Origin of the sequence: Psychrobacter sp. TB67, from assembly GCF_000511065.1 — a bacterium.
GTDB lineage: Bacteria > Pseudomonadota > Gammaproteobacteria > Pseudomonadales > Moraxellaceae > Psychrobacter > Psychrobacter okhotskensis.
On record NZ_AYYA01000064.1, the window covers coordinates 1 to 57,671 of the forward strand.

Below are 57,671 nucleotides of genomic sequence, written 5' to 3' on the forward strand. Positions count from 1 at the left end.
TGGGTCACAGACAAGCTTAAAGAGAACTGGAGTCCCCAGCAAATAGCAGGTGTTCATGGTGGACTCAGTCATATGAGCATTTATCGCTATATATGGACAAACAAGCGTAAGGGCGGCAGGTTATGGCAGTGTCTCAGACGTAAAGCCAAGCCTTATCGGCAGCGTTTAACTGCTGAGACTCGTGGTCGTATTAATGACAGAGTCTCTATCCATGAGCGCCCCTCCATCGTTGATGCGCGCACGCGGATTGGCGACTGGGAGGCGGATACCATTATCGGTCAGCATCACAAGCAAGCGATTGTCACGCTCGTTGAACGTAAAACAGGGCTGCTGAAGATGAAACGTGTGGATAATAAAACGGCACAGCAAGTATCAGAGGCAATGATAGAGCTCTTAAAGCCAGTGAGGTTGCAGGTTAAGACCATTACCTCTGACAATGGTAAAGAGTTTGCTCAGCATAAAAAGGTGAAACAAAAGCTCTTTAGCTCTTTCTTCTTTGCCGATGCTTATGCGTCATGGCAGCGAGGAACCAACGAAAATACCAACGGCTTGATCAGAGAGTATCTGCCTAAAGGCTGTGACTTTAGACAAGTCTCTGATGATGAGATGCAGGACATTGAGAACAAACTAAATAACAGACCAAGAAAACGCTTAGGGTTTAAAACGCCTATGCAGGCGTTCTATAATATTAATTAGCGTTGCACTTGGTGTGTTAATCTAAGCAGTATAATCGCTCTTACTGTATAGAATACTGTAATTAATACAGTATGCAATGGTTATTTATGGGTGGGAATGGGTACGTATGAGGCATTAAAAAACCCCGAAAGCCTTATGATTGGGGCGATACGGGGTTATATGGGTATATTATATGGTGCGCCCACCAAGACTCGAACTCGGATCGATCGCTTAGGAGGCAACTGCTCTATCCTGTTGAGCTATAGGCGCATTATGGAGGGACATTGTAGAAAAAAGTAGGCATAAAAGCAATAAACAAAAGATAAATAGAAGCACTTTATCCTTACTCGCCATTACTAAGTGCATCAGCGACATCTTCTCCATTGTCGCCTAATGGTTTTTTGGCTTGTGAGGTAGGCCTAAATAAATCGTCAACACTGTTTTTATAACCTTCGATATTGTAATAATCATATTTTTTTAATATGTCTTGCCCCGTACTTGAGAGCAAAAAGTTACGAAAATTAATCGCCACAGTATTATGCGTCAGGATAACACCATCAAGCGCATGCTCATCTTTCAAGGCATAGCTAAAAGAACTCAGACGACGCGCTTCGGCATTGTCTGATGTATTTGTAGCAATGTCTGCTTCGCTAAACAGATCACTTACATTCAGGCTAGCATCACTATCTTGATTGGCATTATCAGTATCAATATTGCTCTGATTGCGCTTGTCTTGAGCATCTTTAAGCTTGGTTTGTAAGGGTAGTAGGCGCTCGCTTGGTAAGATATTATCAGCAATAATTATGTCGGCATGAGTGACAACAGGCGCACTCTCATTGCCATTATGATTGTTATTTGGCAAAGTTAATAGTGCTGTAGAATTGACATAATTTGTGAAAACTTGCACATGAGGATAGCGGGATTCGAAACTTGTGATTACATGGTCTAATGGTATTTGTAGACTGTCTTGTATTTGCAAATACAAGGTACGATCAGCGCTAGTATCGGCATCCTCATCAGTGGCTTCTGCTATCGTCTCACTCTCGCTTGCCAAAATAGGCAGTGGATCCATGTTTTTACGGTTGCTACTCCACAACCAAGTAAAAACGGCGATGAGTATCATCAGCAGTAGCAAAAGCAGGCCAGCCAATAGCAGTTTATAGTCTTTCATAGATTATCGTTCTTATTTTGGTGTATTTGATTTAGGCTTAAATGACCTATAGCACATAACTTTTCGGCTAACATTGCTGCTAAAAACTAAGCTATTTATACAATACTTCCTCGACCAAATCCGCTAGCATTTCAGCGAAAACATCCGTTTTTTCTGTTGCTTGAATGCTATCGTTTTGCTTACTTACTTTTTTAGATTCTTGAGTTTGCGTACTGCTGTTCTGCTCAGCGCTATTATCATTATTGGCTGAGGTTGATGTACTGTCTTGCGGCGCAATAGATCTGGTTTCGCTATTTGTAGTCGTGCTTGTCGTAGTATGCGCGGCTAATGGGGATTCACCTATTGTTAATTGGTCTTTTAACCAGTCAAAACCGTGGCTCTCCCACCATGCTTCGAAGCGTGGTAGTGTAATGCCGCGTACTGCCATAGGCAAGTTTAGTGTTCGCAGCTTTTGTGCCAACACTGGATCTTGGATAGCTTGATGACGACTTAGATACAAGGCATCGGGGGAACCTTGATAAGGTTGCCTACGCTGCCACGATAGCTCATCAATTTTCATACGAGGCAATTGCCATAATTCCCCTCGATAGTAGACTACATAGACACGTCGTTCAAGGTGGATAAAGAGGGCATCGATAGGGCGCAGGGGCATAAGATTAAGTTGTCTCGTCGTTAAGAAGCTCATTTAAAAAATCAGCGACATCCGTTGTCGCAGGCTATGTCATCCTTGGTTTATAAACTGGTAAACCACTGGGAACAATGGCACACTAATCGGGTGATGCGATTGGTGGTTATATCAGCTATTAATTATAACTACTTTCAATTGATTTACTATGATTATGCTAGCAGAAATATTACTCAGTAACGACTGCCAAACATGGATTGATGAGTATCGTTTGTGGCATTGTTATTGTACTCAAAGCTTTTATCATTAACGTTGGTGCGCTATTTTAACCCTGTGTTATCTATTAACCCCCTTATTCTTTTATCACTTCAATCAGATTGCCCTTCTATGTTTAAAATAATTCAGTCACACCGTACCGAAAACCTTGTCAATCAACTGCTTGTGCAATATCAGTCTAAGGATCAGCCTGTTTTTGAGCCTTTTATTGTCATTGTACCTTCAATGGTATTGGGCGATTGGTTGGACAAAACCATTGCTAGCCGTGCTGGAATTAGCACGTTGGTGCGTACTAAGTTTTGGGGTCAGTATCAGTGGACACTCATGCAGGATGTGTTAACCCGTCATAATACGTATTTATTGGCTCAAAATCCTGAAGCGGCAACCTTGAATGTACCAGAAGTGGCGGTGCTGTCGCCCACAGTGATGCAATGGCGCTTGTTTGGGTATTTAACCTATTACCAAGAGGTGATTGTTGCCGATGAAAAGCATCCGGTTAACCCATTATTAGCGTCTTTGATTGATGAGCCGCATGAAGGTGCTCAACAAGGTAATTTAGGACAAGACAATTTAAAACAGAACATGACAAAAGACAAGGCGCAACAAGACGCCCGTATTTGGCAGCTGGCAAGTGATTTGGCAAGAGTGTTTAACCGCTACTTAACCCATCGTGAGGATTGGTTGGCGCTATGGTCATATAACAAACCTCTGAATGTGGATGAATTAATAGCGGATAAAGATGCATTGTCACTACGCTTTGATAAATATGCGCGTGGCACGCCTGAATGGTTGGTTGAGCATTATGTCGAGTTGGAAGCTGCCCAGCGCTTCTTATGGTCGCACTTATTTGCTGATGTTCATCTACATCGGGTGGCACTCGAAGAGGTATTCTGGTCGGCTTTAAAGGATAACAAGGCCAACGAGCGCGCTCAATTGCCTAAAGTATTGCGTATTTTTACCATTCAGCAGCTGCCACAGACTGAGCTTGACTTTTTGCAGCGCTTATCGAAGTACATGAATATCACGCTATTGCATTACAATCCATCAAAGCTGTTTTGGGCCGATATCGTCGATAAATCTTGGTTACAGCGTCAACAAATCATCAATCCTGAAAGTGTGTTTTTACGGGATTATGGTCACAGTTTACTGTCGCGTTTGGGCAAGCAGTCGCGCGATACCTTTGCCATGCTTGCTAATTTGTCGGGCAATGAGCAGTACCAAGAAGAAATAGTAGAGTGGCAAGATAGCTTCGATGTTGGCGATATTAGCGATGATGGTTTAGATAATGATTGGAATGATGAGTTTGGGACTAGTGTTGATGACAGAGCCTATGAGGAGGCTAACAGTTCTCAAGCTACGCAAAATAGTCCAAGCTTATTAAGACGTTTGCAAAATGACGTTTTAATGCTTGATGAGCAATCGACCCAACAAGCAACGGCCGCTACAGTCTCGCAAGCAGTGAGTCAGCAAATAGCGCCGAGCCTTGATGGAGATAAACAAGAGACGGCTTGGTATGACGATGAGGCGTTGGAGAATAAGCGTTTTGAGAAGGATCGTTTTTGGGCAATCTCTTCGCAAGATAATAGCCTAAGCATTCATTCGTGCCATAGTTTGCAGCGCCAGCTTGAAGTGTTGCGTATCATGATTGGGCGCTGGTTAAATGAATCTGTCAAAGCGGGTGAGAAAAAACGCCATATCTCTGACATTGTGGTGTTACTACCCGATGTTGAGCGTCATCATGCGCTGATTGGCTCTATCTTTGTCAATGGTAAAGGTCAGGATGGTTTGACTTTGCCCGCCAAGGTAACTGGGGTTGTTGATGCCGATATTCGGCAGCTATGGGACGCGATTATTGGTTTTTATAAATTATTAGGCAGCCATAGTGCCCGTTTTGAAGCGGCTGAAGTCTTAGATTGGTTGATGCTGCCACCTTTGTTTGAAAGTTTTGGGCTGACTCATGAACAAATGAGCCGTGGCTGTGATTTGCTGGTAGAGGCAGGCTTTATCCGCGGGTTTGATGAGCGGCATCTTAAGCAAACTTTGGATAGCAATGATTACGACTACCGCTTTAGCTTTGCGCAAGCGTTAGACAGATTAACATTAGGCTTAGTGATGCCAGAGGCTGAGTTGAGCGATTGTTTATACCCTTTAAATGAAGATGAATGGCCAAGTACTGCATTACCAGAAATGACCTTGCCATTGCCGCAAGTGAGCCTAAATGATGCGTTGATCGTTGAAGCGCTTTGCCGCATTTATACTGGCTTGGTCGCACGACGCAATGACCATACACAAAAAATGAAAGCGGAAGATTGGCTCGATCAGATTGAGAGACAAGTGATACATCGCTACTTTGGTGATGTGGATCAAACGCGTACCATGCGTGCCATCTACAACGCAATGAACGGCTTTAAATCTAGCTTGCGAGCCAATCGTCACTATAGACAGTACGCCAGTAGCGATAGCGACAATAGAGAAGTAGAGCAAAAGCTGGCAGGTGTGGAGCAGTTGCCACTAAAGCTGAGCTTTATGCTAGACAGTATTGAAAACGAGCTTGAAAGCCAGCAGGTCAGTGCGGAGCCGACTGGGGTGATTACCTTTGGTCGGTTTGGTGCGCTAAGAAACGTGCCTTTTGAGTTGGTGGTGATGCTCAATATGGATCTCTCTGAGTTTCCTGCGCGTGATCGTGATAACCGCTATGATTTGATGAAAGCGACCAATTCACGTCGCGGTGACAGAGTCAGCGAAGACGATGACAATGGTGCATTTTTAGATGCGCTGCTGTGTGCGCGTAGTGCTTGCTGGATGTTTTACAACGGTCAAAGTCTGACGGACACTCATGAGCACCTGCCAGCCAACCCAGTGAGCGAATTGCTACAGTTCTTGCAAGGTGAAGTACAGTGGCAGGTGAACTCGCTTGAAGACTTAGCAACATTATCAGAGAGTATTGATCCTACCACCGAGACTCTCAAGCGCTATTTGCCTAAATTGATTAAGCAGTGGCTAGTGACTGAGCATCCTGCACTGCCTTTTCATGAGAGTCTGTTTGAAACAGAAATTGAAGGCAATGATATTTTTGAGCAAGCGTCTATTGATATTGATGGCAATAACAATGCCAACGTCAATGCTCAGGATTCCAGCCCTGTCGATATGATGGATGAGCTGGATACTTTATTAAATAAAGCCATGCGCAAAACCAAACTGGCGCAAAAAAAGCAGTTTCCGCCTGCGCCGCTTTGGCAGGCAGTGTTTCATACTTTAAAAGGGCGAGTATCTAGTGAGCATGCGCAACTGGTGAGCTTACCCACAAAATCACAATATGAGTCAATCGCTAAGATGCTTGGTCAAGGCTTGGGTCAGTTAGGTCGAGTAGACAATCAAACCTTGTCTGCATTGGATGAAATGCTAGCGCTAGATACAGTTGTTGATGCTAGCGATGTCGGTAGCATGATAGATGCGCTTACCCAAGCGGTATCTGATAGCATATTTAATATTGGAGAGATAGACGTTGAAGGAGTATTGGCGTACCAAGTGCGCCATCCTGCCAAAGCGTTTTTGCGTACTCAAAAGGTGCATGTGGTGCAAGGTGAAGAAGCGCTGTCGCAGCAAGAGCCGCTATTTTTAGACAGCTTGACGACCTATCAAATTAAAGCGCATTTGATTAAACAGTTGGTTACTGATGAGACTATTGCCAATACGACTGATGACAGCGAAACTCAAACCTTAATGTACCAAAAAATCATGCCAGCTGGTGTGGCTCGTCAAACCACGCTACCCAATCAACAACAAAAGCTGCAACAGCAATGTCTAGAGTTCAAAGAGCAGTTAATGGCTAATGGCTTTGATGAGAGTAGTATTATTAACGAAGGTGGAGCAGATAGCGCTACATTATTACAGCTACTGACACCAATCACCGAACACCCTGTTCAGATAGAGTTGGCAAAACTGTTGAATAGCACCAATAGCGAATCAAGCAACCAGACAGATATAGAGGGTATGGAAACACTGCTCAAGCTGTTGCCGAAGATTATTAAGATAAAAGGCTCGGTGCCAATATTAGCATCAGTATCATTACCACCATCATCAGTGCCGCCAGATGCGCATGCCCGCCACACACATCTGCAGGCAGGTAAGACCTATGCTGAGCAATCACCCAAGCAATGGTTAAATATACTGCCCAACTCTGCTAGCCCTAGGCATTTACTCAAATTTTGGTTATCGCACTTGTATTGGCAGGTGGCCAGACGTACCACTGCTGAGCAAGTGGCTCTAAATGATGGTGTGAGTATTTGGCGCTTTAATAAGCCTAGCTCGCAAGTCAAAAAATATGACAAAATAATCGCCTTTAAACTAAGTCCCATTGTTTATGAAAACGCTGTGATAGAGCTGATGAAATGGGCGATTTTTGGCAAGCTAGTCGGTCAAGTACCCATTACGTTATTGCCAGAATATGCACTCAATTACCTTGATAAGTACTTAAAGTCTGAAGAAAGTGAAGGCAGTAGTTATTGGCCAAAACGTGCAGATTTCTCAGACTGGCTAAGACCTAACTATAATGTAGACACGGTATACGATACGTGCTCGCAGCATGCCATTTGGCAATATGTACTGCGTGATCAAGACGCGTTCAAAGCATTATCGGCAGCGTTGACTACCTTGGCGCGACCATTATATGAGCCAATGTTTGATGCGTTGATTGACTTGGATGGCTAATTAGAGCGTGTCTTCAATTCATTCTAGTTATTTAGAATAATCAATTGCTGCTCTCTTGCTCTAATAAATAATAATTAAAAGTATGCGCCCATATGACAGACTTTACCGACCCAACCAGTATCAGTGACCTTTCTACACAGTCTACGCAACCATATTTATTCGATGAGTACTCGGATGAGCTGCCTCACGCCAATCCTATATCTGATCAAAAAGCGGATGTAATACCAGCAGTTGATGTTGCTCTAACAGGCAAGCATTTAATTGAAGCCTCAGCTGGTACTGGCAAAACGTGGACATTGACTGGTATCGTGCTGCGTCTGCTGATTGAAGCGCGGCGTGCGCCAGAGCAAATCATCGCCACGACCTTTACTCGCGCTGCCGCAGCTGAAATGCGTCAGCGTATTCATGACCGTTTGGTAGATTTCTATCAATTATTGCAGTGGGTTAATAGCCTAAGTGCTGATACTAATAATAAAGAGAGTTTATACCCGAACATATTACAAGTCATGCCTGAGAGTGATAAGGATAGACAAGCAGATAACTCAAGTGCTGCCTCAAACGCTGAGGCAGAGAAAACTGACCAGCTAAATCAAGACCTTGCTACTGATAAGCAAGCTACCGCTGATAAACGTAAACAAGCAAAAAAATATCGTGAAGATTGGCTAGTCAATCAGGCAAAATATGCGCGCTTAGATGGCATCATGAAAGATCCTATTAACCTGCATTTAATTGGTTATTTATTGGATCATGTCTACAGCTATCCAATGACAGAAGCTATTAGGCGTACCGCGCTGGTGCTAACGACGTTGGATAAGCTATTCGTAGGTACGCTCGATAGCTTGGCGCAAAAATGGCTGACGGAATATAGTAGCGAGACGGGTCATCAGCAAGGCATGGGTATTATTGAAGACAGCAGTATTGAGCAGGTGACTGACAGTATCATTCATGATGAGCTGCGTCAGTTCCAAAGCAGGTTGTATCACGAGGAGCCAAAGCTGTATGCATTGATGGATCAGCAAGGCAAATTGACTGCCGTTAGTGATCATAAGAAGTATGTGACTCGCTCGCTTAACTTTATTTCAGCACCTATTGATGAGATAAGACATGAGAAAAGCTTTGACTTTGTTGCATATGAAAAGCTAATCAAGGAGTTTTCTCAGCTAGATTTAGCAGATATCCAGCCTTATTTAAATCCTGATTATAGAAAAGCTCAAGGGTTTAATGGGCGTTCTAACTTAACCAACCAATTTGATGCCCTTATTGAGGTGCATCAAAAGATAATAGAACATCAGCTGGCATTTACCAATTATTTAAATGAACGTGAAAACAAGATTCTTACCGCATTGCAGGATTCCAGATATCCTAATGAAGACGGCAAGATTAAGAATTTTAATAAAAATAAAGAAAAAGAGCATCAGACCCTATTTGAGCTAGAGACCATTAGTAAGTTAATGGCTCTCTTAGATATGGTTGACGGCTTAAATCAGCATATTTTATTGGTATTAGCCAATCTTAACCGTCATATCGTGCTGGCGGTACGTGACAGACTGCCCGTTATATTAGAAGAGCGCGGCGAGACCACCTTTAATCTGCAAATGGTACGCTTAAATCAAGCATTAACTGGTCGGCAAGGAGAGAAGCTGGCACGTTATATTCGTCACCACTATCCTGTGGCATTGATTGATGAATCGCAAGATATCAATGGCGAGCAAGCCATTATGATTGAAAGTATTTATTTGCCAAAAAACAAACGTAAACAATCTAGCACTAAAAAATCCAGTCAGGAGTTTTTGCTATTGGTTGGTGACCCCAAGCAGGCCATTTATGGGTTTCGTGGTGGCGATGTGGCCAACTATAACTATATGAAAGCTCAGTTTGATAAAAGTGCCCTATGGACACTCGATATCAATCGTCGTTCAAATGCTGATGTGATTAACGCATTGAACTGCTGGTTCGGCATGGCTGATGCAACCACTGGTGAGAATAAATTAGCTCAATTAGGCACAGGTATTTATTACCAGCACATCAAAGCTGAAAAAATGGACAATCAGCTGTCTTGGTTTAATGAGTCAGATAAGCTGGACAACGTGTTGGTCACAGAGGTGCTCTCTGCTCAGTCAGTGAGCTTATTGTACTTACCTTATGACAAAGATAAAGAGCTTGAGTACGATGAGCATGAAATCACTGCGCGCCATATAGCCACTTTGCTTAACAGTGGTCAGACATTAAAAGGCAAACCGATTCAGCCGAGCGATATCGGCGTGCTGGCACGTGCCAAAAAAGATTTAAAACGGGTGGAAGACGAGCTAGTAAAGCTCAATGTGCCGACCTTGACCACCAGTGATGTCAGCATCTTTGAGACGATTATGGCAGAAGATGTGGCAGCACTACTAAGCGCCATGTTATATCCCTATCGTCATGATATGATTAATCGAGTATTGACCAGTCATCTGTATGGTCTGAGTATTAAAAATATCAAAGCCATGATGACGGATCATGAGTCAGGAATAGTCGAGGGCAGCAATACCGCGCTAAGCTCCGATTCAAATAGCTTTAATTCTAAAAATACAGCAGCTACTGATAATAAAAAAAGCTATCAAGACTTTATTACTTATCTAAAGGAAGGGGCGCAGCGTTGGCAGCACTTTGGCATACTATCGGCACTACATTACTTGTTAGATAAGAATCCAATGCAGCCGCAAGGCGTTTGGCAAGCGTTGGCTGCTCATCCAGAAGGCGATCGTCATATCATGGATTTGCGTCATGTGATGGATATTATGGCGCAGTATGGTATTGGCATGGGTGAGCATGAGCTATTGGCATGGTTTAGACAACACATAGATGCAGCGCCCAGTAGTGATTGGGCCAAGCAATATCCGCTACCGACAGAATCTGGTGTGCAGCTGATGACCATTCATAAGTCAAAAGGGCTCGAGTTCCCCATTGTCTATGTGCTAGGCATGGGCGATGCCAGTAGGAAGTCAGGCAATAAGGAAGACTATGGGCTGTATCTGTATAACGCACAGCAAGCGCCTTCAGCGTTAGTGCAGCAGTCGATAGATAATCAAGCAATGGGAAATCAGCGCCGTTTCTCTCCTGTACAGGGTTCTGCTACTGTCGAGGATTACTATACCAATATCGAGACGCAAGAAGGTTTTGATGAGATACGGCGGCTTGGCTATGTGGCATTTACTCGGGCCAGTGAGCAGCTTTATGTCGTGCTACGAGATCCTAGTAATAAAACAGGGTTTGACTTAAAGCCAGTGTTTTATTGGTTTGACTCCGAAGAGCCAAAGTTTGAATTGCCTGATAGACTCAAAGGTATCATAGGTATGCTCAGAGGGCATGAAGTTAATGAGTTCTATAACAATAACCGTGCTACCGCTAAAGCAGGCGCATTAACGGAAAATGAATCGCCTAATTTGATTAGACCTAAAACAGAGCCTATTAAGTATGATGATTTTTCAGAAGTTATGAAAACCAACTATTTTTATGGGTGGGCCAAGACCAGCTTTACCGCTTTGGCGCGTCAGCTAGATGAATCAACACAGACAATGGCGGTGATGGATGAGCGTATTGATGATGCGATAGACATCGATATGCCAGAAGCTTCAATTTCGGCTGTACCATCACTGCATAATAACGACTCTCTTGAACAAGCCGGTGAGCTAAATCTCAAGTCAGAAGATGATATCCGTTTTACTTTTGTCAAAGGCGCTAATGCCGGTACATTTTTGCATGAGATATTTGAAAAAATTGATTTCAACAATAAAGCGCAGTGGTCTCAAGTTATCGATAGAGCCATCAGTAGTTATCAGCTGCCGCTGGTGTATAGCAGTGCTGAAACCCAAAGCCGTCGATTGCAAGCAAAGACGCAAGAGCAAGGTAATGACGTTAATACTGATTCATTTAATCTTAACTCAGTAGACGCTAGCAAACATGAGGCGTTGATGGACTGGATTGAAGAGGTCTTAGATGCGCCATTATTGGCCTCCAAGCAACCTTTGCGCTCTATTGATGCAGGTCAACGATTTGCTGAATTAGAGTTTAATATGGGGCTATCAGAGAACTTTAAGGCACAAGATATTACTAGACTCTTTCAGCAGTATTTGCCTGATGAGACCGACAAACATGTCACGCTGGTTGCGCAAAACAAAGCGTATTTGTATCGTTATCTACGCGGTGAAATTGACTTGGTGTATGAGCATGCTGGCATGTATTACGTCGTCGATTACAAGAGTAATTTTTTAGGAAATAGCCTAAGTGATTATGATGAAAACACGCTCAAGCAAGCAATGTCCAAGGCGGGATATTGGTTACAAGCAGCGATTTACCAAGTGGCTTTGCATCGATTCCTAGCTATGCGAATCAGTAATTATGCAGGCAATGAAGATAAATACTTGGGTGCTGTTGAATATGTCTTTTTACGCGGCGTATATGATCCGAACGTTAAAGCCGCCTCGAATGAGTCACAAAATGCTAATAAGTCGGACGGTAGCGAATTAAAGATTAACAGCTCCTATGGATTAGTCACTTGGGATATACCCATCGATTTTATTAAAGCACTAGATACGTTGTTTGGCAGACCAGATTGACAGATTTTGAGTAATGATTGACTGCATGAACATTGTTATACCTTTTAACCAAATCTAAAAAGAGACAAGCATACGATGAGCAATAATCTATGAATAATAATAAGAGCAGGGCGGATATAAGCTTACAAGAGAGCTGGGCTAGTAACCTCAGTAATTATATTTTGCTACGCCGTCAGCAGACGCAGGTAGCCTATAACACAATCGATGATAATTCTGATACTGATGATGGTAGCGCCAAAATAGACAAAACTGAAGACAGTGGGTTATTTAGCGCCTTATTCGTTATGTTGGCGACTCATTTGGAAGAAGGGCATACCGTTTTAACCATTGAATCGGCTGCGAATGAAACACCGCGACAAGGTCATATCAATGGCGAGTTAGTGACGCTACATGTGTGGCAGCAGCAATTGTTAGAGGTGTTAGCAATGCCAATCCTTGCGCTAATCGATACTCAAGTAGACAGCCAATCAGAAGATGATGCTACACCTGAGACGTCGCTATTTGTCTTGTTAGAAACTCTGTTTAACAAGCAATCTCAACTATGGGCACAGCTAACACTCAGTAATCATGAAAAAGAGGTGTTAGATAAACGCTTTGATATGGTGACTACGCTATATCAGTTGTTGAAAAATAGCGACTTTGAATCTTTCGTTCAGTCACTTCATAAGCATACGTTATTCGCCGATGTTGACACCAATACTCAGTGTAACACTAATAAAAATAGCCTAAGCAAAAGTAATCAACCTATTATTTATCGGCTTATTAATAACCAAGAGGCTGATGAGCAAAATACCTCCATCACTTTTTGGTTGCATCGAGCTTGGCAAGCCGAGTTCAACTTAGCAAAAAATATCAATAACATTCTGAATCAGCAAGTCAGCCCTTTACAAATAGCAATACCTGAAAACCTTCATGAGCACCAAGTGAAGGCGATTAATGTCGCTAATAACAACGCCTTTAGTATTATTACAGGTGGTCCCGGCACAGGTAAAACCTATACCGTTGCTCAGTTAGTCATCGCGCTGCAACAGGCCGCAGAGAGTAGGGATGGTGAACATAAAAGTATTAGATTCAGCACTGATAGCGCCAGTCTAGCGTTAGCCGCGCCAACGGGTAAGGCAGCACAGCGCATGCAAGAGTCGCTGCAGGCGGCGTTAGACACAGCTGGTGTTGAGCTACAGTTGCAAGAAGCAAAAACGATACATCGCTTGTTAGGTATTGGTCGGACGGGTAGACCGCGTTACGATGCCCATAACCCGCTTGGCGAAGATATTATAATCGTTGATGAGGCATCAATGCTTGGGGTGGAGCTAGCGAATTATCTTGTCAGTGCGGTAAAGCCTGGTGCAAGGTTGATATTATTAGGCGATGCGAACCAGTTAGCAGCGGTCGATGCAGGCGCTGTATTGGCGGATTTATGCCGTATTCCACTATTGCAATCCATTCATGCAGAGCTGACAGAGAGCCGTCGATTTACGGCAGACTCGGGGATTGGCAAGCTTGCTTATCAAATTAATAAAACAGAGACAGATACCCAAGTTATTTGGCAGTTATTAAATCAAGATAACGCGCTAAGTTTTCAGTATGTTAATAACGTAAACACCCTACAAACAGAAGTGCTTCAAAACAGCAAGACAAAAAATAGCCTAAGCAATAATAAAATTATCTCAGAACTAAATTTGAATTACCAAACATACCAGAACAAAGTAAGAACTCTGTTAGAAAGTCCGATCGAAAAATCCATGCCAGAAACCGTTAAAAACACCATTGCTTCATTAATGAAAATATTCAACCAATTTAGAATATTAACTGCTGGTCATAATGGTGAGTGGGGCGATCACTACATTAATAATATTCTCACTCAATGGCATCTTGCTGAGCTCAAGTTACCACTGGGTCAAAACACATGGTTCCATGGTCGTCCTGTTATGGTGCTGCAAAATAACTATGAGCTTGGATTGTTTAATGGTGATATTGGTTTTTGCTTGCAGACAGGCGATGAAAGAAGTCGATTAGAGGTTTTCTTTGAAAATAAAACGCAGGGGATTGCGGTCAATTTGTTAAATGAAGAAGTGATTGCCACAGCTTATGCGATGACCATTCATAAATCACAAGGCTCTGAGTTTGATCATGTGGCTATTACTTTTGACAATAGTCATGCAAGATTGCTGAGTAAAGAACTTATCTATACGGCAGTGACCCGTGCTAAAGAAAAGGTAACCATTTATAGTACCAAACACGCTTTTGAGAAAGCCGTTCAAACACCCACTGAGCGCCATACAGGTTTGGCATTACAGTTTTAGTTGCCTCGTATAGATAATCAAAATATACTAAAAACGCTATGGTATTGCTGATATCAATTTTTTGTCGCCTCTGTCTGCGCAGGCACAGCAAGCAAAAAAAATAGATATCAGCAGTGCGTGATGGTTCGATATTACTTTTCACTGACTATATTTAACAAACAGTATAGTTAGGCATTAAAAAAGCATCCAAATCGGATGCTTTTTTAAAATTCAAATACGAAGATTTAGACTTTGTCTTCTTTAATGGCGTAGATACCCGGTAGATGACGCAGGTAACCATGAAAATCCATACCACAACCGTAGACATAACGGTCCGCGACATCAATACCAACAAAATCAACGTCAAAACCTTCTACTTTGCGATCATGTTGTTTATTAAGTAGTACGCAAGACTCGATAGAGAGAGGCTTTTCTTTACTCAATTCTTCAACCACTGCTTTTAGAGTAATACCTTCGTCAAAAATATCATCGATCAACAAGACGTGCTCGCCCTCGATGCTGACATCAGGCTTAAACTTCCAATCAAGCTCGTTGGTCCCTTCATTATCACGATAGCGCGAAGCGTGGATATAGTGCATACGATGATAAAAAGTCAGGTGAGTGAGTAGTTGACCGGCTGGGATAAGACCACCGTTCATAACCACCATCACGATTGGATTTAGACCAGCATAGTGTAGGTTGAGTTGGGCGGCAAGACGCTCATAAGCAGCGGCTACTTCGATACTGCTGATAAGGCACTCTGAGTTGCGCAGGGTTTTTTCGATTTCTTGATTACTAATTTGGGTCATGAGTTGCGCCTTCGATAAAAGTGCCGCCTATTTTAGCAAATTTTAGCAAATTTGCCCAACACTACCGCCTTAATAAAAACATAATAGTTTCTAATGTAGCCGTTATTCAGGCTTTTTTACGATGAATGGGCGATAATAGTCAGCCAAACGGTTTAATGAGGTATCAGGTAGGTCTGGCAATAGCTTGTTCAATGCCATACTCATGCCTTTGTCGATGGCGGCTTTAGCAACTGGCACGGACTTACGTTTAATCATGCCAAGCTTTAGCGTTTCTGCGTAGCGGCTGACAAAATGAGTCAACGTCTCTTCGTTGACCGTTTCAAGCGCAGTCTTAAAGGTCGGTCTATCAACGTGTTCAGGTGTAATGGCGGCAAAACCCTCAGTAATGGTTTTTGCATCGGCATCCGATAATTTAAAGCCAATACGCTTCACGCCTTCATTATCAATAAAGGTGGCCCGATCTCTTAAAAAATGAAAACTGGGCAATACCTCTTCATTGTTTTCTTTACCCAATAAAATATTGAGTAGGGTGTCTGCTGCACGCTCAATGGTTCCAACGATTTTACGCATGGATGCTTGACGCTCAGGGTTTGGAATAATATCTACCAAGCCAACCAATAAGTTATCAATCAAGTCTCGGGCGGTTTGATGGCTTAGGGCATCGCGATAAGGGTAATAATCTACCTTTGCATCAGTAGCGATAACTTGTTCTGCCTCTTCGATCAGCGCTTTGAGTTTAGGTGAAGGTACGAATCCAAAATAGTGTGTCATTATAACTCCTTTATTTGTTGTTTTTAACGTCTTACCAACGTTACATCCCTTGTCAAATCAGTTACTATTTAAACCTCATGCTAAGCAAAGATTCATCACACTATATGTTGACTAGTGGCGTGTTCTAACTTTACAATGCAAGGTTTTTTTTAGCTAGGGTGTGTCCTCATTCTAAAAATGGTAATAAAAATGAGGACACACCCTAGTAATGATCTGACGGGAGTGCTGTTATTTCCCTAATAACGGGTGATCTGAGTCACTCACCGCCCACTAATCTAGCATATTTTTTATACTTTGCTTTAAAAAGCTTGAACTCATAAGGCTATCTACTACTTGTCTAGGGAGAGATAAGATGAATAGTGCTATTGTACTGTTAGTTGGTGTCGCCGCAATGCTCTGCGGTTATGTATTTTATTCGAAGTTTATCGCCACCAAGATTTTGGCATTGGACAACAGTCGTCCCACGCCAGCGCATACGATGAAGGATGGGGTAGATTATATTCCCACCAACAAGTATGTATTATGGGGACATCATTTTACATCGGTGGCAGGGGCTGCTCCAATCATTGGTCCTGCGATTGCGGTTATTTGGGGCTGGGTACCGGCCATTATTTGGGTGGTTTTGGGTACTATTTTTATGGCAGGCGTACATGATATGTCGGCCATTTGGGCCAGTATGCGCAATAGAGGTCAATCGATTGGCTCTATTGCCGGTACCGTCATGGGTACACGTGTACGTAGCTTGATGATGGTCGTTATCTTTTTATTATTATTGATGGTGAATGCTGTATTTGGCGTCGCTATTGCTAATATGATGATCAAAACGCCCTCTGCCGTATTACCGGTTTGGGGCGCGTTGATAGTGGCCTTTATCATCGGGCAGTGTATTTATCGCTACAAGATGAATTTGGTTTGGGTCTCCATCATTGGGGTCAGTGCTTTATACGGGCTGATCTATCTTGGTCCTATGTTCCCCATTGTATTACCTGAGACTTTTTTAGGTCTGCCTGATAATGCGCTATGGATTATTATTTTATTTGCTTATGCAGCCATCGCTTCTTTATTGCCGGTATGGATGCTGCTACAACCACGTGATTATATTAATGGTTTGCAGTTATTTGTCGGTTTGATTTTATTGTACGCCGCGATTTTTATTGCGACCCCCAACATTGTCGCGCCAGCCATAAACACGGCGCTACCAGTTGGCACACCTTCCTTGATGCCATTATTGTTTGTCACGATTGCCTGTGGCGCCATCTCAGGCTTCCATGGATTGGTAGCTACGGGAACTACCTCAAAACAGATTGATAAAGAAGAGGATGTGCGCTTCGTTGGTTACTTCGGTGCATTTGGTGAGGGCATGCTTGCCCTAGGAGCCATTCTCGCAGCCACAGCAGGTTTTGCGACTCTAGGAGATTGGGAAGCGGTTTATCAAAAATTTGGCGACGGTTCTATCGGTGCCTTTATTGATGGTGGCGCGACCATCTTAAATGCCGGTGTGGGCATTGACATGGTGCTATCTCAGACCATGCTGACTGTCATGGCAGCCTTGTTCGCAGGGACGACTATGGATACTGGGGTGCGCTTACAACGTTATATTTTCCAAGAATTTGGTGAATTTTATAACATCCCCGTTCTTAATAAGAGCGTAGTAGCTACGTTGCTCGCTGTCGGAAGCTGTCTACTGTTGGCATTTGGCGCGGGTGGTATCGACGGTGCTGGCGGTATGATTATTTGGCCATTGTTTGGGACAACAAACCAACTTATGGCGGCTTTAACCCTCATGATCGTTACTGTCATTTTATTACGTAAAGGTAAGCCAGTTTGGTACACCTTGGCGCCATTGTCATTCTTGTTAGTGATGACGGTTTTTGCCTTATTGATTCAGCTCAAAACCTTTTACGTTGATGGTAATTGGCTGCTTATCATTATGGACATCATCATTCTAGTCGCAACGATTTTAGTGACGTTTGAGAGTCTATCGGTATTGCGTAAAGAGTGGACCTTGCATAAAGGTAAAAGCAATATTGAAAAGTAATATCTAGATATAACGTCTAATCACTATTGGAATAGATATACAAAAAAACGCTAGCAGCAACTGCTGGCGTTTTTTGTATGAAATAGGCATGATAGATATAGTTAAAATATCCTAAAATGGCGACGTTATGGCTGATATCAGCAGTGCGTGAGGTATCAATATCGATATGGCTTTTCACTGACTATAATAAGAAAGACTCACAATACGAGTAATCATTTAAGAAAACGCTGAAAAACAAAAATATAGTAAATGGGATGATAATGACGACAGATAATATAGAGAATACTCAACCATGGTGGCAGCGGTTCGTGGCAGGGCTGAATGAGTTTTATCATGCGCCTTATCGCCAGACGATGGCGCGTGCGGCACGTGATGAAGAAGATTTCTTTATGCTGCTGATGTTCGCTGAGAGCTTAGGCATTGATAATCCTGCCAGCTTTTATACGTTAGAGCTACAGCCATTATTTTTAGAAAACTTCCATGAGTGGCATACCCGCATGGGTATGGATAGATGTCCCTTTGACCACGTTGGTTGCTGCTAGTCATAGCCGTTTTTTAGTTATATCTATTTAGATTAAAGATTCTATTGATTAACAATTAACAATTAATAATTGAGACATGAGTATGGCTTTACACCCTCTACACGGATTAGTAGAACAACTGGCGACGCAACCGATTATATTCGTCGGTGGCAAGGGCGGTGTGGGCAAAACCACGACGGCCGCTGCACTTGCCAGCTATTATGCTGGCCAACAACAAAAAACATTGATTGTCTCAACCGATCCAGCGCATAGCTTGGGTGATGTGTTAAAGGTACGGCTCAATAATGAAAAAACTGCCATCACGCCGTATCTGGACGCCATTGAGCTAAATCCTGATGTCATCGTCGATGCGCATTTTGCTCAAGTTGAGCGCACGATTACCGCCTATGCCAATCCAGACATGATGCCCAAAATTCGTGAGCATCTCAGGCTATCAAAATCTGCCCCTGGTGCCCAAGAAGCCGCTATGCTCGAATCGATGTGCCAGTATTTGGTCGCGGCAGCAGATGCTAATTATGAGCATATTATTTTTGATACCGCTCCAACTGGACATACTTTGCGATTGCTGGTACTACCAGAGATGATGGGCGCGTGGACAGATGGATTACTGTCACAGCAACGGCGACAGGCGAAACTGCGCTCGGTAGCGACACATTTGGATAGGCACAATCAAAAAGACAGAACTCAGAAAAAAGATAATAATCAGCAAAATAATGTGGCAAATCCGTTTGCAGAAAAGAAGTCTGACCGCTGGGAGCAAGCAGTATCCGTGCTGGAGAAACGTAAAGAGCTGTTTCGTCAGGCGGGAGCACTGCTGCATGACCGTCAGCAGACTGCTATTGTATTGGTCATGACCGCCGATGTATTACCATTGGCTGAGACCAAACGTGCTATCGAACAGTTAGAAGACAGCAAACTCACGCCAGCAGCGATAGTCATCAATCAGCTCATAGCACCGGCCCAGTCTGATGAGTTTTGGCGCCATCGTGCTGAGCGCCAGCAGCAGCTGATGTATGATATCGACAAGAGCTTTACTAGTTATCCGCTTTATCCCATTTATCTGCAGCAGACTGACGTGCGTGGTAATGAGGCATTAAGTGCATTGTTGCAGCCATTGTCGTAAATGCAACTTTGAAAAACCAAATACATGTTTTATTCAAGCAGAGTTGTCTAACTACTCACGCCTATGTGATTGCAACTTCCCAGAAAGTGACCATGCCATATCGAGTCGCAAACTTTGGGCAAGCTCTGCTTTACCACTACTGAGCGATGACCATTGTGGTTTGCCTCGTGCTTTTTTAAGCTCGCTTGGTAGTTTGTTGGTTGACCATGGCGTCACAGCGTTGTCTACTTCACTGTTATTTTCAGCTGATGGGGCGCTGCCGTCATTCTCACCTTTGTATAATAGTTGCGTGGCATCAGTCGCAGCGTGACCGCGATGGCGTAGGGCAGTGAGTAAGTCTATCGCACGAGTGGCGAGCAAGGTTAAGGTAGCAGGGTCAATGTATAAGCGTTTTACCCCAGTAATCCGGTCAGCAATGCTACTGGTATTCGATAATAACCCACCTGCGATACCGCCTATTGCCGCACCCAAACCCAACGTCGTGCCCAATGCGGCCGCATCAATGCCCAATCCTAATAACGCGCCAGCTGCCGCGCCCGATGTCGTACGAATCCCATAGCTTTTTAGCAATTCAGGGTCAAACGGATCTTGCTGATAGGCTTGTAACTCAAGCGGCGTTGCTGCCACCGCATTATCATAAAATTTATATAAATTAAGCAAATTATGCTGCATCGCGCGCTCACTTTGCCGAACGGCTTCTTGCATCTGCTGCAATACTGGCATCGGGTCATCATCATCACTAATCTCACGCACAAAAGCGGCAACATTCAATAAAAAATCCGCGATGATAATATCGGCCTCATCGTATAGCTGTGCCCAGTCTTCTGTGCGTCTCTGCATGAGCTGTTCTAGCATTTCTGAATGGGTAAGCATGGTCGCAAGATTTTGCCATAAATGCATTTCATCTTCGAACTCAAAAGCGACCGAATCAAAACGGGTAGAGATATGCAGATTGCGTCTTGCCAGCATGGTCTGCCATTCATCAATATTGGCATTTTGGCTATCAGTGAAATTAAACACTGGCATAACAGGTATCGCTGCCCACGATAAAATGGTCAACTCATCCTTGTATTTACCCAATACTGGCTCACGCGCATCGACGACATAAACCGCCATATCACTTGCCAGCAATTGGCGGATAACTTTGGCTTCTTGGCTATAGTCCTCATTGCTACTTAACGCATCACCACCTTGAGCGATATCAGCTGCCAAAAATTGCTGTAGACGTTCAATACCATCGCGACGACTGGCGGTATTGTCCTCCAACCAATCCATCAATCCCGATGCGTCCTCTAAACCTGGTGTATCATATAACGCCACCAGTACTTCGCCGGTCTGACTATCGGTCAGTTGGGCGCGTTCGACATGGCGTGTCGTCGCGGCTTCGTTTTTGACTTCACCAAAATACACGTCACGTAATAAGGTACGCAAAATAGAGGTCTTACCCGTATTGGTATGACCGACCACCGCCAATTTTAATGGCTCACCGCTGGCTATCGTGGTTTTCTTACTCTCGCGAGTTGTCGAATCTTCAGCCTCATCCATAGTATTAGAATTGGTATCGACAGAAGTGGCGACGTCGGTTGTATCGCTAGCACTGAATTTATTAATGTTAATAGGCTGGGTAAGTGCTGTCTTTGAATTTTCTACGTTGATAGGCTCATCTTTTAAGGCCTTGTCGGCAAAGAGACCGATAGGCTCATTCTTCGTTTTATTATTATCCATCATCTGATCCCGTATTATATTTATCGAAGTCTGGCAAGAATTTGAAAAAGTTATTACCATTTTTTATTAAGCAGTATAAGTACTTACCAAACCTATCTTTCGTGCTGATAGAGCCGTTTGCCATTGTTGATATCGCACATTGTGTTGCAAGTCGTCAGTAGTGTCAGCGTCATCATTAAGTAGCTGCACAATCAGTCCGTCTTTAGCATGAGCCGCAATTTTATCAAGCTTGCGTAGCGTGCCACGGTCAGGCAGTGCTTTGCTATGAATACCGAGCAAGACTTGTACTGGATGGGTCTTTAGATACACGGTTAATCGATCCATATCATCGCGGTCATCAACGATACCAAAATTCTCAATTTGACTATCATCACCATTATTAGCATCAAGACCTTTTTGCCACCAGTTATCCTTCTCTGAAGGATATTCCAGTAACGCAACCAGCTTTTTGCCAGCGCTCACTGTTGCCTTTGGAGCGATAGGCGCCGCTACCTCCGTAAAGTCATCGGCATCAACCACATGACGCTGCCAAAAATTTAGGATTTTTTGATAATAAGGCAGCTTGGTATCCAAACGCATTTTTTTACGACGGAACATGAAGGCACAAAACGCCCACGCTATCGCTCGTGGTACGATACCGTACATCAGCAAACTACCAATTAACAAGCTTGCCCATTGCCGCGCCACAGACAATGGCATGGCATCAGTAACCAGTCGGCTCTGTACGATAGCGGCATTGTCAGGTACACCAAATCCGACCATACTGGGCAGCCAGCCAAGCACTTGGGTGAGGGTAATCAGTGCCTGATCGGATAGCAGCGTCGACTCCCAACTAAAGCTATATTGGCGTACAATTAATAAGAATATAATCGCAAAGAGCATACCGGTTAAGGTAGCAAGCCATAGCTGATGGCTAAAACGACCCAAATACCAGCGCATACCACTGTGCTGTAATTGGCGCTCGTACAAGTCGACTGCCGCCTTGGTGACATCGTCCTTACCACGGATAAGATAACTGGGGCTAACAAAACTCGCAAACCAGCTGGGCGACTGACGACCTTGGTTAAGCAAGGTCATGACTAGCCAGCCAGCTAGCATAAGGGTATGAAACCCAAGTAAACAGACCAAGACATAAAAGAAATTGACGACATTGGCTTGTAGTAAGGTAAATAATCCTAAAAACCCCGAGATGCACCACACCACACTCATGATCACCATGATGCCTTTTATGCGTCCATCAATCTTGCCCAATACTCGTGCCAGCGCGCCGTTACTATCGATACGTGAGGCACGGCGATGCAGTTTTTGGACGGGTTTTCCATCCTCATTTTGCAGCTTTTCCGTGATGAGTAGCGGGTCAGTGGCAAAGACATGCTGCTGCGTCTCAAGCGTGCGTACCAGCTCAGTCAATTGATCTTGTGGTGAGAGCATAAAGTGATAATATCCGTATAAAGGCGTTCATTTAGAAGACAATTTTTGATTATTGTAGCGTATGTATAATAGCGATTACTGCTGTTATTTTGCAGCGTCACAAACCAATGATAACTAAATAAGCCATTATTCAGCATTTTTGTCATGGTAAAGGTGATAAAAATCAGCCAGAATGCATGAATGAATGATAGACAGGATAGTCATAACCATAAAGATAAGCCATACACTAGGCATGTCCTCATTTTAGAAATACAAAAAAAGGAATCGTTATGAGTACCAAAACTTATCTAATCATCGGCGGTACAGGTGGCATTGGCAGAGCCATGGTGGAGCAATTGGTAGAAAGCACGGCTAATAGTGATAGCCAAGACAGTCTACGTGTCTTTGCGACTTATCATAAAAGCGTTCCTGATTTTGAAGCAGACAATCTCTATTGGCTGCCCATGAACATCTGCGACGAACAGAGCATCAAACAAGCTGCTGATGTCATTAGTCAACAAACCGACCACATTGATTGGCTCATCAACTGTGCAGGACTTCTACACACGGCGACGCAGCAACCAGAAAAATCACTACGGCAAATTGAGACAGATTTTTTCTTAATAAATATGCAGGTCAATACCTTAGCCGGTCTGCTTATTGCTAAGCACTTTAAACCTTTATTGGCCAAATCTGAGCGTAGTAATGACAATCCTGCCGTTTTTGCGACCATTTCTGCACGAGTGGGTAGCATCAGTGACAATCAGTTGGGCGGTTGGTATAGCTATAGGATGAGCAAGGCGGCGCTCAATATGGGTATGAAAAATCTCAGTATCGAATGGTCACGGTCGCTCAAAGATGTGTGCGTGGTCGTCATGCAGCCCGGAACCGTCAACACGCAACTGTCAGCGCCTTTTCAAGGCAATGTGGCTGATGGGCAATTATTCTCGCCAGCTTATAGTGCAGAATGCTTATTAGAAGTGCTAAGCCGCATGACAGCTGCGCAATCTGGCAGCTTTGTTGATTGGGCAGGGGAATCTATACCTTGGTAGCGCCAAACGATTGAATATTAAAATTGATTCAATTCAATAGAACAAAATAGGGCGTGTCGTTATCATAATATTAACGGCACGCCCTATTTTGTTGATAAGACAAGGATAAATTAAGCGTAAATCTCTAGGTGAGCAAATGCTTAGTTCGCCATAAACAAGTCCATAAACTCATGCACGGGTGTTTGCTCCAAGCGTTTTTGGTCGCTGCATAACGCAAAAATAGCCTCGCAGCGACTGTCAATAAAACGCGTCGCCAGACTGGCTCGAAACTTGGCTTCTAATACAGGCAAACCTTCTTCACGGCGGCGTTTGTGACCGATAGGATATTCTACAGCGACCTTATCGGTACTGGTGCCATCTTTAAAGAACACTTGAATGGCATTGGCAATCGAACGTTTGCTTGGGTCATGATAGTCTTTTGAATACCGCGGATCTTCCTCTACCACCATCTTGCTGCGCAACTCATCGATCAATATATGATGCTGCTCATGATAATCGTCTTCATAGTTTTCTGCCATTAGGTCTCCTGTGAGCAACGGCACAGCCACCATGTATTGCAAGCAATGATCCCTGTCAGCAGGATTGGCAAGCTCGCCTTGTTTTGAGATGATGCGAATCGCTGAATCATGGGTCGTCAAAACGATTTTTTCGATGTCATCAATTCTATCTTCGATACGTGGGTACAAAATAACGGCCGCCTCGCATGCCGTCTGCGCGTGAAACTCAGCGGGGAAGCTTATCTTAAATAAGATGTTTTCCATGACATAGCTGCCAAAGTCACGCTGGAAGGTAAAGTGGCGCTCGTTTTCGGGTTTAGTGGCTAAGTCCTTATTGGTGTGGCTAAACAACACATCATAAAAACCCCATTGCGGTGCGGTTAGTGCCCCAGGAATACCCATCTCACCACGTTTGGTGATATCTACCAAGCGTACCGCACGGCTGGTCGCGTCACCTGCTGCCCAAGACTTGCGGCTCCCTGCATTGGGCGCATGACGATAGGTGCGTAGTGCTTGTCCATCGACGAGGGCTTGTGAGATAGCCGCCATAATACGCTCGCGCGGTAGGTTATAGAGCTTGGCGACGACCGCAGTTGAGGCCAATTTGACTAAAAATACATGGTCAAGCCCAACGCGGTTAAAGGAATTGTCTAGTGCCAATACACCTTGGATTTCGTGCGCCATAATCATCGATTCGAGCACGTCTCTCATGGTGAGCGGTGCGCGACCTTGGCTGACGTTTTGCTGACTAATATAATCTGCGACTGCCAAAATGCCACCGAGATTGTCTGACGGATGTCCCCATTCAGCAGCCAGCCACGTATCGTTATAGTCTAGCCAGCGTACGATGCAGCCTATGTCAAAGGCGGCTTTAATAGGGTCGAGGCGATAATTCGTGCCGGGCACACGCGCACCATTTGGGGTAATTTGATCGGGGCAATCGGGGCCCAAGTGCTTGGTGCATTCAGGGAAACGTAGCGCCAGTAAACCGCAGCCCAGTGTATCCATCAAACAATAACGAGCAGTACTCCAAGCGTCATCACTGTTTTCGGAGTCTTTATCGATAGAGTAATTTAAAACATAGTCGGCAATTTTTTGAATTTCATCGTCATATTCTGGACGGACATTGCTTTCGACATTAGACATAATCGTCACCTCTTCCTTAAGTTAGCTACTTTGTTGACCATTGAGCGTTTACCACGGCCATGGTCATGACTCAAAAGTAGCACAGTCAATATGGAACTGCTAGATTGAATTATGTTAAGAATTTAGCAAAGGTTGACGATAAGTTGTGCTATGTCATTAGATAAATTAAGCCGGCGATAAACATTAGACCCAATATCAATAGCAATAAACTCAAAAACTTAGTGACAATTCCTGAGCCTGATCCTTCAGTGTGCTGTCTTTTTACTTTGCCTTTTTTAAGCAGAGGCAAGGTCATTTTGATATGTTCAATGCTATCTTCAAGATAATGCTCGCCTTCAGGAATGAAGCCTAACGACTCGTAGAAGCTGAGCAAATACGCCTGTGCGGAGATGACGATGGTCTTCTTTGCGTATTTTTTATGACAATATTTAATCGCTTGCGTCATGATTTGACGCGCGACGCCATTGTCACGATGTTCCGCCAGTACCAGCACTCTACCGATAGCGGGCATAGAGCTGGCGGTTTTGCCCGCCGGATGGGCGACAGAAAGATTGACTTGCAAGGTATTAAACTCAGGCGGGATAATTCTGCAATAGCCAATCAGCGCCTCATTTTGATGGGCGACTAAATGCAAACAATCAAAATCCACTTCGTCCATGTCTTGATAGGCACAGTTTTGCTCGACGACGAACACCTGCGCGCGTGCTTTTAAAATATGATAAAGATCAACTGAGGTCAGCTCATCAAAGGTTTTTATAGAGAATTCACAAGTCATAGTTTACTGGCTTTTGGCAAATTGTTGGTTAGTAAGTAGAAGATAAAAAGTGTCGCGTATTATACCGCTTTAATCTTATTCTGCATTAACCGTTCAAGGTTTGACTGATCTTATCCAAATTTAAACTATCAGACATGGCGCTAAATATCTCGAAGTACTTGCCATGTTTCTCATACAGCGCTTCGTGAGTGCCTGTTTCGACCACGCGGCCATCTTCTATCACGACCAAGTCATCCGCATCGATAATTTGGGCGATATTGTGTGACACCATAATCACCGTACGGTCTTTTTTGATGAGATCTAGGCTTTTTTTCACTTGTTGACTGGCAATCGCATCAAGGCTGGCGGTTGGCTCATCCAAAAATACAATGGGGGGATCTTTTAAGAACATCCGTGCCAGCGCGATACGCTGCTGTTGGCCACCTGATAATGATTTAGCCGTACTTTCATAGCCCTCTGATAACGATATGATTTGCTCATGAATCGAGGCTTTCTTTGCGGCGACGATAATATCTTCATCAGTAGCATTCATATCGCCATAGCGAATATTTTCGCTAATCGTACCTGAAAAGATATGGTTGCTTTGTAGTACCAGACCGATATTTTGACGCAATTCATGGGTATCGCAGTCGGCTAAATCATGCCCATCTAGACATATTGTGCCAGCATCTGGCGCGTAAAACTTCACCAATAAATTGATAATGGTGCTCTTGCCAGCACCACTTAAGCCCACCAGTGCAGTAATGCGATTGGGTTTAATCGTAAAGCTAACATCTTTTAGCGCTTGCGTGCCGTTAGGATAAGTAAAATCAACGTTTTTTAGCTCAATGTGACCTTTCAGATTTTTACTGCTTCTACCATCGATATTTTCAACTTGTTCGTCATCTTCCAATATATCAAAAAAGCCTTCAGCATAAGTCAGTGCATTATTGATTTGATCATAAATACGATGTAATTGACGGATAGGGGCGGCGACGTTTTGAAACAGCATGACATGGAATAAAATCATCCCGATGGTCATCTGGCCTTTTAATACAAAATAGGACGTCAGCACGATAATCACCACCACGCCTATTTGTTCAATAAAAGTCTTTATCGCGTCATAAATAAAACCAATACTACGAATACGCAGCTGATTATCGGTCATATCTTTTTGAATGGTTAAGTGCTTCTCAGCTTCTATCTTCTCTCGCACAAAGGATTTTACCACGCTGATAGAGTTAATCAGCGAAATAACCAGACCGCTTTTGGCTTCTCTATAACCACGCATCTGCCGACGAAAACCTTGCAAACGCCGAGCTTGTTTTTGGCTAATAAAAAAGTAAATCGGAATGATAATAAGACCAACTAAGCCGATCCAAATATTGGTCGAAAACATAATAATGAGTGAGACAATCGCACTGGCAAACAGCGGCAGCATATCGATAAAGAAATTTTGCACCAGACTGGTCAGGCTGCTAACGCCATAATCGATACGGGTTTGTAATTTACCGCTGTCGTTTTCGCTACTGGTATAAAACGCCATACGGTAGGTCAAGATACGCTCAATGATTTTTTGCGATAAATCACGCGATAGATTGATACGAATCTTTTCACCATAAAAGCGCTGACCAAACGAGATGAATATCGATAACACCTCTTTGGTCAATAGCACCGCACTAATAATACCTAGCATTCGCCAACCCGCGTCCCAAGGATCGGCAAGGGTAGCAATTTCGGTCAAAGTATCAACCGCATAGCGCAGCACAAAGGCATTGACCTGTGCGGTAAAGGAACCAAGTACCGTTAATATCAGTGTTGCAACAATCAATAGCTTATAAGGCGCAGCAAAGACGGCAAGTTTCTTTAAAATATCCCACAGTAAAGCCCGCCGCTCAGTCTTTTTGACTGGCGGCTTATGCATAAAAGGGTTGTCTGATGACACGCGTGGTGGCTGCGGTGGTTTTGGCATATATTAGGTTAAATTGTTAAATACGTTGAAATATATAGGAAGCTATTATGCTGCTAAATATAGCATTTAAGGTAAGGAATATAAAAAGAAAACCTGATTTTAGATAGCTCCAAAAATTTTTTGATTTGAAGTTTTTCAATAATTTTTTATCACCACTATTTATAGTTATAATACTTATGTTGTTAATTTTATCAACTGATTGTTCAAGTATTTTACCAAGAATTAATCCTAGAAGATAAAGTGTTCCTGATATTCCAATTGATAATATAATATAACTAACAACGTTTTCAGGTTTACCGAAGTCTATACCCATAGTCCCAACTAAAGAGTAGCAAGAATATATTGAAACAATAAATAGAATCGTACCTGAAAGTCTAGAGAACCAGTGAGATTTTCTTTGAATAAATTCGATAAACACATTTTTCTTATTTACTTCAATTTCATCAATCCAGCTTTCAACAGATGTTAAAATATTACGTGCAACTATATAATCAACATACTCAATACTTACACTTATAACCTGATTACTGAGAAGTTTGAAAAGTATATGCCCTGATCTATTAGAATTAGCTTTGTGAAGCATAGCAATTCTAGAATTGATATTGACTGATATTTTATAGGGTTGAGGCTTGTCTGTATTAGGAAGACTTAAAAGAACATTAAAAACTATGTTTATACTTTCAATTGGTGATGTAATACTTTTGTCGTATATCTGAAACCTTTCGATAGAGGAAAAAACTTGCTTATCATTATCTATATGAAAAATTGTTATATTTTCATTTCGACTAACAACTTCCCATTGAGAGTAAGTCTGTATCACTTTTGTATAAAGTTGGCTTATTGATTCACTGCTCACTTCATAGTTTTCAGAATATCCTTTTGAAAGTATTTCTGTCTTTCCAGTCACCGTGTTATATATTGCTTGCGCTACTTTATGTGCATTTTCATCCTTTATCATTACTTCTACGGGACTTTGAGACATTTAATACTCCTGAATTTTTTAGTGAAAGAGACATTTATCAAAGATATTTTTAATAAATGTTTGTAATAAGAGTAAAATTCAGTTTACATTTTTTTTGCATCAAAAACTATCCCCTATCACAAAGACTTCACCAACCATAATACGGCGCGCTGAACGACTCATAGAAACTTTTTTGGCTTGCCAGCGACCATCAACCTGCTCGGTTTTTCCACCGACGAGTAGCGTACCTGATGGATGCCCAAAGCGCACTTCACCTAATTCGCTACCACCAGCTGCTTCATTGACCAATGTACCTTGTGTGGTCGCTGCTGCTGCTATGGCAACCGCTGCTGTGCCCATCATGGCATGATGCAATTGTCCCATACTCATCGCTCGTACGACTAAATCAATATCATTAGCATCAACGGCCTTGCCACTAGAAGCAGTATAGCTTTGCGCAGGAGCAACCCAAGCAATCTTTGGAATATGTTGACTGCTTTGTGCTTCACTGACGTCTTTGAATATGCCCATCGCTACGCCGCCTTTGGCACGGATTTTCTCAAGCTTCGCCAAGGTTTCGCTATTACTGTTGATATCACCTTGCAGTTCGGTACCCGTAAACCCAAAATCTTCTGCTTTCATAAAAATAGTTGGAATACCGGCACTGATAAAAGTTGCCTTGACGCTATCAGTATTTAAACCACAGCTAGAGACATCAAAATCATCAACTAGGTTGCCAGTGGGGAACATATCGCTTGATGAGTCAACAGGATCAATAAATTCAATTTTGACCTCAGCGGCAGGGAAGGTCACACCATCTAATTCAAAATCGCCGGTTTCTTGGACTTGTACCTTGCCTTGTTCGTCCATGTAAACAGGCACATGGGCGATGATGGTTTTACCGATATTCTCTTGCCAAATGCGTACTTCGCAAATGCCACTCTCACTATCGTCATCAATACTATTAGCAATTTTATCAGCGTCAACTAAACCCATGTTAATCGCACAAGCACCAACGGCAGCGGTTAAATTGCCACAGTTACCTGCCCAATCAATCATTGGCTTGGCGATATTTACTTGTCCAAACAGATAATTGACATCGTGGTCTGCTTGCTTAGCTTTAGACAAAATTACTGTCTTTGACGTACTAGAGCTGCCATTACCTAGACCGTCGATTTGCTTACCATAAGGGTCAGGACTGCCGATAACGCGTAATAAGAAATTATCACGCGCGGAGCCTGCAACTTGGCAGCGCTCCGGTAAATCGGATAACTTAAAAAATGTGCCTTTTGACGTGCCGCCGCGCATGTAGGTAGCAGGGACTGAAATTTGTGGAGCGAAGGTTGGTTGGGTCATTGCTAGACGTCCTTTTTGTATTGTTATAAGATTGGGTATGGCGGCGTCATCAAGTAAACACGAACGAATGGACATGCTCGTTAATAATGATAGCGACACGAAATAATCGTCAAATAGTTATCATCAACGGCGTACACCAACCGATTGGCATCATCGATGCGTCTTGACCAAAATCCGGATAAGTTTTCTTTTAAAGGTTCAGGTTTGCCAATGCCTTCAAACGGATTACGCTTACATTCGGTAATGAGCTTGTTGATGCGCTTGAGTGTTTTTTTATCTTGTGTTTGCCAGTATAGATAGTCCTTCCACGCAGCATCTGTCCATGCTAATTGTTCACTCATGATCAGATCTTTTACGTTTATGAAAGCCTTTGAGATCAAGCATTCTCAATATCACTATCTGTATGCTCATTGTCATCGCTACTACCGTCACTTTTACCACTGCCTTCTGCTGTATCAATTAGTTCACGCGTAACAGTCTTGCCAGCTTTATATTGGGCAATAGAGTCCGCTAAGTGCGCCGCATTGGCAGGTGATTTTAATAAATAAACCGTTTCCATTAGGCTATTATAATAATCGAGAGACATCACTACCGCATCATCCGCATCACGGCGAGTCACGATAGTGGCATTGGCATCGTCATTTACCGTATCTAAAACAGACTTCAAATGCTTTCGGGCTTCTGAAAAACTGATTACTCTCATGAGAGACTCCTATACATGTACAATACATTGTACATGTTACACTATTGATCAGTAGAACTCAACCCATCCTGATTGGGTGAAGCTATTGTGATCACGAATTTTAAAGTTTGGACTCTTTCTTAAGTTTAAACGAATCTTCGTGTGGCTCAATACTCATACGGAAGGACTGCTTTCCGGTAAAAAAAGCAACCATCCAATTCCAAGTCGTCGCCAAACGATTTTTGGCGGTGCTAAGCGACAAGATATGAATGACAACCCAAGCAAACCACGCAATAAAGCCCTTCAAATGCGATCCGTTAATATCAGCAACCGCAGTGAGACGTCCAATCATCGCCATATCACCGCTATGTTTATAATGAAATGCTTTATCAGTTTTACCGCTTAAATACTTACCGAGATAGGTGCCCTGACTGCTCGCCACTTGACCTAACTGGGGATGACCTTTCGGGTACGCTTCATCATGAGTGGCCAGTGCAATATCGCCAAGTGCGTATATGTCGTTATGATTTATCAAACTCAAATGACTGTCAACCAGTAAGCGCTTACCTTGACCATAATCCTCTGTATCGAGCCCTTGTATAAAATCACAAGTGACGCCTGCCGTCCAGATAAGGTTGTGTGTGTGCAGAGTCTGCCCACTTTGTAGGGTAACCATATGACCATCGTAACTTTTTACAGGATCACTAAAGATCAGATCAACTCTGAATTTCTCCATTTGTAGCTTGGTATACTGTTGTGATGATTCACTCATTGGCGCGAGCAACACAGGATCGGCCGTCACTAACGTTATACCGCCGATATTATCTAATAACTCTGGATACTCTTTATGAAGGGTATATCTACGAATTTCAGACATCACGCCTGCCAGCTCAACACCACTAGGACCACCACCAGCGATGACGATGGACAAGTAGGGCTCACGCTCGGCAACGGGCAATGAAGCCGCATAATTAAACTGTGACAGCATGTGGTTGCGGATACTGAGTGCGTCTTTTATGGTTTTCATTGGCAACGCATGCATGGCTAACTCTTGATTGCCAAAATAATTGGTCTCTGCACCCTTTGCAATAATCAAACGGTCGTAAGAAATCTCACCGGTGTCCAGAGTGATGGTTTTATCTTTAGGATTGATGCTTAAGAGCGTACCTTGACGATAGCGGACATTGTCATAATTTGAGATGTATCGACGTAGCGGATAACTGATATCTGATGACGCTAAAAATCCAGCAGAGACTTGATAGATCAGCGGTGGGAAAAAGTGATAGTCATTACGGTCAACTAAGGTGATACGGTCAGCGCTATATTTGGCCAATTGCTCAAGACAGCGGATACCAGCAAAGCCTGCACCAATTAAGACGATATGACGGCGGTTATCTGTTTCTGCAGGTAATTTGGTAGGTGATTTTTCAGGTAACTGCGCAGATAGCTTTGAGGATAATGATGCTTGGTGACTGCTCAATGGCTGGTTGTTTTTATTCAGCTTGATTTCATTGTCTACGATAAGAGTGCTCATTATATTTCCTTTTTGTCTTTACAGTAATTTGTGAAATAACAGAAGCTGATAGGGGTCAATAAAATAAGGTAATGATTAGGACAATACGTTGTGAACCAAACCAGTATATTATAAATCAACGGGGTTTGAAACCTATAGCAAGAGAACAAAGGCTGAATTTTGTTCATTAATTTAGCGAAAATAAAAAAAGAGCCACTTTTAAAGTAGCTCTTTTTGTACTTAACGTTTTAAAAGATGTAAATCAAAGGCAAACATCTACGCAATATCTAACGTGCCATCGATAAACTCTTTGGCAAAGCGTTGTAGCATACCGCCGGCGTTATACATTTTGACTTCATCAGCGGTATCTAAGCGGCAGATGATAGGGGTTTCAGTTTTGCTGCCGTCGGTACGATTAACGACTAAGGTCATCAGCCCGCCAGCGGAGACGTCACCCGTTACATCAAAGGTTTCCGTACCATCAATGTTTAGGGTATGGCGATCTGTGCCTTTTTCGAACTGTAACGGTAGCGCGCCCATGCCCACTAAGTTTTGACGATGGATACGTTCAAAGTCTTCAGCGACGACGGCTTCCACGCCAGCTAAACGCACACCTTTTGCCGCCCAGTCACGGCTTGAGCCTTGACCATAGCCATCACCTGCGATGATGATGAGCGGCTGCTCACGGTTCATATAGGTCTCAATCGCTTCCCACATGCGCATAATTTGACCTTGTGGTTCCACACGGGCCAGTGAGCCTTGAATAACATTGCCTGCTTCATCACGTACCATCTCGTTCAATAATTTTGGATTGGCAAAGGTCGCACGTTGCGCGGTCAAATGGTCACCGCGATGCGTTGCATAAGAATTATAGTCCTCGCTTGGTAAGCCCATGGTATCGAGGTACTCGCCAGCGGCCGAGTCACCCATAATGGCATTAGACGGTGACATATGGTCGGTGGTGATATTGTCCCCCAATACAGCCAATGGACGCATGCCTTTTAGCTTATTCATCGCGGCCATTTTACCTTCCCAATAGGGCGGACGGCGAATATAAGTGGTCATCTCGCGCCAATCGTATAAGGGGCTTAGTGCCTTACCTGTATCTTTTTTGGCTTCATCAAACATCGGAATATAAACGGCATTGAATTGCTCAGGCTTCACAGCTTTGGCAACGATGGCATCGACTTCTTCGTCATCAAACCAAATGTCTTTTAGATAAACGTCATTGCCGTCTTGATCCTTACCTAATGAATCTTTTTCGATATCGAAACGAATATTACCCGCGATGGCATAAGCGATAACCAGTGGTGGTGACGCTAAGAAGGCTTGTTTGGCGTATGGGTGGATACGACCGTCAAAGTTACGGTTGCCTGATAATACTGCCGTACTAAATAGGTCACGATCGATGATCTCTTTTTCGATATCAGGATCTAACGCACCGCTCATGCCATTACAAGTCGTACAGGCAAAACCCACCACATCAAAGCCGATTTTTTGTAGATCTGGCATGAGACCCGCTTCTTCTAGGTACATTTTTACCGTTTTAGAACCAGGCGCTAAAGAGGATTTCACCCAAGGCTTACGCAATAGGCCTTTAGCATTAGCATTTCGAGCGACGAGTCCAGCGGCAACCATATTGCGAGGGTTAGAGGTATTGGTACAGCTGGTAATGGCCGCGATAATCACTGCGCCATCTGGCATCAAGCCATCTTCTGGTTCAGGGAGTTTGTCACCCTCACCGTGAGCAATGCCTTTAGCAACCAAATCCGTGGTTGAAACGCGAGCGTGCGGACGTGAAGGGCCTGCCATATTACGGACAACTGCTGACAAGTCAAATTCAAGCACGCGGTCGTAAACGGCATTTTCCATGCCATCTGCCCATAGACCGGTCTGCTTCGCATATTGCTCGACCAGTTTGATTTGTGCTTCACTACGACCTGTTAGGCGTAAATAGTCGATGGTTTGCTCATCGATATAGAACATCGCAGCCGTCGCGCCATATTCAGGCGTCATATTGGAGATAGACGCACGATCACCAACGGTAAGCGCGCGCGCACCTTCGCCGAAGAACTCAATATAGGTAGAGACCACGCCGGCATCACGTAAAAACTCGGTCATAGCGAGCACTAAATCGGTACCAGTAATACCTTTTTGCAATTTTCCGGTTAATTTAACACCAACGTAATCCGGCAGGCGCATATAAGATGGGTTGCCTAGCATGACACTTTCGGCCTCTAATCCACCGACACCGATTGAGATAACACCCAATGCATCAACCATTGGCGTATGGCTGTCGGTACCGACCAAAGTATCGGCAAAGGCTACTTGTTCACCGGCTTTATTGTGTACGACTTGGACGACTGGCGACATTTTTTCTAGGTTAATTTGATGCATGATGCCGTTACCCGGTGGTACGACGTTGACGTTATCAAAGGCATACTGACACCAGTTGATAAAGTGGAAACGGTCATCATTACGGCGCTCTTCGATAGCACGGTTTTTCTCAAAAGCGTTTTCTTCAAAGCCTGCATGCTCAACGGCTAGTGAATGGTCAACAATCAACTGCGTTGGGACGATTGGGTTCACTTTTGAAGGGTCACCGCCTTGCTCAGCGATGGCGTCACGGAGACCTGCCAAATCAACAAACGCAGTCTGACCTAGGATGTCATGACAAACGACGCGAGCAGGGTACCATGGAAAATCTAGGTCTTGCTTACCTTCGATATGTTGCTTAAGTGCAGCGGTCAAATCCTCAGGTGGGCAACGACGCACTAAATTTTCACACAATACTTTTGAGCAGAACGGTAGCTTGTCATAAGCGCCAGCTTCAATGCTCTCAATCGCTTCACGAGTGTCAAAGTAATACAGGTCGGTGCCGGGTAATGGCTTTTTAAAGGGTTCATTCATCGGTTGTACGAGGGCGTTGTCCATAAGTCACCTTTGGCTGTTGGCTGGTTGGAATGAGGGCTAAAAAAGAATAGTTCTTTTAGCAAAATCATCAAGATAAAAGCAGAGTTTGCTAAAAAAACTTTTAAAGCGTTAGAGGTAAGTATTTGTAGGGTGTGATTCATACATAGTTTTAAAACACGTAAGGAAGACACACCCTGCAAATCATCTATATCAAGAAAAATTAACGCGCACTCATCTCTGGTACTGGACGCAATTCTTCACCGGTATATTCTGCACTTGGGCGAATGATACGGTTATTGGCACGTTGCTCAAACACGTGTGCTGCCCAGCCGGTTAGACGCGAACACACAAAGATTGGCGTGAATAACTTGGTTGGAATACCCATAAAGTGATAGGCAGATGCATGGAAGAAATCGGCGTTACAGAACAGTTTCTTTTCACGCCACATGACTTCTTCACAGCGAACTGAAACAGGATAAAGCACTTCATCACCAACGTCAGCGGCTAGCTTCTCAGCCCAACCTTTAATGACGACGTTACGTGGATCTGACTCGCTATAGATCGCATGACCAAAGCCCATGATTTTGTCTTTACGCGCCAGCATACCCATCATTTCTTCTTCAGCGTCATCAGGTGAGCTAAAGCCTTCAATCATATCCATCGCTGCTTCGTTCGCGCCGCCATGGAGAGGGCCACGCAGTGAGCCAATCGCGCCGGTAATGCAAGAATGGATATCAGATAGAGTAGACGCACAGACACGCGCGGTAAAGGTCGAAGCGTTAAACTCATGCTCTGCATACAAGATAAGTGAGACGTTCATTACTTTTTCGTGTAGCTCGTTTGGCTTTTCACCTTTGAGCAGATGCAAGAAGTGACCACCAATCGTCTCATCATCGGTGTCGGTTTCGATACGCACATTGTCATGAGTAAAGCGATACCAGTAGTTGATGATTGATGGGAATGTCGCCAGCATACGATCGGTTTGATCGTTCTCTTGCGAGAAATCAGTTTCCGTCTCTAGGTTGCCGAGCATAGAGCAACCAGTACGCAGTACATCCATTGGATGGGCGTCAGCTGGAATGCGTTCGAGTACGTCTTTTAGGGCTTGCGGCAGACCACGCAGTTTTTTGAGTTTGGCTTGATAAGCCTCTAGCTCGCTCTGGGTTGGCAAATTGCCATAAAGTAGCAAGTAAGCCACTTCTTCAAAAATACATTTATCTGCCAGTTCTGACACATCATAACCGCGATAGGTCAAACCTGAGCCTGATTTACCAACAGTTGATAAAGCTGTTTTACCTGCGACTTGACCGCGTAGACCTGCGCCTGACAATACTTTTGTTGATGGGTTTTGTGCTGCCATGATGAAATTCCTTTTGTTGGTAGCTTTTTTGGGTTGGAAAGGGAGTGTTTATTACAGTTAATTTATAGTTCACTATATAGCTGAGCGCTACATAGGCTCTGAGGCATCTAAATCGACATTACAACGCTCAAATTCAGCATTAATGGGTACGTTTAATACCTCCATAGCGCTGCCTTCACCCTCAGCATTGTTGATCTTCATATACTTGACACCGAGCGGCGATTCCATAAACGTCTGAATCTTAGTCATCTCTTCTGGTGTAGGGTCAGCCATCGGCGTGGCGATTTCTTCGCCGTTCATAGCCCGCAATTGCTCATTACCAAAAGCAATTAGCTTTTTGCCCACATCTGAAGAATAAAATTCGTTTAGCTCATTTAACTCTGCAGCAGTAAACTGGCTCTTATAAAAAGCATCCATTTCAGCCTTGCCCAAGTCTTTGTCGCGCGACTCAAGACAGCTTACTTGTTCGTCATTGAGCGCACCGCTATTAATAATCGGCGTGAATAGTAGGCTGTTGACAGTATCTAGCGTAATCGTTGTCATGACCAAGTCATCTTGAGTGGCAGGTGCGGTAGCATCAACTTCAGCAGTGCTTGCACCACTGGTGGTGTCGTCGGCGGTTTCTGGTGTTTTATCACAGCCCGTCATGAATAATAGCGCCGCAAGCGTGCTACTCAGTAGTGACGTTTTAAGAGCAGTATTAGCAGTAAAAAATGGCATAAATAACCTAAAAGTAGAAGACGGATTTCGAAAAGATAACACACTCAAAGGTGAGCTATCTTTTCAGTGTTGCCAATAACTAACTCTTAACTACTTATTAGCAAATAGCTTGTCTAGCGTCTGCTCAAACTCATGATAATTTAAGAAATCATACAGCTCCATGCGGGTTTGCATGGTATCAACAACTTTTTCTTGTGTGCCATCAGTTAATAGATGCTGATAAACGTTTAATGCCGCTTTGTTCATCGCACGGAATGCTGATAGTGGGTACAACACCATCTCGACACCCACGCCATATAGCTGGTCAGTGGTGTAAAGGTCGGTCTGACCAAACTCTGTCATGTTGGCGAGTACTGGAATATCTAGTACATCTGTGAACTTACGATACATTTCGATATCGGTTAAGGCTTCAGCAAAAATCATGTCTGCGCCTGCTTCTTGGAAGGCAACAGCGCGCTCTACAGCGGCATCAAGTCCTTCAACAGAAAGTGCATCAGTACGTGCCATAATGACAAAGTCGCTATCAGTTTTGGCATCAAGCGCCGCCTTCAAGCGATCGACCATTTCTGAGATACTGACGATTTCTTTGTTAGGGCGATGACCACAACGCTTTTGGGCGATTTGATCTTCGATATGTACGGCGGCCACACCAGCTCTTTCCATCTTTTTAATCGTTTGTGCGATGTTAAAAGCACCGCCAAAACCGGTATCGATATCGACCAATAGCGGTGTTTCTACAGCGTCAGTAATACGGCGCGCATCTTCTAGGACATTATCAAGGCTCGTCATACCTAGGTCAGGTAGACCAAATGAAGCATTTGCCACGCCCGCGCCAGACAGATATAGTGCTTGGTGACCGACTTGGGTCGCCATCATCGCCGTATAAGCATTGATTGTACCTACGATCTGTAGCGGTTGATTGTTATCATTTTTTTGTTTCATGGCACTGCGGAAGCGGGCACCAGCGGATGATGAAGTCATGTCGTAGTCCTTACGTGGAGGGGTAATCTTATCGTTGTTGCCTTTGATTATACCCAATTATTCAAGCCCACAAAGCAGTGTTTTACGATAATCGTTTAATTTTTATAAATATATAAATTAGTTAAATTAAACCTATTTATTAAATGAATAGCATTATCTATTTTTATGCGGTTGAGGAAGACTATTATTCATAAACCTCAAAAATTGAATTAGGACAGCTGAGGTGTTTTACATTTAGTTACAATTAACTTTGTTTTACTATAACAACGAAAAAGCCCTAGTAGCTGAGCTAAAAGGGCTTTTTTATTAGCTAAAAGCGGCGTTTCAGCCATTCGCTAAATCTTAAAAACCAGTTAACCAAGCATACCTGCGAGGTTGGCTAAGAATAATAAGGCGACACCGCCTAAGAACAGTAAACTTATAATCGAATAAATATTCATACCTGCTGATAGTTTTTGATGGTTTTTCACTAAAGAGTAGTTCAACCAGCCAAAAATAGGCGCAGATACAAAGGCAGATATCATAGCGAACTTCAACATCGCGCCTAACTGTCCGGCGAAGAAGCTGATAATAATTAAGCCACCGCCAATGGCATAGGTCGTCCAAAAAGCAATCTGCTTCCTATTAATCTCGTGTTCACCTTTTAGCAAACGCCAGCACTCAGCATTGGCACGACCGTAACCATCCGCACAAGTAATGGTAGTCCCAAACATGCACATAAAGGCGACGAAGGCGACTAGCAGTCTTGACCATTCACCGATAGTGGCAGTATACATATTGATAAGCTGATCAATATAAGCAACGCCAGCGGTTTGAATCTCTTGACCGGAGCCATACTGAACGAAAACACCCAATGCTAAAAAGAACAACGCTAAAATAGCAGAAACCAAAAAGCCCACATTAAAATCAAGCAAACCTTGTTTATGAGTGGTGTTGTCCGCTTTTCTCTTTGCCGATGTCCACATCGAGGTGATAGCAGCGAACTCAAGCGGCGCTGGCATCCAACCCATCAATGCTACGATAAATCCTAATGTCGCTAAATTCCAAGGAGACGTCGGGATAAAATCAGGCGTCATCACCGTCGGCTTGCCAGCAGCAATCAGGACCGCTAATACGGTTGCGGAGACCAGAGCAATCATAATCCATTTGGTGACCCCATCAAGCAACTTATAATGACCGGCAATCAGAAAAAACCAGGATACCGCAACGATTATGACCGCTAAACTGATACTAGACAGTCCCACGGAAGCTGGCAGCATAAAGCCCAATATTACCGCCGCAAGTAGTGTCACAGCACCGGTACTAATCACCGCAGATAGGATAGATAAGACAAAATAAATCCATAGATAGGCTTTTGAGCGCTTAGCATAACCGGCGATTAAGCTCTCGCCAGTATCATAGACATAATCTGTACCGAAGCGAAAAAACGGATATTTGAAGACGTTGGCCAAAATAATCATAATGGCCAGCTGCCAGCCATATATGGCACCTGCTTGGGTGGATGAAATCAAATGCGAGCCGCCAATAGCCGCTGTCGCCATTAGAATACCGGGACCAAAGATGCGCCAGCTAAATCCTTCTTGCTGGGCAGCAAGGGTATCTTCAGCGCCTTTATTAGGGGTGCTAGGGTTATGGAATGGTGGTGTGGACATGAATACCTCGAGATGGTTAATACGGCAAATCATCACTTTCCTGTGTCAGTTTGCCAGTGATCATTAGAGAAGCGCTTTATACCATTTGCACAGCGCTTATGTTAAAACGCTAAATATAAAACGATTCATTTTGTATCGACTTTAGCATAACGATGCCGTACAGGAGAATGGTTATTAAAATTATTATTACTATTTGTTTGCATGTCCATTCTAGATAGTTAGCATAATAAGCGATTACTATCAAGTGTCAGGACTGATTATTTTTTGCGGTTCTTTATACCATAATAACTGGCTAATATCTGATAATTTCAGGCTATTCTTATCATTTACGGCATTGAGGTAAATTTTTGCTGCCGATAAGTGATACCGCGCTGCTCATAAACCTGATAGATAGCGCTTAACAGATCTGGGATTTTAGGATGTACAAAGTCTTTTAGCGTATGTAAATAGATAGGAGAGGTGACATTTTCGTGAATCAACCGCTGATAGCTGATTTGTTCCGTCCGCACTGTCTGTAGGCTAGCCGGCACTAAAGTAATGCCTTCACCAGCAGCAACCAAACCAAGAGCGACTTGCAAATCACTCACGGTGGTGGTCATAAAGGGAGAGATGCCATATTGAGCAAATAAATGCAGCAAAGGTTCGGTGATTGGCTCATTTATCAGTGAATGCTCGCTGTTAGGAATAGCGTGTGCTGCGCTACTTTTTGCATCAGTTGTGAACGTCGCTGCCGTCGATGTGCGTGATGTTTTGTTTGAGGTTACTAGGGTTTTGGCGACGGGCAAATGCGTTTGGTGATATAGAATCAAGCGATTATTTGCCAAATCTATCAGGCGCTGTTCACGCACATGCGCTAACGGATGCGCTTTAGGCAGCGCCACCACATAGCGCTCATGACGCAAGAGTATCTGTTGAATCCAAGGATCTTGATGCGCAAAACGACCAAACCCCACATCAATCTCACCATGCTTTAGCGCATCCATTTGCTGATACGAGCTGATATCTTTTAGATTAACCTCGATATCAGGGTTGGACTGTTTGAGGGTGGCGATTACTTCGGGTAGTAGACCATATAGCACCGAGGGTACAAAACCAATATTCAATGCTGCGCTCGGCGCTGATAAGCGCTGGGTCATACTGGTAACGGTATCAATCTCTGTCAATATGGCACTGATTTTATCGTAAAAAAACGCACCGGCTTCGGTCAAGTGTAGTGGTCTGTGATAACGATCTACCAATACCACGCCCATGTCTGTCTCAAGTTGCTTGATGACTCGGCTCAGACTGGGTTGCGATAGTCCTGTCTTGGCGGCAGCGGCGCTAAAACTGCGCAAATCGGCGATAGCAATAAAGGCGTTGAGCTGCTTTAGATCCATGTTGTTATACCTATTACTTTTTTACTCATTGTCTTATTTCTGTATTCATCAGCTACTTAAGAGAAAATAATACGCTATTGGCTATGTTTTGTACCAATAATACGCTCACCTAGCCAAATTATGTTTGAAGCTAAGTAAATGACTAACTATATTAGTGGTTAACGATAGTGTTACAATTTAGCAAGCAATTAGTATCACCCCCTTAATTCTAGCAGTTATCCCATATCAGTAGTATAAACGGGCTTGGTATCATTCTATGAACGACAAAAATAATGACAATAGTGCTGACCTTGAAGAAAAATTGGCTAAAATTGCTAATACCAAGCCACGTAAGCACAAACGCAGCAATAATATCTACGAGCGCTTCATCAATCGTGTTGGCAGTACAGATGAATGTAGTCAGACTGAGGGTAAATCCGACCAATTAACGGCATGGGAAAAAACGCAAAAATCCTCTAGCTATGAGCCTTTAAGTGCAGAAGAGTTACAGTTATTTGCCAGCTCAGAGGCTGAGCAAGAGATAAATGTTGCAGCCTCAAATACCACAACTACAGATATCAGTTTTGATTTTAGTAACGAAGAGTATGTCTTTAACAATAACTCTCCGCTAGAACATAATCAGCAATCATCAAATACAGACTCGTTCAATAACTATCATAGCTATAATTTGAATGAAGATTTGAATGAAGACTTAAACCTCGAACTAGACAGTAATCATATTGAACATACTAATGAGGTAATTGACTTAACATCTACTGATGATACAAGTGCTAATCCAGCTCATGGCGATGACACAATCCTTGAAAATAAGGGCATCGAAAATACAGTCGCTCCCGTTATTGAAGCGATTACAAAACCGCAGGGTAAGCTGGCAAGCAATAAAAAGCCGCTCATTATTGGTGTCGCTCTCGGCACATTATTGGCCGCAATTATTGTGCTCACTTTGAATGCTAGCGGCATTTTATCTGCCTTGACAGAAACGCCTGCTACTGATGCCTCTAAAAATATGGCGAGCGATGTCGAGGACAAAATAAATAATGACATTAATAGCAATGCTCAATCAGCAGCTCAGGCTAAAACTACCTTAAACAAGGCCGCAGTGGTTGATGCTGAGCAATCAACAGCTAGCAATGGCAATCAAACCGCCGCACCGCAAACAAATGCCGCCGCTAATAAAAATAGCAGTACAGAGGAAGAGACAGAGCAGTCAATAGACGCATCTGCTGATGGCTCAAGTGGCGATCCAGCCATTACTTATGAGGACTTTAGGAAAGAGTCGCAACGTACATTATACCGTGAGGCCAATGATTGATAATTTTGAATCATTGGTTGGTTACTGTACTTACCCAAGATTTAGAATGTTCAAAACGCCCTAGCTTAAATAAAATTTTATCAGATATTAAAAAATAAACTTCCGTTTATATAAATTCAATATTTCGTACCGTTTGTCAGTCAGTTATAGCGCTCATACCAAAACAACTTGCATAGCATCAATACATTTGTATTATTGAATGTATTGATGCGGTTATATACCGTTGTTGACAAGGATTGACTTGGTATTGAGCTATGGAAAGTACAGACAAAAAACACGATTTTGATGACGGTTTTAATGAAGGTGTAGAGCTCAGCGAACACCCTGAACACCCTGATAGTGAGCTCAATATCAATACACGCTCGCGTAGTGTTTACGAACAATATTTGAAAAAAACCATGCAAGACATGGTACATGAACCAGAGTATTGCTCAGAAAACCCACCATCAAAAACAGCAGATTGTGATACTTATACTTATCATCCCAATATAACAGCTATAGAGGCCGAGTCTGAGCAAACAACGACTTTTCCACCAATTCTCAATAAAACTCAATCATCCGTAGCAAGCACTACAAAATCAAGTACTACAAAACAACCAATAGGCAAGTCTCACAGCAACGTTAAGCTGGTCATTTTGACGGCGGTATCCAGCGCGGTCATTATTGCTGTTACCGTTGTGATGCTTGATATGAATGGCAGCTTAGTGTCTGCCTTTGATCGTGTAACGTCACTCAGTAAACAAACATCAATGACGAGCGCCAATGCGCCAGTCGTTGAGGCTGAGCCAATGGTAAAGACTCAAGAAAATAAGCATGGCAATAAAAAAGAGATAGACAAACAAAGTATCAAACCGAATACAGCAGTAAAAAATGAATCTGCCAGCACTGAGCCAGCGATTACCTATGAGGACTTTAGGGAAGAGGCAAAAAATACCTTATACCGTGACAGTAAAGAGTAAATCCACTTTTCATACTTACCGTATAGATGCACTTCTATCTTAGTTTGGTATTTGAGTGATAAAGTATTGACTATCATTAGTATAAGAAAATCCCCTTCACCTCTTAGGTGTAAGGGGCTGCAGAGAGTGAGTTTTAATGACCTTTAGTGACGTTATTATTTTATATCAATGGACGCTAAACTAAAAAGGCGCAAAGTCTATCGTTAGGCCATATCAATTTCTATGGTTGTCAGGCTTGAATCTTCTGATAATTGGTAAGTTACCACCACATCATCTTCATCACGCTCTACCTGATAAGTCGCAAGCTTTACCTCTGTATCATCCAAGCATTGACCAGTCACAAGATCAAAGCGCTGCTTATAAATCGGCGAGGCGACATAAAGTATCGACTCTCTAATACCGTCGTCGCTCGTCAGCGTCGTACCGCCGATCAGTCCTCTAGATAGAACGTTTGCTCGACTAAAAGGGTCGTAGTTATCAATGGCGAATAACTTGCCTTCTTTGGTACGAAAAATGGCAATTTGCTTGCCGTCAATAAGCGCGCAAACGCCAGTCTCAGGGAGGATGTCTTGCAGTTTACAAACGGTATGCTGGGTCATGGGATTATCCTTAGCGTTTGACTATGAGTAAATAGAAATCAGACTCTAAACACAGCCAGTTCTAAAAAGTGCTAGCGCTGTGTTTAAAGAAGACAGTAGAGCGTTTAAGCCAATTCGGTCACTTGGATTTTGACTTTTTCAATATCCGTTGCGGGGCGAATCTGCGCGCGTTCATTGACAAAGACCACGTTATCATCTCCTTGTTCACTATTGACAAAATGACGGAAGCGTTTGAGCTTTTCGCTATCGGTAATGGTGGCTTGCCATTCGCAGACATAATTATCGACTAGCAGCTGCATTTGTGCTTCAAGCTCGTCCGCTATGCCTAAGCTGTCCTCAATAATGACCGCTTGTAGATACTCAAGTCCGCCTTCCAAACTTTCACGCCATTTTGAGGTGCGCTGCAGCTTATCGGCAGTTTTGATATAGAACATGATAATACGGTCGATATATTTGACTATCGTCTCGGTATCGAGGTCGGTGGCGAACAGCTCGCCATGGCGCGGGGTAATACCACCGTTACCGCAGACGAATAAGTTCCAGCCGTTTTCGGTGGCGATCATGCCAAAGTCTTTGCTTTGCGCCTCGGCACACTCGCGCATACAGCCTGACACACCCATTTTTATCTTGTGCGGCGAGCGCACGCCTTTGTAGCGATCCTCGAGCCTAATCGCCAGACCCATACTGTCATCCACCCCGTATCGGCACCAGTCATTACCGACACAAGACTTGACGGTACGTAGCGACTTACCATAGGCATGACCGGTCTCAAAGCCAGCGGCTACCAGTTGTGTCCAGATATCAGGCAACTGCTCCATACGCGCGCCAAATAAGTCCACGCGTTGACCGCCGGTGATTTTGGTATATAAGTTAAACTCTTTGGCGACTTGTCCGAGAATGATAAGCTTATCGGCGGTAATCTCGCCGCCCGGTACTCTTGGCACCACTGAATAGGTGCCGTCTTTTTGGATATTACCCAGATAATAGTCATTGCTGTCTTGTAGCGGGGTCAGCTCAGGTTTGAGTACGTAATCATTCCAGCATGACGACAAAATAGAGGCGACGGTTGGTTTGCAAATCTCGCAGCCATGACCACTGCCATGTTCGGTGAGTAGCGCATCAAAGGTTCGAATACCATGCACCCGAATTAAGCTATATAACTCCTGACGGGAGTAGGCAAAATGCTCGCACAAGTCGTTATTGACCTCAAAGCCTAAGGTAGTTAATTGGTAGCCTAAAGTGTCCTTAACCATGGGCGCACAGCCACCGCAGCCCGTGCCAGCATTAGTGACCGCTTTGACATCGCCAATCGAGTAGGCACCATTGTCGACTGCAGCGCAGATAGCGCCTTTGGTGACGTTATAACAAGAGCAAATCGTTGCCGTATCAGGCAGGTTTTCTATACCCATCGTCGGTTTTTCGACATTGGGTAGTATCAAACTCTCAGGATGAGCGGGCAAGTCGATATCATTGAGATACAGCTGCAATAGGTTATTATAATCCTCAGTATCACCAACCAATACCGCACCAAGCAGGCGTTTGTTATCAGCGGTCGTGACCAGCTTTTTGTAGATACCTGTCGCGGGGTTTTGATATAAATAGCTCAGACTATCTACAGCTTTTCCATGCGCATCGCCAATACTACCAACATCGACGCCCATGAGTTTGAGCTTGGTACTCATATCAGCGCCTATAAATACCTGCTCGCTATGACCTGCGATTTGCGCCGCGCAAATGCTCGCCATACTGTAGCCGGGCGCGACTAAGCCAAACACTTTATTGTCCCATACCGCGCATTCGCCAATGGCATAAACGTGCTCAGCATTGGTGCGACAGTGCTCATCAATTAAGATACCACCGCGTGCGCCCATCTCAATACCGCAATCAGGGTTGCTCTTTATAATATCGTCTTGCGGACGAATACCTGCGCTAAAGACAATCATATCGGTATCGAGCGAGGTATCATCGGTGAATTGCATGGTGAGATGACACGCATCAGCGCCGTCAGTATTTGGATTGGCTATTATCTCTTTGGTGTTTTTACCTGTCAAAACCGTGACACCGAGCGCTTCGATTTTACGTTTTAAAATATCACCACCAGCGGCATCAAGCTGAACACCCATCAGCTGCGGCGCAAATTCTACAACATACGTCTCTAGTCCTAAGGTAACCAAGGCTTTGGCTGCCTCTAAACCAAGTAGACCACCGCCCACAACCACGCCTTTTTTGACTGAGGGTTGCTCGGCGATGGCAAGGATGTCGTCCAAATCCGCAATAGTGCGATAAACGTGGCAGTGCGGATGATCGCGTCCTGTAATAGGCGGCACAAATGGGTAGGAGCCTGTGGCCAGTACCAGCTCGCTGTAGTCAATCTGCTCACCATCTTCTGTGGTAATAGATTGGGCGCTTGAGTCAATATTAACAATGCGTTGATTGAGATGCAGTTCGATATTTGATGACTTATAAGCGCTAAGATCAACTAAATTGAGCTTGCCAGCATCTTTGTGCTCAAAATAGCTGGATAGATAAACGCGGTCATAAGCAGGGCGATCCTCTTCAGCGAATACATGAATCTCAAAACGCTCATGTAGGCCTTGTTCTATGGCGCGTTCAACGAAATGGTGCCCGACCATACCGTTACCGATGACGACTAGCTTAGGCTTACTGGTTGTATTCATTGCTGTGTTACTCATACATTTATCCTCAATAAAGGGTTGTCTAAATATTGCGGTCTAACGGTTGTGACGAAGAGTAATATTTAGTGCCTACCTCCATTACTGATTCAATAACTGTGCCAAGCACCAAAGGTGCGCGCAGCTTCTTCCCTTTATGAGTCGCTAATAATGTGAGGATGAGTGCAGTGCACCTAGTCTGTTTATAAGTAATCAAAGCGCTAAAAGCCCTAAAAGAGATTGGGATAATAAAGAGTGGCTAAAAACGACTACGCTTTAAAAAGTGGCAACAGCGTTCAGTTATGCACCAAAATAGATGACGTGATGCACCATATTGATTACTAATGGCGCTATTAGTATTTTTTATTGATATAACCAAATCAAGACAGTTTTTATTATTAATGAAATATAGTTAATCTTTTCATTAAGGCTTGAATGTCTTTGATAGCAAGGCGTAGACCCTTTTATTGATAATTAGGATATATAACGATAATCACCACTAAGTCTTCTACTGGCACAGCCATTGCACCGCCCTAAGTGTTCTAACTGATAAGTTTTTTCACCATTACTTATTATGACAACTGTAAAGTTAGCCCCTTAAGGAACTCGTTTATGTCATCATCGCCAACCTCTAAATCTGCTGCGCCAACACAAGATAAGCTCAATATTTTCTCCTTTAAAGATAAAAATAAGATTCTACATTTAGGCTGGATCGCTTTTTTCTTAACCTTTTTTGTCTGGTTCAACCACGCGCCTTTTTTGTCTGCCATTGGTGAGACCTTGAATTTGAGCAAAGATCAAATCAAAACTTTGCTGATATTGAACGTCGCGCTCACCATACCTGCCCGCGTCATTATCGGTATGCTGACTGATCGCTTTGGGCCACGACTCATCTACACCGCCATTTTAGCTATTGGCGCGATTCCCTGTTTTACCTTTGCTTTTGCGCAAGATTACAACACCCTTGCCTTGTCTCGATTCTTGCTAGGCTTCGTTGGGGCAGGCTTTGTAGTGGGTATTCGCTTGATGAGCGATTGGTTCCCTGCCAGTGAGCTGGGGACGGCTGAAGGCATTTATGGCGGCTGGGGTAACTTTGGTTCCGCTGCGGCTGCATTGCTACTACCAACGGTTGCTATTGCTGCCGCTGCTATATTAGGCGGTGATGAAGGCTGGCGTTATGCGACGGCCACCTCGGGGGTGGTGATGATGCTGTATAGCGTGATTTTTTATAAGATGGTGCGTGATACGCCCAAGGGTGCCACCTATTTTAAACCCAAAAAATCTGGCGCGATGATGGTGACCTCAACCGGCGATTTTTGGCTGATGATGACCTTTAAGCTACCGATGTATTTGGCATTAGCACTCTTAGCGTGGAAGCTATCACCAGAGGGTGTCAGCTTACTCAGTCAGGCGACTGTGAACATAGTCTATATCGGTCTGACCCTGCTATTTATTTATGAGTTTGTCAGCAGTTACCGCTTTAATAAAGAGGTATTTACGACGCCGGTGCCAAAAGCGCAGCGTTATGATTTCAAGCAAGTGGGTATTTTAAACATTTTATACTTTGCCACCTTTGGCTCGGAGCTGGCGGTGGTGTCTATGTTGCCGCTGTTTTATCAAGAGACCTTTAATCTATCGATTGTCATGGCAGGGGTGCTCGCCTCAAGTTACGCCTTTATGAATCTGATGTCGCGTCCGGGCGGTGGCTGGCTAAGTGATAAGTTTGGGCGCAAGATTACCCTACTGATTTTGACCGCAGGACTAGCAGTCGGCTATGTACTGATGGGTATTGTCGACTCGACGTGGCCGATTGCACTGGCGCTACTCATCACCATGTTTTGCTCGTTCTTTGTACAAGCCGGCGAGGGCGCAGTCTTTGCGGTCATTCCGCTGATCAAGCGCAGTATGACCGGACAATTCGCGGGCATGACAGGGGCATATGGCAATGTCGGCTCAGTGGTTTATCTGACCGTACTCAGCCTCGTCTCCTACCAAGCGTTCTTCTTTGTCATTGCGGCAACCGCCGTGGTTGGATTCATAGCGCTATTCTTTTTAAAAGAACCTGAAGGCGTGATTGTTGAAGAGATGCCTGACGGTAGTTTTGCGCAGATTCAGGTAAGCTAACTATGCAAAAAGATACAACGCTAAACGCTCAAAGTATAGATACAACGAGCCATGACGGTGCGCATGAAGCACTGTGGTGGCTGGATTTTTATACGACAAAAGGACGCAGAGCTGAAAACCAAGACAGCTTGCTGGTGACCACTTGTCTGCCATATCGCAAGATAGCTGAGACTATTGGTATCAATAACCAGCATTATCACGCCCCTTTATTGGTATTGATAGCCGATGGCGTTAGCGCTTGTCAGTTTCCCAAACAGGCCAGTCGATTGGTGGTTAATACGGTGGCTCATCACCTGACTTTAGCGCTTGAAAACACGCTGCTTGATAAAACAGCATCGACAAGCTTTGATGATCATCAAATCGCTAGCCTAATTAAAATAGCGGTGAACAAAGCCAACGATGCGCTGTATTTCCCGCAGGTTTATCAGCGCGTACCGCCTTTGTTGTCCACTTTGTCAGGTCTGCTATGCATCGGCGATCGCATCCATTTATTCCATACGGGAGATTCGCGCATTTATCGTATCGATATCAATAGCTCGACAGTGCTGACCAAAGACCACCGTGTCCATCGTGGTCAAGATAAAGGGGCGCTGTCTGCGGCTATCGGCGCAGATATGTACATTGAGCTGCAGCAGTCGGTGTTTACCTTGCATCAAGAGGAATGTCTGGCACTAATGACCGATGGCGTCTATGAGTCTATTAACGCCGCAGAGCTTGAGTTTGAGCTGTGTACAGCAGCACGAGCGCTAGGTACATCAATGGAGACGTCAAAGCTGGCGAATGATATTTCTATCAGTCAAAACCTATGCGAGCAGGCGTTTAATGAGGGCAGTCATGACAATTTAACGATGATAATACTCGGTATAAAGACGCAATTACTCCATAAAAAAAAGACAGGCGACGGTGATCATACTAACGACAGTAGTGACAATGTAAATAATGACAATGGTAATAATGACCCGTTTGCCCTTCACGATATCTATCGTTATCAGTTATTAACGGGCTTAGACGTTGGCGCACGGATCGATGGCTTCACAGTCGTTGAGGTGATAGCGCGTACGGCTCGTAGCGAAGTGTATTTAGTCGAGGACGAGTATAAACGGACATTCGTTATCAAGTCCCCAAGCCTAAATACTGTAGCAGATGGCAATTATCTACGCGAGTTTTTAAAGGAGCGCAGCATAGGGCTTAGCCTATCCAAACATAAGCGAGCAGGCGAGAGCGCTTATAATCAAGCTGACCCTAATACCTTTACAGACACGCATAGCGCATCAAATTACAAAGCCGGTTTAAGCAAAAACCTAGCACATAGTGTGTCAGGCTTGCTTCGCTATTATCCTGTGCCTGCCAGCAGTCACTATCTGTATCACTTGACTGAATACATTGAAGGCGAGAGTCTAAGAGCTTTTATTGATCGTCACGCACCGTGTGATGTGTGGCAAACTTATGATTTACTCACCAAGATCGGTATGGCAGTGCGAGTGATGCATCGGCACTACCTGTTGCATCAAGATATCAAACCTGAAAACATCCTAATAAGCGCTGATGGTGCGATCAAACTGATTGATTTTGGTTCGGCAAGCTCCTCAATACTCAAAGACAGCACCAGACCTCCCAACGGCGATCTACATTACGCTGCACCAGAATATTACAGCGATGCACCAAAAGGAGTGCACTCTGATCTATTCTCTATAGCGGTGATTGGTTACGAGCTGCTAACTGGCACTCGTCCTTTTAGCTCGCAAGCACTCATGAATGCGACTCAAACCAACCAGACCTTAATCCTGCCGACCGAACGTTTACGCAAGTACCGTGTACCCGCTGCTAGCCAGCAAGCGTTATTGCGTGCGCTGCATCCTAATACCCAAGCTCGCTACCAAGCGATTGGCGAATTCCTACAGGATTTTAACCCTGATAATGCTAGCAATACTAGTGAGCCTGAACCGCTTATTGTCCGCCGTCCACTACTGGTATGGCATAGCATTTGCTTTATTGAGTTTGTACTCATTTTATCGCTGTTGGCTTATTTCACATAAGGTGAGCTTTAACCAAAAATGATATGACACGCTATATATTTACTACTGTACATTACAGCTAAGGAATACTCTTATGATGTCGTCATTGGTATCAAATGATCAAGCACCACTTACAACTAAGAACTGCCAGAAGTCCAAAACCACACTACATGCTAGTGCTGACAGTACAGGCATCGTCATCATTGGTGCGGGTATGGCAGGCAGCCGTTTTGCTATTGAGCTGGCGCGCGCCCGGCTGCAAACGGCGTCGGAAAATTCAAGCTCTTTACCGATAACGCTTATCAGCAAAGAGCAACACGTAGGCTACAATCGTATTATGCTGTCCCCTGTACTAGCAGGCGATACCGTGTTTGAGGATACTTATCTTTACGACCAAGCAGAGTATGAGCAGCTTGGTATCACTGTGCTTGCAGGTGTCAGCGTCGATGCGATTGATAGCGCTCAGCAGTTAATAGAATTGGATAATGGGCAGACGCTAACTTATGCCAAGCTAGTACTAGCAACAGGTTCGAGCGCGCGTGTTATTCCTTTTCCCAATCATGATGCTATAGGCGTTCACGTCTTTCGTGAGGTCGCCGATGTTAAGGCGCTCAGCCAGTATGCGCGTCAAGCTAAGATAGGGATCGTCATTGGTGGCGGAGTCTTAGGGCTGGAGGCGGCTTGTGCATTAACCGCACAGGGGGCGTCGATGACCGTTGTACACATGGATGACTATGTACTTAACCGTCAACTTGATTTGCCTGCTGCTACCTTATTGCAAGCAGAACTGGTCTCTCGCGGTATCAGGCTAGAAGTCTCGGCTATTACCGAACGTATAGTGACGACAGCCAGCAAGGTCTGCGGGTTATTGCTACAAGACGGGCGCACCTTGCCTGCTGACTTTATCGTAATGGCAGTAGGCGTCGTGCCAAATGTAGCACTGGCAAAGGGCAGTGATCTTGAGGTCAATCGCGGCATTATCGTTGATAATTATATGCGCACTAGTTGCCCCAATGTTTATGCTATTGGCGAATGTGTGGAGCTGGACGGTGAGCTGTTTGGGATGGTCGCGCCCGTCAATCAGCAAGTCGATACTTTGGTTTCTGTATTAAAGGGCGCTTTATTAAAAGATACTGTATTAGAAAAAACCCTATCAAAAAATACTGTGCTTAAGGACTCTGTGTTAAAAGACGAAGGGATAGTAGTTAACAGCTCAGAGCCCAAAAAAAACTGGCAGCCCTTTATTAGCAAACCTTTATCATTAAAACTAAAGGTATCTGGTATCAGTGCTTTTTCAGCAGGACAAGTTGATTTTGATGAAAGTGATGCCTTAAATATAGAAACCATCACCTATCAGCAAACCAGCATCAACCACTATCACCGCCTCTACTTGCGAGACAACAAGCTCGTCGGCGCGGTACTCTACGGTGAGGTAAATGAAGGCGGTTTTTACAGTGAACTGGTTAACAGTAGCACTGATATTACAGCGATAAGAGAGCATTTAATCTATGGTGCGGCCTACTGTGATTTGAATACCCTAAATTCAAGCAATATAGCAAAGGATGCAGTAGAGGAAGTCTTATGAATGACAACCTCAGCGAAAAGACTCTAAAGGTTTCTAAAAATACCCAAAACATGACAAGCCAAGTCATTGCGACGCAAGATATAAGTGCAACCACAAACCCTACTCAAATAACGCCACTAGGCGCTTTAAACAACCATTCGGTAACGACCATTCGTACCACTTGTCCTTATTGCGGCGTCGGCTGCGGGGTTTTAGCTCAGGTTGATACAGCTGGCACTATCAGTGTAACAGGCGACCCTGAGCATCCTGCCAATTTTGGCAAACTGTGCTCAAAGGGCAGTGCGCTGGCACAAACGCTGGGAGTTGAGCGCCGATTGACTGAGCCTTATTATCAAAACAAGCTGATGTCTATGCAACGACAACAGGCTATACCAATAGCGCCATTAGATATAGCTTCTAGTAATAAAGCTATAAACGCATCTGCGACAAAAGCGCTCATAGAAAATACGGATTGGGACACGGTATTAGAAGATATTGCTCATCGCCTAAATGACACCATTGCCAAGCATGGTCGCGACAGCATTATGTTCTATGTCTCAGGGCAGCTATTGACTGAAGATTATTATGTCGCCAATAAATTTATCAAGGGCTTTATCGGTAATAACAATATCGATTCTAACTCCCGTCTATGTATGTCATCAGCGGTGGCAGGACACAAACGTGCGTTTGGCGCTGATATCGTCCCCAGTAACTACGAGGATTTGGAAGCTTGCGATTTATTGGTGCTAGTCGGCTCCAATATGGCTTGGTGTCACCCTATATTGTTCGGGCGTTTCCTTACTGCCAAAAAAGCGGATGCTCATAAAAAACTTATAGTCATTGACCCGCGCCGTACTGACTCTTGCGAGTTTGCAGATTTACATTTGCCTATCGCTGCGGGCACCGATACGCATTTATACAATGGACTACTGCATTATCTTAGCGAGCAAGAATGCGCAGATGAGGCTTATCTTGAGTATGCGAGCGGTGTTGATGACGCTTTGAGTGCGGCTAAAACATGGAGCATTGAGAAAGTGGCAAGCGCTTGCCAAGTCAGTATCCAAAGTATTCGCCAGTTCTATCAGCTAGTCGCTAGCCATGATAAGACAGTGACCGCGTTTAGTATGGGCGTCAACCAGTCCAAAAGCGGCACTGACAAGGTCAATGCCATTATCAATACCCATCTACTGACAGGGCGGGTCGGCAAAGTAGGGGCTAGTCCGTTTTCACTTACTGGTCAGCCAAACGCCATGGGCGGGCGTGAGGTCGGTGCGCTATCCAATCTATTAGCCGCGCATCTAGAGTTGAATAACAGCGTACATCGGCAATGGGTAGCTGACTTTTGGCAAACGCCGCAGCCTATAGCACCAACAGCGGGTATCCAAGCTTGCGATGCTGAAGAGGCGATTTTGGATGGACGTATCAAAGCCATTTGGATTATGGCGACCAATCCTGTGGTGAGCTTACCTGAAGCCGACAGATTTCGCCAAGCGCTCGCTCACTGCGATTTGGTTATTGTGTCTGATTGCTCGGTAGACAGTGATACGGTGCACTGCGCGGATATTGTCTTGCCAGCGCAAGGTTGGGGTGAGAAATCAGGTACAGTGAGCAACTCTGAGCGGCGTATCTCACGCCAACGCACCTTGATGCCTGCGCTCGGTCTTGCCAAGCCCGACTGGTGGATACTCTCGAAAGTCGCTACGCGTATGGGGCTGGCAGGCTTTAATTATCAGCATCCTAGCGAGATATTCAATGAGCATATAGCCCTGACTGCCTTTAAGAATGATTTTAGCCAGCCTGCATCTTCAACCAATCAACCGCGCTATCTGAATGTAGCAAAAGATTTGTCAGTGATGCATGTTAGCTCAAAGCTAGATAGTCATCATAAGAGCCAAAAGACCATCTTACCTTTCTTAAGTCATGACGACTATGAAACCATGACGCCCTTTCAATGGGGCGGTGCGCGCATCGTGCCCCTGCAAGCCAACCTTATCGCTATCACGCCAGCCGCCAAGGCCAGCTTGCCCAATCTGCATCAGTATCGCTCAAAATCAAAAGTGAATAATAAGAAAAGCGATAACAGGAGCGCTACTTCTGAGTCTGATAGTGATAAATTACTGACGGTACCTCTACGACTAATTACCGGCAGACTACGCGATCAGTGGCATACCATGACGCGTACGGGACTGGCGTCGCAGCTCAATCAGCATGAGTCAGTACCGACGCTAACCCTGCATCCCGATGATGCCAAAAAACTCAGTATCGATAAGGATGATTATGTGCAGTTGCATCCTCGCTATGAAAGTAGGGAAAAAGATAGTGAGTCGATTGATGCAAATGAGCACGCTAAGGTACTGGCACAAGTCGCCATCAGCGATAGTATGCGCATCGGTGATGGCTTTATGCCGATGCACTGGAGCGATGCTTTTGCTAGCTTTGCCCGCGTAGGTACGCTCATTCCAACCGTAGTCGATCCGCATTCAGGGCAGCCTGAGCTTAAAAACTCAGCCATTTTTATCAGTCGCGTACCGATGCAGACGCTTGGCAAGATTTTGGTGCATCCTAATCTCCAAGACGCCATGCTGGTGCACTTGCAGGCTATAAACAGTCGTCTTGCGCAACAACAGCGAGACCAATTATCAGAGCAAGCATCGTTTTCAAATTTAAATACAGAGAATGATTCGTCCTATTTAGTATTGCCAGCGCTGACATGGAGTATCAGTCGGCAAGTAAATAGTGTCTTAATTACTTTAGCTAGTCCAATTAATAACGTTGTCGAACAATTACTCGACCCTAACTTTTGGCAACAGTTTATCGACACCTATCAACATGATCTAACAGATAAATTGTTGCTTAATAGCGCTTTTACCCTTAATCAATTGGCAGGACAACTGCGCTTTATCTCAACGCAATCGGATACGAATGGTGTAGAGATAGATGGTCACGCATCAGATATTACAAGCGCTACGAAAGATAACGTCCAACTACTGCTCGCGGTTTACTTCGCTCCAGAAGTGACTCAACTACCGAGCAGTCATTGGCTCGATAGCTGCTTTGCCAGTACCGAGGCGATACCCGTTGATCAGCGCTATAAGTGGCTGCTCGCAGGTCGTCCAGCCACAGGTTATATCGACCCAGGTCCATTGGTATGCTCGTGTATGGCAGTCGGAGAAAATATCATTATTAATGCAATTACCAATGAGCAGTGTCGTAGCGCGCAAGCGGTTGGCAACGCTTGCCGAGCGGGTACCAACTGTGGCTCATGTATCGGTCAGATTAATGAATTGATCGCACAGTACGCGCCACTTATGCAAACTTAGAGAGGCAAATGGCACATCACTTGCAACTGATAAGTACTACTAATGGTAAGTCAGTTACCGTTTAAAAGGACTGTTATCAGGGCAACCAAGTCATTCAAGTTATTTGTTCGTCAAGTATTCACTTTGCTGTATTCATACTGTTATTAGGAGCTATCGCCATGAGTCATTCATCTGTATTTGTTCCAAACCTTGCAACCCATAATTTGGCGAATCAAAATTGTGCTCAAAATGCTAATTCATTAAATAGACAAGACTCTGTATGTACAGGCGTAGTCTATTTAGTTGGCGCAGGCTCGGGTGATCCTGAGCTATTAACGCTAAAAGCCTTGCGTGTGATGCAGCGGGCAGACGTCGTGCTCTATGATAGTTTAGTCTCGGAGGATATTTTAGATATGTGCGCGCCGAGCGCCGAAAAGATATTCGTCGGTAAACGCAGATCCAATCATGCCTTACCGCAAGAAGGCATCAACGAGCTACTCGTTAAGCATGCGCTGGCAGGCAAAACAGTCGTCAGACTCAAAGGCGGCGACCCTTTTATCTTTGGGCGCGGCGGTGAGGAGCTCCAAGAAGTCGTGCGCCACGGCATTCGCTTTGAGTCTATCCCCGGCATCACGGCCGCCAGTGCCGCTGCGAGCCGAGCAGGTATCCCATTGACCCATCGCGATCATGCGCAGTCTGTCAAGTTTGTCACTGCTTGCAAAAAGGCAGGCGCGCCTAACAACGACTATCATGAGCATCTAGATAGCACGCAAACGGTGGTGTTTTATATGGGTTTGCATCGGTTAGATGAGATGACTCAGGGATTGATGGCTGCAGGTCGCGACAGCGAGACGCCTTTTGCTATTATTAGCCATGCCAGCTTACCCACGCAGCAGCTACTTATCGGCACGCTTGGCAATATTTCTAGTCAGCAAGCGAGCGCGAATTTGCCAACCCCTGCGCTTTTAATTATGGGCGATGTGGTGACCTTATATCATGAGTTTGCCGCCTACAATCTTGGCGCTTTGGGTAAAAGTGTATTTGCTAACATTGAAAACACTGTAACGACTAAAATTACGGAGGTAACTTAATCAGCTGTCCTGCACGAAAACAGTGCGTAGACAAAAGATAATAATAGTATCGGCATTCATGATTTTTTATTAATGGTGACTTAAGTTTTAGCAGCTTTTCTTCCCAGTCCCATCTTCACATTTGCCAATATCAGTCCGGATAAAATGAGCGTCATCGCCAGCATTTTCCACCACGTTACTATCTCTCCTGTGAACAGCACTGAAGTTGCCATACCGAATACAGGCACCAGTAGGGCAAAGGGCATAACCTTAGAGGCTATATTTTGCGCCAGTAGATGCGCCCATAGTCCAAAGCCAATCAGGGTTGAGATATAGACAATAAACCCAAGCGATAGCCAAGACTTAATCG

Annotated in this window: 37 protein-coding genes, 1 tRNA gene and 1 pseudogene (1 of these 39 running past the window's edge); 15 read left to right on the forward strand and 24 right to left on the reverse strand. The window is 44.1% G+C overall.

The genetic code is table 11. From position 1 onward, the window contains the following. Window positions 1-696 (forward strand): IS30 family transposase (locus tag W293_RS16415; RefSeq protein ID WP_037025835.1); only part of this gene is annotated, 696 nt, incomplete at its 5' end. A 173-nt stretch (window positions 697-869) separates the two neighbouring features. Here the strand turns inward: W293_RS16415 and W293_RS0112120 are convergent. The 3 genes from W293_RS0112120 to W293_RS0112130 form a co-directional block, all read right to left on the reverse strand. Further along, window positions 870-945: transfer RNA gene (locus tag W293_RS0112120), tRNA-Arg, on the reverse strand. A 73-nt stretch (window positions 946-1,018) separates the two neighbouring features. Continuing rightward, window positions 1,019-1,846: a hypothetical protein gene (locus W293_RS0112125; RefSeq protein WP_025652685.1), complete on the reverse strand. Its 828-nt coding sequence runs from the start codon at window positions 1,844-1,846 to the stop codon at window positions 1,019-1,021. A 91-nt stretch (window positions 1,847-1,937) separates the two neighbouring features. Beyond that, window positions 1,938-2,498: a hypothetical protein gene (locus W293_RS0112130; RefSeq protein ID WP_025652686.1), complete on the reverse strand. Its 561-nt coding sequence runs from the start codon at window positions 2,496-2,498 to the stop codon at window positions 1,938-1,940. A gap of 360 nt (window positions 2,499-2,858) precedes the next feature. Here W293_RS0112130 and W293_RS0112135 point away from each other — a divergent pair, with 360 nt between their 5' ends. From W293_RS0112135 to recD, 3 genes are all read left to right on the forward strand, one after another. Further along, window positions 2,859-7,457 carry an exodeoxyribonuclease V subunit gamma gene (locus W293_RS0112135; protein ID WP_025652687.1) on the forward strand — a complete coding sequence of 1,533 codons (4,599 nt, stop codon included), beginning with the start codon at window positions 2,859-2,861 and terminating at the stop codon, window positions 7,455-7,457. A 92-nt stretch (window positions 7,458-7,549) separates the two neighbouring features. After that, window positions 7,550-12,052: a UvrD-helicase domain-containing protein gene (locus W293_RS0112140; RefSeq protein ID WP_025652689.1), complete on the forward strand. Its 4,503-nt coding sequence runs from the start codon at window positions 7,550-7,552 to the stop codon at window positions 12,050-12,052. Window positions 12,053-12,141: 89 nt separating this feature from the next. Beyond that, on the forward strand, window positions 12,142-14,355 hold the full coding sequence (gene recD, locus W293_RS0112145) for an exodeoxyribonuclease V subunit alpha (protein WP_025652690.1): 2,214 nt from the start codon (window positions 12,142-12,144) through the stop codon (window positions 14,353-14,355). A 224-nt stretch (window positions 14,356-14,579) separates the two neighbouring features. Here recD and W293_RS0112150 read toward each other — a convergent pair whose 3' ends face one another. Continuing rightward, complete coding sequence (locus W293_RS0112150) at window positions 14,580-15,143, reverse strand: hypoxanthine-guanine phosphoribosyltransferase (RefSeq protein WP_025652691.1); 564 nt, start codon at window positions 15,141-15,143, stop codon at window positions 14,580-14,582. A 102-nt stretch (window positions 15,144-15,245) separates the two neighbouring features. Continuing rightward, a complete protein-coding gene (locus tag W293_RS0112155; RefSeq protein ID WP_025652693.1) occupies window positions 15,246-15,914 on the reverse strand; it encodes a hypothetical protein in 669 nt (222 codons plus the stop codon). 352 nt (window positions 15,915-16,266) lie between these two features. Between W293_RS0112155 and W293_RS0112160 the strand changes: the two genes are divergently transcribed. The 3 genes from W293_RS0112160 to W293_RS0112175 all read left to right on the forward strand — a co-directional run bounded on the left by W293_RS0112160 (window position 16,267) and on the right by W293_RS0112175 (window position 19,617). Then, a complete protein-coding gene (locus tag W293_RS0112160; protein WP_025652694.1) occupies window positions 16,267-17,952 on the forward strand; it encodes a carbon starvation protein A in 1,686 nt (561 codons plus the stop codon). Window positions 17,953-18,212: 260 nt separating this feature from the next. After that, entirely contained in the window at window positions 18,213-18,494 is a 282-nt protein-coding gene (locus W293_RS0112170; protein WP_051395134.1) for a cory-CC-star protein, read from the forward strand. Between the two features lie 82 nt (window positions 18,495-18,576). Further along, the gene (locus W293_RS0112175) at window positions 18,577-19,617 is read left to right on the forward strand and encodes an ArsA family ATPase (protein ID WP_025652696.1); all 1,041 of its coding nucleotides are present in this window, start codon (window positions 18,577-18,579) and stop codon (window positions 19,615-19,617) included. 51 nt (window positions 19,618-19,668) lie between these two features. Here W293_RS0112175 and W293_RS0112180 read toward each other — a convergent pair whose 3' ends face one another. Continuing rightward, window positions 19,669-21,342, reverse strand: coding sequence for a DUF3482 domain-containing protein (locus W293_RS0112180; protein ID WP_025652697.1), 1,674 nt, complete (start codon window positions 21,340-21,342; stop codon window positions 19,669-19,671). Between the two features lie 66 nt (window positions 21,343-21,408). Continuing rightward, window positions 21,409-22,773: a DUF2868 domain-containing protein gene (locus tag W293_RS0112185; RefSeq protein WP_025652699.1), complete on the reverse strand. Its 1,365-nt coding sequence runs from the start codon at window positions 22,771-22,773 to the stop codon at window positions 21,409-21,411. A 269-nt stretch (window positions 22,774-23,042) separates the two neighbouring features. On the opposite strand from W293_RS0112185, the gene W293_RS0112190 reads away from it, so the two are divergent. Beyond that, the gene (locus tag W293_RS0112190) at window positions 23,043-23,804 is read left to right on the forward strand and encodes an SDR family oxidoreductase (protein WP_037025842.1); all 762 of its coding nucleotides are present in this window, start codon (window positions 23,043-23,045) and stop codon (window positions 23,802-23,804) included. 140 nt (window positions 23,805-23,944) lie between these two features. Here the strand turns inward: W293_RS0112190 and W293_RS0112195 are convergent, their stop codons facing one another. The 14 genes and pseudogenes from W293_RS0112195 to W293_RS0112260 all read right to left on the reverse strand — a co-directional run bounded on the left by W293_RS0112195 (window position 23,945) and on the right by W293_RS0112260 (window position 41,687). Next, window positions 23,945-25,447 (reverse strand): bifunctional 2-methylcitrate dehydratase/aconitate hydratase, encoded by a 1,503-nt coding sequence (locus W293_RS0112195; protein WP_084212325.1) that lies wholly within the window; start codon window positions 25,445-25,447, stop codon window positions 23,945-23,947. 148 nt (window positions 25,448-25,595) lie between these two features. Then, the gene (locus tag W293_RS0112200; protein ID WP_025652702.1) at window positions 25,596-26,222 is read right to left on the reverse strand and encodes a GNAT family N-acetyltransferase; all 627 of its coding nucleotides are present in this window, start codon (window positions 26,220-26,222) and stop codon (window positions 25,596-25,598) included. A gap of 85 nt (window positions 26,223-26,307) precedes the next feature. Further along, a complete protein-coding gene (locus W293_RS0112205) occupies window positions 26,308-28,125 on the reverse strand; it encodes an ABC transporter ATP-binding protein (protein WP_156915644.1) in 1,818 nt (605 codons plus the stop codon). A 64-nt stretch (window positions 28,126-28,189) separates the two neighbouring features. After that, on the reverse strand, window positions 28,190-29,155 hold the full coding sequence (locus tag W293_RS0112210; RefSeq protein ID WP_025652706.1) for a hypothetical protein: 966 nt from the start codon (window positions 29,153-29,155) through the stop codon (window positions 28,190-28,192). A 99-nt stretch (window positions 29,156-29,254) separates the two neighbouring features. Next, window positions 29,255-30,490 carry a 2-methylaconitate cis-trans isomerase PrpF gene (prpF, locus tag W293_RS0112215; RefSeq protein ID WP_025652707.1) on the reverse strand — a complete coding sequence of 412 codons (1,236 nt, stop codon included), beginning with the start codon at window positions 30,488-30,490 and terminating at the stop codon, window positions 29,255-29,257. Window positions 30,491-30,570: 80 nt separating this feature from the next. Continuing rightward, window positions 30,571-30,831 carry a Txe/YoeB family addiction module toxin gene (locus tag W293_RS0112220; RefSeq protein ID WP_037025847.1) on the reverse strand — a complete coding sequence of 87 codons (261 nt, stop codon included), beginning with the start codon at window positions 30,829-30,831 and terminating at the stop codon, window positions 30,571-30,573. Window positions 30,832-30,944: 113 nt separating this feature from the next. Next, a pseudogene (locus W293_RS0112225) lies at window positions 30,945-31,193 on the reverse strand (type II toxin-antitoxin system Phd/YefM family antitoxin); the annotation flags it as partial. 100 nt (window positions 31,194-31,293) lie between these two features. Beyond that, window positions 31,294-32,706: an NAD(P)/FAD-dependent oxidoreductase gene (locus tag W293_RS0112230; protein WP_025652710.1), complete on the reverse strand. Its 1,413-nt coding sequence runs from the start codon at window positions 32,704-32,706 to the stop codon at window positions 31,294-31,296. A 255-nt stretch (window positions 32,707-32,961) separates the two neighbouring features. Continuing rightward, window positions 32,962-35,595: a Fe/S-dependent 2-methylisocitrate dehydratase AcnD gene (acnD, locus tag W293_RS0112235; protein ID WP_025652711.1), complete on the reverse strand. Its 2,634-nt coding sequence runs from the start codon at window positions 35,593-35,595 to the stop codon at window positions 32,962-32,964. Between the two features lie 223 nt (window positions 35,596-35,818). After that, window positions 35,819-36,958, reverse strand: a complete 1,140-nt coding sequence (gene prpC, locus W293_RS0112240; RefSeq protein ID WP_025652712.1) for a 2-methylcitrate synthase — start codon at window positions 36,956-36,958, stop codon at window positions 35,819-35,821. Window positions 36,959-37,045: 87 nt separating this feature from the next. Further along, entirely contained in the window at window positions 37,046-37,678 is a 633-nt protein-coding gene (locus tag W293_RS0112245) for a DUF2059 domain-containing protein (protein ID WP_025652713.1), read from the reverse strand. Window positions 37,679-37,768: 90 nt separating this feature from the next. Next, a complete protein-coding gene (prpB, locus tag W293_RS0112250) occupies window positions 37,769-38,659 on the reverse strand; it encodes a methylisocitrate lyase (protein WP_025652714.1) in 891 nt (296 codons plus the stop codon). Between the two features lie 353 nt (window positions 38,660-39,012). Then, window positions 39,013-40,311 carry an NRAMP family divalent metal transporter gene (locus tag W293_RS0112255; RefSeq protein WP_025652715.1) on the reverse strand — a complete coding sequence of 433 codons (1,299 nt, stop codon included), beginning with the start codon at window positions 40,309-40,311 and terminating at the stop codon, window positions 39,013-39,015. Between the two features lie 326 nt (window positions 40,312-40,637). Further along, window positions 40,638-41,687, reverse strand: coding sequence for a LysR family transcriptional regulator (locus W293_RS0112260; RefSeq protein ID WP_025652716.1), 1,050 nt, complete (start codon window positions 41,685-41,687; stop codon window positions 40,638-40,640). A gap of 256 nt (window positions 41,688-41,943) precedes the next feature. On the opposite strand from W293_RS0112260, the gene W293_RS0112265 reads away from it, so the two are divergent. Together W293_RS0112265 and W293_RS0112270 are read left to right on the forward strand one after the other, a co-directional pair. Beyond that, on the forward strand, window positions 41,944-42,999 hold the full coding sequence (locus W293_RS0112265; protein WP_025652717.1) for a hypothetical protein: 1,056 nt from the start codon (window positions 41,944-41,946) through the stop codon (window positions 42,997-42,999). A 254-nt stretch (window positions 43,000-43,253) separates the two neighbouring features. Next, window positions 43,254-43,958 carry a hypothetical protein gene (locus W293_RS0112270; RefSeq protein WP_025652718.1) on the forward strand — a complete coding sequence of 235 codons (705 nt, stop codon included), beginning with the start codon at window positions 43,254-43,256 and terminating at the stop codon, window positions 43,956-43,958. A 203-nt stretch (window positions 43,959-44,161) separates the two neighbouring features. Here W293_RS0112270 and nirD read toward each other — a convergent pair whose 3' ends face one another. Together nirD and nirB are read right to left on the reverse strand one after the other, a co-directional pair. After that, window positions 44,162-44,557: a nitrite reductase small subunit NirD gene (nirD, locus tag W293_RS0112275; protein WP_025652719.1), complete on the reverse strand. Its 396-nt coding sequence runs from the start codon at window positions 44,555-44,557 to the stop codon at window positions 44,162-44,164. 104 nt (window positions 44,558-44,661) lie between these two features. Then, window positions 44,662-47,250 carry a nitrite reductase large subunit NirB gene (gene nirB, locus W293_RS0112280; protein WP_025652720.1) on the reverse strand — a complete coding sequence of 863 codons (2,589 nt, stop codon included), beginning with the start codon at window positions 47,248-47,250 and terminating at the stop codon, window positions 44,662-44,664. Window positions 47,251-47,841: 591 nt separating this feature from the next. Between nirB and W293_RS0112285 the strand changes: the two genes are divergently transcribed. From W293_RS0112285 to cobA, 5 genes are all read left to right on the forward strand, one after another. Next, a complete protein-coding gene (locus W293_RS0112285; protein WP_025652721.1) occupies window positions 47,842-49,353 on the forward strand; it encodes a NarK family nitrate/nitrite MFS transporter in 1,512 nt (503 codons plus the stop codon). Window positions 49,354-49,355: 2 nt separating this feature from the next. After that, entirely contained in the window at window positions 49,356-51,389 is a 2,034-nt protein-coding gene (locus tag W293_RS0112290) for a bifunctional protein-serine/threonine kinase/phosphatase (RefSeq protein WP_025652722.1), read from the forward strand. A 73-nt stretch (window positions 51,390-51,462) separates the two neighbouring features. Beyond that, window positions 51,463-52,953, forward strand: coding sequence for an NAD(P)/FAD-dependent oxidoreductase (locus tag W293_RS0112295; RefSeq protein WP_025652723.1), 1,491 nt, complete (start codon window positions 51,463-51,465; stop codon window positions 52,951-52,953). Beyond that, entirely contained in the window at window positions 52,950-56,252 is a 3,303-nt protein-coding gene (locus tag W293_RS16420) for a molybdopterin-dependent oxidoreductase (RefSeq protein ID WP_025652724.1), read from the forward strand. Before W293_RS0112295 ends, W293_RS16420 begins: the two co-directional genes overlap by 4 nt. Window positions 56,253-56,410: 158 nt before the next feature. Then, complete coding sequence (gene cobA, locus W293_RS0112305; RefSeq protein ID WP_025652725.1) at window positions 56,411-57,322, forward strand: uroporphyrinogen-III C-methyltransferase; 912 nt, start codon at window positions 56,411-56,413, stop codon at window positions 57,320-57,322. An 80-nt stretch (window positions 57,323-57,402) separates the two neighbouring features. Here the strand turns inward: cobA and W293_RS0112310 are convergent, their stop codons facing one another. After that, window positions 57,403-57,671, reverse strand: partial view of an EamA family transporter gene (locus tag W293_RS0112310; protein ID WP_025652726.1) — the 3' end only. 682 nt of this gene lie beyond the right edge of the window; the window shows 269 of its 951 coding nt (coding positions 683-951); the start codon falls outside the window, past its right edge — the gene reads right to left on this strand; it ends in the stop codon at window positions 57,403-57,405.

What these genes read in the sequence shown, in the direction of transcription:
- acnD (WP_025652711.1), bottom strand. Translation starts at nt 35,595, where the DNA reads ATGAATGAACCCTTTAAAAAGCCATTACCCGGCACCGACCTGTATTAC.
- nirD (WP_025652719.1), bottom strand. Translation starts at nt 44,557, where the DNA reads ATGACCCAGCATACCGTTTGTAAACTGCAAGACATCCTCCCTGAGACT.
- W293_RS0112230 (WP_025652710.1), bottom strand. Translation starts at nt 32,706, where the DNA reads ATGAGCACTCTTATCGTAGACAATGAAATCAAGCTGAATAAAAACAAC.
- W293_RS0112260 (WP_025652716.1), bottom strand. Translation starts at nt 41,687, where the DNA reads ATGGATCTAAAGCAGCTCAACGCCTTTATTGCTATCGCCGATTTGCGC.
- W293_RS0112135 (WP_025652687.1), top strand. Translation starts at nt 2,859, where the DNA reads ATGTTTAAAATAATTCAGTCACACCGTACCGAAAACCTTGTCAATCAA.
- prpF (WP_025652707.1), bottom strand. Translation starts at nt 30,490, where the DNA reads ATGACCCAACCAACCTTCGCTCCACAAATTTCAGTCCCTGCTACCTAC.
- W293_RS0112245 (WP_025652713.1), bottom strand. Translation starts at nt 37,678, where the DNA reads ATGCCATTTTTTACTGCTAATACTGCTCTTAAAACGTCACTACTGAGT.
- cobA (WP_025652725.1), top strand. Translation starts at nt 56,411, where the DNA reads ATGAGTCATTCATCTGTATTTGTTCCAAACCTTGCAACCCATAATTTG.
- prpB (WP_025652714.1), bottom strand. Translation starts at nt 38,659, where the DNA reads ATGACTTCATCATCCGCTGGTGCCCGCTTCCGCAGTGCCATGAAACAA.
- W293_RS0112270 (WP_025652718.1), top strand. Translation starts at nt 43,254, where the DNA reads ATGGAAAGTACAGACAAAAAACACGATTTTGATGACGGTTTTAATGAA.
- W293_RS0112190 (WP_037025842.1), top strand. Translation starts at nt 23,043, where the DNA reads ATGAGTACCAAAACTTATCTAATCATCGGCGGTACAGGTGGCATTGGC.
- W293_RS0112125 (WP_025652685.1), bottom strand. Translation starts at nt 1,846, where the DNA reads ATGAAAGACTATAAACTGCTATTGGCTGGCCTGCTTTTGCTACTGCTG.
- W293_RS0112170 (WP_051395134.1), top strand. Translation starts at nt 18,213, where the DNA reads ATGACGACAGATAATATAGAGAATACTCAACCATGGTGGCAGCGGTTC.
- W293_RS0112285 (WP_025652721.1), top strand. Translation starts at nt 47,842, where the DNA reads ATGTCATCATCGCCAACCTCTAAATCTGCTGCGCCAACACAAGATAAG.
- nirB (WP_025652720.1), bottom strand. Translation starts at nt 47,250, where the DNA reads ATGAGTAACACAGCAATGAATACAACCAGTAAGCCTAAGCTAGTCGTC.
- W293_RS0112205 (WP_156915644.1), bottom strand. Translation starts at nt 28,125, where the DNA reads ATGCATAAGCCGCCAGTCAAAAAGACTGAGCGGCGGGCTTTACTGTGG.
- W293_RS0112175 (WP_025652696.1), top strand. Translation starts at nt 18,577, where the DNA reads ATGGCTTTACACCCTCTACACGGATTAGTAGAACAACTGGCGACGCAA.
- recD (WP_025652690.1), top strand. Translation starts at nt 12,142, where the DNA reads ATGAATAATAATAAGAGCAGGGCGGATATAAGCTTACAAGAGAGCTGG.
- W293_RS0112195 (WP_084212325.1), bottom strand. Translation starts at nt 25,447, where the DNA reads ATGTCTAATGTCGAAAGCAATGTCCGTCCAGAATATGACGATGAAATT.
- W293_RS0112150 (WP_025652691.1), bottom strand. Translation starts at nt 15,143, where the DNA reads ATGACCCAAATTAGTAATCAAGAAATCGAAAAAACCCTGCGCAACTCA.
- W293_RS16420 (WP_025652724.1), top strand. Translation starts at nt 52,950, where the DNA reads ATGAATGACAACCTCAGCGAAAAGACTCTAAAGGTTTCTAAAAATACC.
- W293_RS0112130 (WP_025652686.1), bottom strand. Translation starts at nt 2,498, where the DNA reads ATGCCCCTGCGCCCTATCGATGCCCTCTTTATCCACCTTGAACGACGT.
- prpC (WP_025652712.1), bottom strand. Translation starts at nt 36,958, where the DNA reads ATGGCAGCACAAAACCCATCAACAAAAGTATTGTCAGGCGCAGGTCTA.
- W293_RS0112160 (WP_025652694.1), top strand. Translation starts at nt 16,267, where the DNA reads ATGAATAGTGCTATTGTACTGTTAGTTGGTGTCGCCGCAATGCTCTGC.
- W293_RS0112180 (WP_025652697.1), bottom strand. Translation starts at nt 21,342, where the DNA reads ATGGATAATAATAAAACGAAGAATGAGCCTATCGGTCTCTTTGCCGAC.
- W293_RS0112200 (WP_025652702.1), bottom strand. Translation starts at nt 26,222, where the DNA reads ATGACTTGTGAATTCTCTATAAAAACCTTTGATGAGCTGACCTCAGTT.
- W293_RS0112155 (WP_025652693.1), bottom strand. Translation starts at nt 15,914, where the DNA reads ATGACACACTATTTTGGATTCGTACCTTCACCTAAACTCAAAGCGCTG.
- W293_RS0112210 (WP_025652706.1), bottom strand. Translation starts at nt 29,155, where the DNA reads ATGTCTCAAAGTCCCGTAGAAGTAATGATAAAGGATGAAAATGCACAT.
- W293_RS0112220 (WP_037025847.1), bottom strand. Translation starts at nt 30,831, where the DNA reads ATGAGTGAACAATTAGCATGGACAGATGCTGCGTGGAAGGACTATCTA.
- W293_RS0112255 (WP_025652715.1), bottom strand. Translation starts at nt 40,311, where the DNA reads ATGTCCACACCACCATTCCATAACCCTAGCACCCCTAATAAAGGCGCT.
- W293_RS0112140 (WP_025652689.1), top strand. Translation starts at nt 7,550, where the DNA reads ATGACAGACTTTACCGACCCAACCAGTATCAGTGACCTTTCTACACAG.
- W293_RS0112265 (WP_025652717.1), top strand. Translation starts at nt 41,944, where the DNA reads ATGAACGACAAAAATAATGACAATAGTGCTGACCTTGAAGAAAAATTG.
- W293_RS0112295 (WP_025652723.1), top strand. Translation starts at nt 51,463, where the DNA reads ATGATGTCGTCATTGGTATCAAATGATCAAGCACCACTTACAACTAAG.
- W293_RS0112185 (WP_025652699.1), bottom strand. Translation starts at nt 22,773, where the DNA reads ATGCTCTCACCACAAGATCAATTGACTGAGCTGGTACGCACGCTTGAG.
- W293_RS0112290 (WP_025652722.1), top strand. Translation starts at nt 49,356, where the DNA reads ATGCAAAAAGATACAACGCTAAACGCTCAAAGTATAGATACAACGAGC.